Annotated in this window: 52 protein-coding genes (1 of these 52 only partly in view); 26 read left to right on the forward strand and 26 right to left on the reverse strand. The window is 42.3% G+C overall.

Annotated elements, in window-relative coordinates; translation table 11 throughout:
- Positions 1 to 292 precede the first annotated feature (292 nt).
- Entirely contained in the window at positions 293 to 982 is a 690-nt protein-coding gene (locus tag HWQ39_RS21395) for a peptidoglycan-binding protein (RefSeq protein ID WP_292849351.1), read from the forward strand.
- A gap of 31 nt (positions 983 to 1,013) precedes the next feature.
- Here the strand turns inward: HWQ39_RS21395 and HWQ39_RS21400 are convergent, their stop codons facing one another.
- Both HWQ39_RS21400 and HWQ39_RS21405 read right to left on the reverse strand, forming a co-directional pair.
- Entirely contained in the window at positions 1,014 to 1,907 is an 894-nt protein-coding gene (locus HWQ39_RS21400; protein WP_292849353.1) for a hypothetical protein, read from the reverse strand.
- Between the two features lie 185 nt (positions 1,908 to 2,092).
- Positions 2,093 to 3,982, reverse strand: a complete 1,890-nt coding sequence (locus HWQ39_RS21405) for a serine/threonine-protein kinase (protein WP_292849355.1) — start codon at positions 3,980 to 3,982, stop codon at positions 2,093 to 2,095.
- Between the two features lie 293 nt (positions 3,983 to 4,275).
- Between HWQ39_RS21405 and HWQ39_RS21410 the strand changes: the two genes are divergently transcribed.
- Positions 4,276 to 5,196, forward strand: a complete 921-nt coding sequence (locus tag HWQ39_RS21410; RefSeq protein WP_292849357.1) for a DUF3365 domain-containing protein — start codon at positions 4,276 to 4,278, stop codon at positions 5,194 to 5,196.
- Between the two features lie 174 nt (positions 5,197 to 5,370).
- Here HWQ39_RS21410 and HWQ39_RS21415 read toward each other — a convergent pair whose 3' ends face one another.
- The 4 genes from HWQ39_RS21415 to radA all read right to left on the reverse strand — a co-directional run bounded on the left by HWQ39_RS21415 (position 5,371) and on the right by radA (position 10,815).
- Complete coding sequence (locus HWQ39_RS21415; RefSeq protein WP_292849544.1) at positions 5,371 to 6,612, reverse strand: serine/threonine-protein kinase; 1,242 nt, start codon at positions 6,610 to 6,612, stop codon at positions 5,371 to 5,373.
- A 575-nt stretch (positions 6,613 to 7,187) separates the two neighbouring features.
- Positions 7,188 to 8,000 carry a Uma2 family endonuclease gene (locus HWQ39_RS21420; protein WP_292849359.1) on the reverse strand — a complete coding sequence of 271 codons (813 nt, stop codon included), beginning with the start codon at positions 7,998 to 8,000 and terminating at the stop codon, positions 7,188 to 7,190.
- A 465-nt stretch (positions 8,001 to 8,465) separates the two neighbouring features.
- Positions 8,466 to 9,173 (reverse strand): Uma2 family endonuclease, encoded by a 708-nt coding sequence (locus HWQ39_RS21425; RefSeq protein ID WP_292849361.1) that lies wholly within the window; start codon positions 9,171 to 9,173, stop codon positions 8,466 to 8,468.
- A 115-nt stretch (positions 9,174 to 9,288) separates the two neighbouring features.
- Positions 9,289 to 10,815, reverse strand: coding sequence for a DNA repair protein RadA (gene radA / locus HWQ39_RS21430; RefSeq protein WP_292849363.1), 1,527 nt, complete (start codon positions 10,813 to 10,815; stop codon positions 9,289 to 9,291).
- A gap of 170 nt (positions 10,816 to 10,985) precedes the next feature.
- Here radA and rpaB point away from each other — a divergent pair, with 170 nt between their 5' ends.
- Complete coding sequence (rpaB, locus tag HWQ39_RS21435) at positions 10,986 to 11,714, forward strand: response regulator transcription factor RpaB (RefSeq protein ID WP_012412029.1); 729 nt, start codon at positions 10,986 to 10,988, stop codon at positions 11,712 to 11,714.
- 80 nt (positions 11,715 to 11,794) lie between these two features.
- Positions 11,795 to 12,430, forward strand: coding sequence for a cofactor assembly of complex C subunit B (locus tag HWQ39_RS21440; RefSeq protein WP_292849365.1), 636 nt, complete (start codon positions 11,795 to 11,797; stop codon positions 12,428 to 12,430).
- Positions 12,431 to 12,635: 205 nt separating this feature from the next.
- Here the strand turns inward: HWQ39_RS21440 and HWQ39_RS21445 are convergent, their stop codons facing one another.
- Positions 12,636 to 13,550: a M48 family metallopeptidase gene (locus HWQ39_RS21445; protein WP_292849367.1), complete on the reverse strand. Its 915-nt coding sequence runs from the start codon at positions 13,548 to 13,550 to the stop codon at positions 12,636 to 12,638.
- A gap of 155 nt (positions 13,551 to 13,705) precedes the next feature.
- Here HWQ39_RS21445 and HWQ39_RS21450 point away from each other — a divergent pair, with 155 nt between their 5' ends.
- Together HWQ39_RS21450 and HWQ39_RS21455 are read left to right on the forward strand one after the other, a co-directional pair.
- Positions 13,706 to 14,224 (forward strand): DUF456 domain-containing protein, encoded by a 519-nt coding sequence (locus HWQ39_RS21450; RefSeq protein ID WP_292849369.1) that lies wholly within the window; start codon positions 13,706 to 13,708, stop codon positions 14,222 to 14,224.
- A 670-nt stretch (positions 14,225 to 14,894) separates the two neighbouring features.
- Positions 14,895 to 15,638, forward strand: coding sequence for a PEP-CTERM sorting domain-containing protein (locus tag HWQ39_RS21455; protein ID WP_292849371.1), 744 nt, complete (start codon positions 14,895 to 14,897; stop codon positions 15,636 to 15,638).
- Positions 15,639 to 15,754: 116 nt separating this feature from the next.
- On the opposite strand, the gene nblB is transcribed toward HWQ39_RS21455, so the two are convergent.
- The 7 genes from nblB to HWQ39_RS21490 all read right to left on the reverse strand — a co-directional run bounded on the left by nblB (position 15,755) and on the right by HWQ39_RS21490 (position 24,319).
- A complete protein-coding gene (gene nblB / locus HWQ39_RS21460; protein ID WP_292849373.1) occupies positions 15,755 to 16,420 on the reverse strand; it encodes a phycobilisome degradation protein NblB in 666 nt (221 codons plus the stop codon).
- A 92-nt stretch (positions 16,421 to 16,512) separates the two neighbouring features.
- The gene (locus tag HWQ39_RS21465; RefSeq protein WP_179068350.1) at positions 16,513 to 16,977 is read right to left on the reverse strand and encodes a CBS domain-containing protein; all 465 of its coding nucleotides are present in this window, start codon (positions 16,975 to 16,977) and stop codon (positions 16,513 to 16,515) included.
- 137 nt (positions 16,978 to 17,114) lie between these two features.
- Positions 17,115 to 17,531: an 8-oxo-dGTP diphosphatase MutT gene (gene mutT, locus HWQ39_RS21470; protein ID WP_292849376.1), complete on the reverse strand. Its 417-nt coding sequence runs from the start codon at positions 17,529 to 17,531 to the stop codon at positions 17,115 to 17,117.
- 361 nt (positions 17,532 to 17,892) lie between these two features.
- Entirely contained in the window at positions 17,893 to 18,237 is a 345-nt protein-coding gene (locus tag HWQ39_RS21475; protein WP_179068352.1) for a DUF760 domain-containing protein, read from the reverse strand.
- Positions 18,238 to 18,478: 241 nt separating this feature from the next.
- Positions 18,479 to 19,435, reverse strand: a complete 957-nt coding sequence (locus HWQ39_RS21480) for an RNA polymerase sigma factor, RpoD/SigA family (protein ID WP_179068353.1) — start codon at positions 19,433 to 19,435, stop codon at positions 18,479 to 18,481.
- A 545-nt stretch (positions 19,436 to 19,980) separates the two neighbouring features.
- On the reverse strand, positions 19,981 to 23,244 hold the full coding sequence (gene carB / locus HWQ39_RS21485) for a carbamoyl-phosphate synthase large subunit (protein WP_292849378.1): 3,264 nt from the start codon (positions 23,242 to 23,244) through the stop codon (positions 19,981 to 19,983).
- Positions 23,245 to 23,764: 520 nt separating this feature from the next.
- Entirely contained in the window at positions 23,765 to 24,319 is a 555-nt protein-coding gene (locus HWQ39_RS21490) for a Dps family protein (protein ID WP_292849380.1), read from the reverse strand.
- Between the two features lie 531 nt (positions 24,320 to 24,850).
- Between HWQ39_RS21490 and HWQ39_RS21495 the strand changes: the two genes are divergently transcribed.
- Complete coding sequence (locus tag HWQ39_RS21495) at positions 24,851 to 25,102, forward strand: Asr1405/Asl0597 family protein (protein ID WP_292849382.1); 252 nt, start codon at positions 24,851 to 24,853, stop codon at positions 25,100 to 25,102.
- 70 nt (positions 25,103 to 25,172) lie between these two features.
- Positions 25,173 to 25,820, forward strand: a complete 648-nt coding sequence (locus HWQ39_RS21500) for a (2Fe-2S) ferredoxin domain-containing protein (protein WP_292849384.1) — start codon at positions 25,173 to 25,175, stop codon at positions 25,818 to 25,820.
- 307 nt (positions 25,821 to 26,127) lie between these two features.
- Here the strand turns inward: HWQ39_RS21500 and HWQ39_RS21505 are convergent, their stop codons facing one another.
- Positions 26,128 to 27,165: a hypothetical protein gene (locus HWQ39_RS21505; RefSeq protein ID WP_292849386.1), complete on the reverse strand. Its 1,038-nt coding sequence runs from the start codon at positions 27,163 to 27,165 to the stop codon at positions 26,128 to 26,130.
- Between the two features lie 363 nt (positions 27,166 to 27,528).
- On the opposite strand from HWQ39_RS21505, the gene tumA reads away from it, so the two are divergent.
- Both tumA and tumE read left to right on the forward strand, forming a co-directional pair.
- Positions 27,529 to 27,759, forward strand: coding sequence for an antitoxin TumA (gene tumA / locus HWQ39_RS21510; protein ID WP_292849388.1), 231 nt, complete (start codon positions 27,529 to 27,531; stop codon positions 27,757 to 27,759).
- 24 nt (positions 27,760 to 27,783) lie between these two features.
- Positions 27,784 to 28,131, forward strand: a complete 348-nt coding sequence (gene tumE / locus HWQ39_RS34455) for a toxin TumE (protein ID WP_366932292.1) — start codon at positions 27,784 to 27,786, stop codon at positions 28,129 to 28,131.
- Between the two features lie 74 nt (positions 28,132 to 28,205).
- On the opposite strand, the gene HWQ39_RS21520 is transcribed toward tumE, so the two are convergent.
- Both HWQ39_RS21520 and HWQ39_RS21525 read right to left on the reverse strand, forming a co-directional pair.
- Positions 28,206 to 29,513 (reverse strand): Rid family detoxifying hydrolase, encoded by a 1,308-nt coding sequence (locus HWQ39_RS21520; protein ID WP_292849390.1) that lies wholly within the window; start codon positions 29,511 to 29,513, stop codon positions 28,206 to 28,208.
- A 109-nt stretch (positions 29,514 to 29,622) separates the two neighbouring features.
- Positions 29,623 to 30,054 carry an NUDIX hydrolase gene (locus tag HWQ39_RS21525; protein ID WP_292849392.1) on the reverse strand — a complete coding sequence of 144 codons (432 nt, stop codon included), beginning with the start codon at positions 30,052 to 30,054 and terminating at the stop codon, positions 29,623 to 29,625.
- A gap of 201 nt (positions 30,055 to 30,255) precedes the next feature.
- Between HWQ39_RS21525 and malQ the strand changes: the two genes are divergently transcribed.
- Positions 30,256 to 31,764 (forward strand): 4-alpha-glucanotransferase, encoded by a 1,509-nt coding sequence (gene malQ, locus HWQ39_RS21530; RefSeq protein WP_292849394.1) that lies wholly within the window; start codon positions 30,256 to 30,258, stop codon positions 31,762 to 31,764.
- Positions 31,765 to 31,841: 77 nt separating this feature from the next.
- Here malQ and HWQ39_RS21535 read toward each other — a convergent pair whose 3' ends face one another.
- Positions 31,842 to 32,654: a RodZ family helix-turn-helix domain-containing protein gene (locus HWQ39_RS21535; protein ID WP_292849396.1), complete on the reverse strand. Its 813-nt coding sequence runs from the start codon at positions 32,652 to 32,654 to the stop codon at positions 31,842 to 31,844.
- Positions 32,629 to 33,441, reverse strand: a complete 813-nt coding sequence (locus HWQ39_RS21540; RefSeq protein ID WP_292849398.1) for a pseudouridine synthase — start codon at positions 33,439 to 33,441, stop codon at positions 32,629 to 32,631. The genes HWQ39_RS21535 and HWQ39_RS21540 overlap by 26 nt, the downstream gene beginning before the upstream one ends.
- Positions 33,442 to 33,575: 134 nt before the next feature.
- Between HWQ39_RS21540 and HWQ39_RS21545 the strand changes: the two genes are divergently transcribed.
- Positions 33,576 to 34,289, forward strand: coding sequence for a DUF2993 domain-containing protein (locus HWQ39_RS21545; protein ID WP_292849400.1), 714 nt, complete (start codon positions 33,576 to 33,578; stop codon positions 34,287 to 34,289).
- Between the two features lie 402 nt (positions 34,290 to 34,691).
- Here the strand turns inward: HWQ39_RS21545 and HWQ39_RS21550 are convergent, their stop codons facing one another.
- Positions 34,692 to 35,573: a phosphatidate cytidylyltransferase gene (locus tag HWQ39_RS21550; protein WP_292849402.1), complete on the reverse strand. Its 882-nt coding sequence runs from the start codon at positions 35,571 to 35,573 to the stop codon at positions 34,692 to 34,694.
- A gap of 142 nt (positions 35,574 to 35,715) precedes the next feature.
- Positions 35,716 to 36,318 carry a precorrin-6Y C5,15-methyltransferase subunit CbiT gene (gene cbiT, locus HWQ39_RS21555; RefSeq protein WP_292849404.1) on the reverse strand — a complete coding sequence of 201 codons (603 nt, stop codon included), beginning with the start codon at positions 36,316 to 36,318 and terminating at the stop codon, positions 35,716 to 35,718.
- Between the two features lie 93 nt (positions 36,319 to 36,411).
- Here cbiT and HWQ39_RS21560 point away from each other — a divergent pair, with 93 nt between their 5' ends.
- Positions 36,412 to 37,815, forward strand: a complete 1,404-nt coding sequence (locus HWQ39_RS21560) for a serine/threonine-protein kinase (RefSeq protein WP_292849406.1) — start codon at positions 36,412 to 36,414, stop codon at positions 37,813 to 37,815.
- A 77-nt stretch (positions 37,816 to 37,892) separates the two neighbouring features.
- A complete protein-coding gene (gene tatA, locus HWQ39_RS21565; RefSeq protein WP_094348761.1) occupies positions 37,893 to 38,066 on the forward strand; it encodes a twin-arginine translocase TatA/TatE family subunit in 174 nt (57 codons plus the stop codon).
- A 45-nt stretch (positions 38,067 to 38,111) separates the two neighbouring features.
- Here the strand turns inward: tatA and cphA are convergent, their stop codons facing one another.
- Positions 38,112 to 40,817, reverse strand: a complete 2,706-nt coding sequence (cphA, locus tag HWQ39_RS21570) for a cyanophycin synthetase (RefSeq protein ID WP_292849548.1) — start codon at positions 40,815 to 40,817, stop codon at positions 38,112 to 38,114.
- Between the two features lie 425 nt (positions 40,818 to 41,242).
- Positions 41,243 to 42,106: a cyanophycinase gene (locus tag HWQ39_RS21575; protein WP_094348499.1), complete on the reverse strand. Its 864-nt coding sequence runs from the start codon at positions 42,104 to 42,106 to the stop codon at positions 41,243 to 41,245.
- A 737-nt stretch (positions 42,107 to 42,843) separates the two neighbouring features.
- On the opposite strand from HWQ39_RS21575, the gene trmD reads away from it, so the two are divergent.
- From trmD to HWQ39_RS21615, 8 genes are all read left to right on the forward strand, one after another.
- Positions 42,844 to 43,587, forward strand: coding sequence for a tRNA (guanosine(37)-N1)-methyltransferase TrmD (gene trmD / locus HWQ39_RS21580; protein WP_292849408.1), 744 nt, complete (start codon positions 42,844 to 42,846; stop codon positions 43,585 to 43,587).
- Between the two features lie 45 nt (positions 43,588 to 43,632).
- Entirely contained in the window at positions 43,633 to 44,118 is a 486-nt protein-coding gene (gene ispF / locus HWQ39_RS21585; RefSeq protein ID WP_292849410.1) for a 2-C-methyl-D-erythritol 2,4-cyclodiphosphate synthase, read from the forward strand.
- Between the two features lie 63 nt (positions 44,119 to 44,181).
- Positions 44,182 to 45,963 (forward strand): ABC transporter substrate-binding protein, encoded by a 1,782-nt coding sequence (locus HWQ39_RS21590; protein WP_292849412.1) that lies wholly within the window; start codon positions 44,182 to 44,184, stop codon positions 45,961 to 45,963.
- Between the two features lie 65 nt (positions 45,964 to 46,028).
- Entirely contained in the window at positions 46,029 to 46,817 is a 789-nt protein-coding gene (gene larB, locus HWQ39_RS21595) for a nickel pincer cofactor biosynthesis protein LarB (RefSeq protein ID WP_292849414.1), read from the forward strand.
- A 106-nt stretch (positions 46,818 to 46,923) separates the two neighbouring features.
- Positions 46,924 to 47,130 (forward strand): hypothetical protein, encoded by a 207-nt coding sequence (locus HWQ39_RS21600; RefSeq protein ID WP_292849416.1) that lies wholly within the window; start codon positions 46,924 to 46,926, stop codon positions 47,128 to 47,130.
- Between the two features lie 88 nt (positions 47,131 to 47,218).
- Complete coding sequence (argH, locus tag HWQ39_RS21605) at positions 47,219 to 48,604, forward strand: argininosuccinate lyase (RefSeq protein ID WP_292849418.1); 1,386 nt, start codon at positions 47,219 to 47,221, stop codon at positions 48,602 to 48,604.
- Between the two features lie 894 nt (positions 48,605 to 49,498).
- Positions 49,499 to 49,993 carry an NUDIX hydrolase gene (locus HWQ39_RS21610; protein ID WP_292849420.1) on the forward strand — a complete coding sequence of 165 codons (495 nt, stop codon included), beginning with the start codon at positions 49,499 to 49,501 and terminating at the stop codon, positions 49,991 to 49,993.
- A 201-nt stretch (positions 49,994 to 50,194) separates the two neighbouring features.
- On the forward strand, positions 50,195 to 51,037 hold the full coding sequence (locus HWQ39_RS21615) for an alpha/beta hydrolase (protein ID WP_292849422.1): 843 nt from the start codon (positions 50,195 to 50,197) through the stop codon (positions 51,035 to 51,037).
- A 155-nt stretch (positions 51,038 to 51,192) separates the two neighbouring features.
- On the opposite strand, the gene HWQ39_RS21620 is transcribed toward HWQ39_RS21615, so the two are convergent.
- On the reverse strand, positions 51,193 to 52,011 hold the full coding sequence (locus HWQ39_RS21620) for a pantothenate kinase (protein WP_292849424.1): 819 nt from the start codon (positions 52,009 to 52,011) through the stop codon (positions 51,193 to 51,195).
- A gap of 135 nt (positions 52,012 to 52,146) precedes the next feature.
- Between HWQ39_RS21620 and HWQ39_RS21625 the strand changes: the two genes are divergently transcribed.
- The 4 genes from HWQ39_RS21625 to HWQ39_RS21640 all read left to right on the forward strand — a co-directional run bounded on the left by HWQ39_RS21625 (position 52,147) and on the right by HWQ39_RS21640 (position 56,319).
- Positions 52,147 to 53,871, forward strand: a complete 1,725-nt coding sequence (locus HWQ39_RS21625; RefSeq protein ID WP_292849426.1) for a diflavin flavoprotein — start codon at positions 52,147 to 52,149, stop codon at positions 53,869 to 53,871.
- A gap of 147 nt (positions 53,872 to 54,018) precedes the next feature.
- Positions 54,019 to 55,731 carry a diflavin flavoprotein gene (locus tag HWQ39_RS21630; protein WP_292849428.1) on the forward strand — a complete coding sequence of 571 codons (1,713 nt, stop codon included), beginning with the start codon at positions 54,019 to 54,021 and terminating at the stop codon, positions 55,729 to 55,731.
- Between the two features lie 86 nt (positions 55,732 to 55,817).
- Positions 55,818 to 56,096, forward strand: coding sequence for a BrnT family toxin (locus HWQ39_RS21635; protein ID WP_292849430.1), 279 nt, complete (start codon positions 55,818 to 55,820; stop codon positions 56,094 to 56,096).
- Entirely contained in the window at positions 56,077 to 56,319 is a 243-nt protein-coding gene (locus HWQ39_RS21640) for a hypothetical protein (RefSeq protein WP_292849432.1), read from the forward strand. The genes HWQ39_RS21635 and HWQ39_RS21640 overlap by 20 nt, the downstream gene beginning before the upstream one ends.
- A 438-nt stretch (positions 56,320 to 56,757) precedes the next feature.
- Here the strand turns inward: HWQ39_RS21640 and HWQ39_RS21645 are convergent, their stop codons facing one another.
- Positions 56,758 to 56,982, reverse strand: coding sequence for a hypothetical protein (locus HWQ39_RS21645; RefSeq protein WP_292849434.1), 225 nt, complete (start codon positions 56,980 to 56,982; stop codon positions 56,758 to 56,760).
- A gap of 98 nt (positions 56,983 to 57,080) precedes the next feature.
- Positions 57,081 to 57,671, reverse strand: the 3' portion of a protein-coding gene (gene ribBA / locus HWQ39_RS21650; protein WP_292849436.1) for a bifunctional 3,4-dihydroxy-2-butanone-4-phosphate synthase/GTP cyclohydrolase II. The gene runs 1,083 nt beyond the window's last position; the window shows 591 of its 1,674 coding nt (coding positions 1,084–1,674); its start codon lies off the right edge, out of view; it ends in the stop codon at positions 57,081 to 57,083.

A 57,671-nucleotide genomic window follows, 5' to 3' on the forward strand; every position in this document is an offset into this window, starting at 1 on the left:
AGAAACCAAAACCACACGAGGCTTTAACCGTCTATGTGAGTACCAGTCCCCAACCCGCAGATCAAAGGGTCTATTCGATTCAAATCATAACTGTTGTATCTGTGCTAATACAAGATACTTCTTTTGATAGATGATATAAATCATTTTTTGTGATTCTAGCTAAAATTTACAAAAATAAGTCACAAATTATTCAAAAATCATGAAATAATCGTGAAAAAAGTTATTAAACAAACTTAAAATGCAGCTGTTAACTTTTATAATCCTGCTGATTTAACCCAAAGGAGTTTTGAATATGTGGTGTGGGTTTGGAAAATCAAGCGCAACCTTTGCTGTTACTTGCCTGGTGACTGCCAGTTTAGTAATTGCAGACACCGGTTTCGCAGCCCCTCAGCGTAGCTATACGCCCCAGCAGTTTCGTCAGGTATTGCGGGGATTAGGCTATAACGTCAAGATAACAAACACTGCTTTGACGGACGAAGAAACTAAAAAGGCAATTCGAGAATTTCAGACGGGCTATAAGCTAAAACCAGTTGATGGGATAGCAGGGCCAAAAACCCAAGATTTTGCTGCTAATATCGTTAAAATTCTGCACACCAATTTGAATGCAGTGGTGAAGCCCAATCCTCCCCTCTCACGCGATCATTTTTATGGTTCCCGCACAGAAGAAGTGGTGAAGGAATATCAGAAGAAATATCAGCTGCAAGAAACTGGAATTGCTAATTTAGCACTCCGCCAAAAGCTGAATGAAGAAGCAAAGACAGTTGTGAGTCAGCCGACGGCTAAACCAACAGCAACACCGACAGCTACCCCAACAGCTAAACCGACAGCTACCCCAACAGCTAAACCGACGGCTACCCCAACGGCTAAACCAACAGCTACCCCAACAGCTAAACCAACAGCTACACCAACAGCTACACCAACAGCTACACCAACAGCTACCCCAACAACTACACCAACAGCTACCCCAACAACTACACCCTAGTTGCCACAAACAACTCCTACCCCAGACCCACTCAAGTCCTCTGATTTGGTTCTTCTAAGGGTCTGCCCTTGGGTGTAGGTAAAATTGGAAAGCGGTCATTGTAAGGCATAGGTATGTACTGCACGCTGGGTCTCCCTCCTTGGGATTGTGGGTACAAATCCATGAGATCGTAAATAGAATGGGGCAGTCCGACAGTTACGGGCAGCCCCATTTCTGTTGCTTCTTCAATAGTGATGGGATAATCGTGAGTGACGCGCCCAGTTGTTAGGGCTTCGATAATCGGTTCGATATTTTCTGGCAGAACTTTTTGTTTGGGTATACTGTCTTTCAGGAGAGTCCGCACAAACCGCTGCACTTGCTGAATTGCTTTGCGTGAGAGGTCAGCCATAATTAAGGTTTGGTCATCAATCTCACTGATGGGTTTATCTTCAACTACTTTCAGAATACTAGCTGCGGGGTAATTACCCAATTGGGGATCAACTGGCCCTAAGACAGCGTTAGCATCCATAATAATTTCATCAGAGGCGATCGCAAGCATTGTACCGCCACTCATGGCATAGTGAGGTACAAAGACTGTAACTTTTGCCTGGTGGCGAATTAAAGCTCTAGCGATTTGTTCGGTAGCCAAAACCAAACCACCAGGAGTGTGCAAAATTAAGTCAATGGGCACATCTGGAGGTGTGAGGCGAATTGCACGCAATATTTGTTCTGAGTCTTCGATAGTAATGTAGCGAGATATCGGAATTCCCAGAAAGCTAATGGATTCTTGGCGGTGAATTAACAAAATCACCCGACTTTTGCGTTCCTGCTGGAATTCTTGTAAAGCACGCAAACGCCGATATTCTATTTGACGTTTTTGCCAAAGGGGTTGCAAAGAAGTCAGAAGGAGGAAAATCCAGAATAAATCACCAATACCAAAGCCCATAAATCTTAATTCTCATTCAAAAATAACGGTTGCCGTCATTATTGTGACAATTTCTGAGCGATCGCAGCTCTATCTGTAGGTTTAAAAGTATCGAACCACACTCAGCACAGAGAGACGTAAATTAAAAATTACGAATTACATTAGCGTAGCGGTAGCGACATAGGAGCGTCATTACGAATTATTTACTACCCCCGCCGCCAAATCTTGATAGTGTCGTCATCACCACCGCTAACTAGGGTTTGTCCATCATGACTGAAGGTAACGCATCTCACATAGCTGGAATGCCCTGTCAGTGTGCTGATTTCTGTGCCAGTGTGTATATGCCACAGTTTGATAGTGTTGTCCCAACTACCACTAGCGAGAAATTGTCCATCCTGGCTGAAGGCGACTGACCAAACTGAATCAGAATGACCAATGAGAGTACGAATTTCTCTGCCTGTATTTACATGCCACAGTTTAATCGTGTTGTCACCACTGCCACTGGCGATAATTTCCCCGTCCTTGCTGAAGGCGATACAGTTGACAAAGAAGGAATGACCTGTGAGTGTATAAATATTTCTGGGGGTGTATCCTTGCCACAGTTTAATTGTGTAATCATTACTGCCACTAGCCACTAGCTGTTTATCCTGGCTATTGGTTGCAGGCGTTCTCGGACAGTAAGCCACTGATGAAACTGCGTCGGCATGACCTGTGAGAGTTTGGATTTCTATGCCAGTACCCACTTGCCACAGTTTAATTGTGCAGTCAGCACTGCCACTAGCCAGAAACTTGCCATCTGGACTAAAGGCAACAGAATTCACCCAATTGGCATGACCAGTGAGAGTACGAATTTCTTTGCCTGTGTTGACATCCCATAATTTGATGGTATTATCCCAACTACCGCTAGCTAAGATTCCCCGATTTAGGTCTGTAACTCCCGCAGATTTGCCGGAATCTCCTTGATAAGAAAAGTTTGCAGAAATTGGGCTAAAAGCAACGGAATGAACCATACTGGAATGACTAGAAGACCAACGACCTAATTGACGCACTAGCTTGCCAGTAGCTACTTGCCAAAGCTTGATAGTCTTGTCATTACTGCCACTAGCAATAAATTGCCCATCTGGGCTAATGGCGATCGCATGAACCATACTAGAATGACCTTTAAGGGTCTGCACACATTGCCAGTTCTGTCGATCTAATACAACAGGTGGAGTTGGTTGCTCTTTAGGTGTGACAATTAAGGTAGAAGGTATTTCTGTTATATCTTCCCCAACATCAGGGCCCAATAAATCTAACCATTCCTGCACAGATTGGGGACGGTAGGTTGACTCCAAATCCATGCCGCACATAATAGCCTGATTTACCCTATTGCTGATGTTGGAATTAAAATATTGTGGTGGTTCTAAGTTAATATTATGACGCCTATCATCTGCACTTGTTGGTACAACTGCGGTAAGTAAATTATACAAAGTAGCGGCTAGGGCATAGATGTCAATGTATTCTCCTCGTGGTGCTTCTGCTTCATACTGCTCAGGAGGGGCAAACCCAGGAGTGCGATATACAGTATGCCTTTGAATTACATTAGGAATAAATTCTCTAGCAATGCCAAAGTCTATCAGCACTGCTTCTGGTTTATCAATGCGGATCATTATATTGCGTGGTTTGAGATCCCTATGCAGCAGTCCTTTAGAATGGATTAGGGTCAAAGCGCTGCCAATTTGTCGGATATACAGCAGTGCTTCTGCTTCTGATAGCACCCCTATTCGCTTCAAATGCTGTCCCAAGTCTTCGCCTTCGATATAATCCATCACCATGCAGGGCAAATTCCCCTCATCAAAGATGGTTTCTATCTGTACTATATGAGGATGGTGGCACACAGCCAGCCTAACTGCTTCATCACGAAAGTCTTGCCGTAACTTGTTTCGGTGGAGTATCCAGGCGGGGTGATTCAGGATTTCTTCTTTGAGGGTTTTAATTACTCGCTGTTGATTCCGTTGATTTCTGGCAAGATAAGTGATGCCAATTCCGCCTTCACCTAGTTGGCTTTCGATAATGTAGCGTCCCCCGAATAAAGACTTTCCTGCATTCCACACCATTAGTAATATTTGACAATTGCTGGTATTTATTTTGGCACGGCATCAGAACAGCCCACCTGAATTTTTGGGAGTTCCATTTGAATTGCTGTTGTAGATTTTTACAACTTAGTTACTTAGAGAACATTTTCATTAACCTCAATAATTACTAATAGTATAAAGTTGGATATATCCTCATAGTTTTAGCTCAACTATGTCTTTACACTAAAATTTTTAGTTGATTGCTCATGCTAGAGTAAACGATGACTTTAGCAATATCTGTTCATAATAATTTGACTTATCCATAATCTAAAATTATGCTAAAGAATTTAAATCTGAAACAAAAATTTACAATTCTGCTACTGGTAATTCTGACATTCGGTCTGAGCTTGACTGGGTTTGCTCTTTCCTCCCTGCTCCGAGAAAATGCTAAACAAGATATTAGCTCAACTGGTCTCATGCTCATCCAAACAATGAGTTCTGTTCGCAAATACACCAGCACTCAAGTGAATCCAGAACTAGTTGATAAATTGGCTACTGAATTTTTGCCGCAAACCGTGCCTGGATACTCAGCACGGGAGGTATTTGAAATTTTACGAAAAACAACAGAATACCGTGATTTCTTTTACAAAGAAGCAACTCTCAATCCGACAAATCTTCGGGATAAGGCCGATGGTTTTGAAACGGAAATTGTAGAAAGGTTCAGAAATAAATCAGACCTTAAAGAAGTAAGTGGATTTCGCTCAATTCCTGGTGGGGATATCTTTTATATTGCTCGTCCCTTAGAAGTTTCTGAAGAAAGCTGTCTGAAGTGTCATAGTGTGCCCGAAGCTGCACCTCAAAGTATGATTACTCTTTATGGCGGAGCTAATGGATTTGGGTGGAAGCTTCATGAGATTGTCGGCGCTCAAATTATATCAGTACCGGCGAATAATGTCATCAGTAAAGCCAATCAGTCTTCTTTACTAATTATTTTGATTGTATCAGCTATATTTATCGTGACTATCCTGTTAGTCAATCTGTTCTTGAATCGACAAGTTGTGATGCCTCTCAAACGGATGACTCGCATAGCTGAGGAAGTCAGTACGGGACACATGGAAGTTGAATTTGAACAGATGTCTAATGACGAAATTGGTAATTTAGCTAAAGCTTTTAAACGGATGCAGTTAAGTTTAGAAATGGCAATGAAAAGAATCAAACGCACTCAGGGAAGTACAGGTGATTCAAATAACTCGTAATGACGCACTCTACGAACGCGAACAGCGTGTCGCAGACAGACGCTAAAAGCGTAGCTTGCTTCCCTGTAAGGGTACGTAGAATAAATTCAAAATCCAAAATTGTTTGACTTAACTCCACATAATTAGTTAAAAGATTAGAAATTATTCCTAAATCTGTAGTGTAAAAAAAAATCTCTATGAAAACAAGCTTTTTTTGAATTCAAAAGCTGCTTGAAAGCTAGGAATTTCCCTAGCTAAAAGTTCAATAAATTGGTCAGGTGAAATATTAGGATTTTGAGCTAATATTTCTTCTATAATCAGATTTGCCATTGGGCCAATGTGATAAGCTAGCTGTTGCTGACAATGTTTAATAAATGCTGGCTGGAGTGAAGGTTGTTGTTGTTCAATTCGCCCAGTTTGTGGATTAGTCGGTGAAACAAAAATTGTTTCTTCAGTTTGGTTATATGATTGCGATATGTCCGACATCGCCTGAAATTCAGGGTTAAATACCGTGGAAGGCAAATCATCAACCATAATTGCAGGAGATGCTGCTACTTCTAGTTCTTCAATACGCTGTAAATCTATGATAACTTCCCTGGCTGTTTGGTATCGCTTGTTAGGTCTATCTGCCAACATGCAATCAAGTACTTGAGCGAATTCATCAGTAACGTAGGTATAATAACGCCAGTTCCACTCTAGGGAGTATTGATCCATTAGTAAAGATGGATCTCTACCTGTAAGTAGTACAATAGCAGTCACACCCAAAGCATAAAGGTCACTAGAGGGTGAACATAAACCCAGGCTAATCTGTTCGCGGGGAGCATATCCCACCTTCCCGACGAGGGACATTTTGCCAACAAATGTTACCTGTTGGTTAGTATTTCTTCCCTCGTTTATATCAGTAGTTTGTTTACCTACACCAAAGTCAATCAGTACTGGCAAATTATTGCCATCAGGTAACATGATGTTGTCAGGAGAAATATCTCGATGGATAATGTTATGTTGGTGGACATATTCCAAAACAGGCAGCAGATTCTTTAGCCACTGTATAACTTCGTCTTCAGAAAAGTTTCTCCCTTGACGTTGAAGTTCTCCTAGTAGTCTAGAATATGTTTTACCATCGACATACTCTTGTACTAGAAAAAGCCTACCATCTCCTTCAAAGCAAGCCAAAAACTTGGGAATTTGAGGATGTTGCAATTGATGAAGAATTTTTGCTTCTCTTTTAAATAAGTTGCGATATTGCTCCAGTCCACTTTCCCCTGTGCCAATGGGTGCAAATTCTTTGAGAACACAAGCTTCATTAAACCTACGAGTGTCAAAGGCCAAATAGGTTCGTCCCAATCCTCCCTGTCCTAGAAGTTTTTGGATGATATAGCGGTTATCTATTAGAGTTCCAGCAGCTATTTCTGGCCTTGTGATATGAGACTGTGACATCATCATCGCACTCCTAGCGATTTTATTATTGATAAATTATCTAGTTTGCTGAAAGTCAGAAACTCTAGCAGATAAAGGCTGATAACATCCTTAAAATTGAGGTTAGCACCACTCTCCAGACAAAGAAATACACTTTTCTACAATCTTCTGATGGTCTTGTGTTACCAAACAAACAATTTTTACTTGGGTAGCTCGATCATACTACTCATACTTAGATATTTTAGCTGCCGCGACATCATCGGTGTCTGCGGTCATATCTGCGAATATCACCTTCTTGATTCGCTGCTGTGCTTTATTTTACCCCTAATAAGCCCAATTGGTACTGAGTTGGGGAATAGTAAGGATATAGCGCGACATTATGGTTTTTTTGAAAAACTGAGGTTGCTATAAGACTTGCTGAAATAAATATTATATGTATTTCAAGTGCTGAATATGCGATCGCTCTCAAAAATTAATCTTTCTGACAGCCAATATCGTTATCAAATAACTGTTTCAGCATCGGCTATTAAGGTTTCAGTATAAATGATTCCTCAAAAACAGAAAATGATGCTGCGTATCAGAAAAGGCTCCTGAAACTACAATAATTCATCTAGTTCATCAGGATTCACGCCTAACTGACGCAAACGTTCTGCTAATTGTTCTGCTTTTCGTTTGGCTTGAGCAGCTTCTTGTTCTGCAATGACAGCTCGTTCAGTTGCAGCAGCAGCTTCTTCTGCGGGTGCAAGAATTAATTCTCCTGCCAAAGTGAACCATCTTAACCACAACCTTTCAATATCTCGAAATGAACCTTGCCATAAGCCTAAACTTAAATTTATCTCTGGCATTAGTAGGTATCCATTAGTCAAGTTCATCGATTCATAGTGACCGCCGACTAACTGAAAAGCCCGAAGTTCATTAGTGTAGCGACTAAAAACAACATAGTAGGGAATCCGCAGAATTCGCTCATAAACTTCCCATTTGCTAGGAGGTTTATCTGCTGCATTTTCTCTTCTTGTGCCTAAATCTTCGTCTTCCGTACCTGGAGATAATAACTCAACAACCACGAAGGGATTTGCTGGCTCTTGCCAAGTTACATAACTTAAGCGTAAATCCTGCCCTTTGTATAATTTTCCTACGCCTACCACACCAAACCAATCTGGGCGTTTATACCACAAAGGATGTTGTAAATCATAGTAGAGATTAAGGTCAGCCGCACTGTAAACTAGTTTGGGATTCCAGTTAATGGGCTGAAAAGTTAAGTATAGAAGTAAAGGTTGTAAAAAGTGAAAATCGTCTGGCAAACCTGGTTCCTCTGGGTTGTCACTTGGTAAATCATACATCGTTGGTAGAGTTTCCCAAGGAGGAAGCGGCGGATCAGATTGAGGGATGTAATGTGGAGAAGAAGTCATATTATGCTAAATTCACAGCTTCTAAAAGGAAACAGGGAATAAGGAACAGAAGCGAATAGATGTTTACTGAGTTTTTTCACGCAATCAAATAGGATTCCTATAGAAGTAATAATCTTATTCCACAACTAGCTGCGAAGTGCTAGCGCACCGCTTTGCTAACGCCAAATTTTGAGATTACCTCTGCTACTATTATCTCTAAATGTTCGGCTTCCTTGGGTCAAATGCCACTGGACTCCAATCGTGAAACTTGCTCAAGGTTAGTAATTAGCGAGATATTGCTTGTTGAAAGGTATAAAAAATTTTCTTAATTGCTTATAAATAACTATTACTTTCTAAATTACTTGGGGAATACTGAAATCTACTACCATTAAAGTGGTATTATTTAAAACTTCATTTTTCTAAAAAAAATGCTAGATTTAGCAAATTTTTCGCTAATCTAGCAAACCTAAATTATTTACAGTAAGTCTAATCTTCCGGTTCAATTCCTGCCGCCCGCAATTGTGCTGCTAGTCGTTCAGCACGTTGGCGTTCTTGTTCGGCTAATTCTATTCCCCAAGGTAAAAGGTTTCCTTGTTCATCCCACCACCGTAACCACTTTCCTGTGCGGTTTTCACGGGTACCTTGAAACACTCCAAGGTAAAGATTCATTTCGGCTATCCAATAGCGTTGATTTTCATCAGGCTCTTGCAATATGTACTGTTCTGTGGTTTTTAAGTGATACATCTCTAAACTGCCGCTATCTGGTTCAAAGATGATGTAGTTTGGTACTTTTAAGATGCGCTCGTAGAAAAACCATTTTCCTGGGGGATATGTTGCTTTGATAGAATACTCTGTCTCCTGTGTATCGGAAACAAATTCCATTACAATTACGGGAATGTCACCCTGTAGTTGAGGTGTGTAACTGCGTATTACTTCTTCTCTACTAACATTAATTTTGGCAATAAAAGCCCAATCAGGAGCTTTAATGACCATTTTGTTGTTTAGAGTGGCACAAATGCCGTAATTAGTTGTTGTTAGGGCATTAGCTGAAATTTTTCCAGCTAATTGTAGGCTTTCTGTGAGTGCAGCAGCTAAGGCTGGTTGGTTGATGTTGTCCACTGGATCGTCTGGGAGTTTGTAATCATCGGGTAGTTTTTCCCAAGTGATTTGGTGGTCTTGGGTGAGGGTTGTCATGATAGCTTTTCCTTTGGGGTGTAAAAGGGATTGGTTTTGGATTTTCACTTGTAAAAATTATGGAATTTACTTTGACCCTTCCCAAATTTTGGAACAATTTTTTAGTACCCAGTAGTTACTCTTCTTCATCGGGTTCTAAATCGTCTGCTGTCAGTTCTTGATGGGGAATTGCGGCGATAATCGCATCTATTACTTTAGAGACTTGTAATATCTCAATATTTAAGTCGGGAAATTTTGTCCCTTTGGGCACGATCGCTCTTTTAAATCCCAACTTTGCAGCTTCTTTTAACCGCAGTTCCATTTGAGAAACCGATCGCACTTGTCCACCTAAGCCAACTTCACCGATTAATACTGTACCGGGATCAACTATGCGATCGCGGAAACTAGCGACAATTGCGATCGCTATTCCCAAATCTACTGCCGGTTCTTCCACATTCAACCCACCGGCAGAAGCAACGTAAGAATCCAATTTCGACATCGGAATTCCCACTCGTTTTTCTAAGACGGCCAGGATTTGCACTAGGCGGTTGTAGTCTACGCCAGTTCCAGCACGCCGAGGGGAAGGGTAGCTGGTAGGACTCACCAAAGCTTGCAATTCCACAACAATCGGGCGAGTGCCTTCGCAAGCAACCACAATGGCCGTACCTGGCGCTGGATCGTCACGGTTGCCTAAAAATAGCTCTGAGGGATTGGAGACTTCTCGCAGTCCCTCGGCTACCATTTCAAAGATGCCAATTTCGTGAGTTGCGCCGAAGCGGTTTTTGACTGTGCGTAATAACCGGTGGGAGGCAAAGCGATCGCCTTCAAAATACAACACTGTATCAACTAAATGTTCTAAAACTTTTGGCCCCGCGATCGCTCCTTCTTTGGTGACATGTCCCACAATCAGCATGGTGACATCTTCGTGCTTCGCCACCTTCATCAGCGCTGCGGTACATTCCCGTACCTGAGCTACTGAACCTGGTGCAGAAGTCAGCGCCGGAAAAAACACCGTTTGGATACTATCAATCACTGCCACGTTTGGCTTGAGAGAGTCTATTTCCCGTAAAATTTCTTCTAAATCCGTTTCTGGCAGTACATATAAATCTGCACCGATACTGTCAGGATCTATGGGAAGTGCTGGATCTACTACTACTTCAACATTCTCCTCATTTACCACACTTAGAGGTTTTGATACTCCCAACCGGGAAGCTCGTAACTTTACCTGCTGTCCCGATTCTTCACCAGTTACGTAAAGGATGCGGTATTTCTGTGCTAATTGATTTGATACTTGCAACAATAAAGTCGATTTACCAATACCTGGATCGCCACCAATCAGCACCATAGAACCAGGGACAACCCCACCTCCAAGCACTCGATCTAATTCTCCATAACCAGACTCCCATCGGGCAATTTGGCGATCGGTAATTTGATCAAATGTTAAAGAGGCTCGCGCTTTAGCTGGTTTATTGTGAGATTTGCCATTGCCTTGAGCTGATTGCCAACTGCTTACTCCCCCTCGACTGGGTACATCTACTGAGGATTGAATCGAAATTTGTTCTTCTAGGGAGTTGTAAGTGCCGCAAGCTGGACACTTACCAAACCACTGGGGCGATTCTACTCCACATTCGTTACAAGTGAAAAAGGTTTTTGGCTTTGCCATTCTTAAATCTTATTAAATAATCTTAATATTTACTTAATTCTTGAAAAAAACTAGAAACTAATAATAGTAGTATTTAGAGCTTTTTCCAAATCAATTCATGGAATGATATCTTAATATTATGGTATTAAAAATTAATCATGTAAATTTTTAGTTAAGGAGCCTAGAGAAACTTGGAAAGCCATAAAGAAAAAATCTTGGTGGTAGACGACGAAGCCAGCATTCGCCGGATTTTGGAAACGCGCCTTTCCATGATTGGCTACGATGTAGTGACAGCTGGCGACGGGGAAGAAGCATTGGAAACTTTTCGCAAAACTGAGCCGGACCTGGTAGTTTTAGATGTAATGATGCCCAAGCTAGATGGCTATGGTGTATGTCAAGAATTACGAAAAGAATCAGATGTCCCCATTATTATGCTAACAGCCTTGGGTGATGTCGCCGATCGCATCACCGGATTAGAATTGGGTGCTGATGACTATGTAGTTAAACCTTTTTCCCCCAAGGAGCTAGAAGCCCGGATTCGCTCGGTGCTGCGGCGGGTAGATAAAAACGGTGCTTCTGGTATTCCCAGTTCTGGGGTGATCCATGTCGCTAATATTAAAATCGATACGAATAAGCGACAAGTCTACAAAGGCGATGAGCGTATTCGATTGACGGGTATGGAGTTCAGCTTATTAGAGTTGTTAGTCAGTCGCTCTGGAGAAGCTTTTTCTCGTTCAGAAATTTTGCAGGAAGTATGGGGTTATACACCAGAGCGTCATGTGGATACCCGCGTAGTAGATGTGCATATATCCCGTTTGCGCGCAAAATTAGAAGATGATCCTAGCAACCCAGAATTGATTCTCACAGCGAGGGGCACTGGTTATCTTTTCCAGCGGATTATTGAACCAGGGGAGGAGTGAGGAGATGAGGCAGGGGGCAGGGAGAGTAGGGGAGGCAGGGGGAGAAGATACTTTAATTATTGTCCAATGCCCAATGACTAATGACTGATCCTAATCGAGTTTTGCGGCGTCTACCCATTGTCGTGGGTGGGATAGGCGCTGTACTTTTATTGATTAACCGTTTATTAACGCCGGAACTAACCCAGTCTCAATCGCGTGGTGATGTAGTGGGCGTGATTTTGAGTGCGGTGTTAATTTTGACGGGTTTAATTTGGCAGCAAGTTCAACCGCGATCGCCTGATATTGTAGAACTAACTGGAGAAGAAGGTTTTGTACTCGCAGCAGATTTGCCCGAAGCCGTGAAAACAGAGCTAGCCTGGGCATCTCATTTATTGTTGACTAATACAGTAACGCGATCGCTTGTGGTTTTTTATCAAGGTAAAGTTTTGTTGCGTCGTGGCATTCTGGGTACGAAATCTGAGGTTGTACCAGGGGTAATCTTAAAACAAGTACTCGAAAAACAAAAACCGATTTATCTAGTTGCTCTCAAAATATATCCAGGTAGAGTTGAATTTGATTATTTACCAGAGAATACTCAAGGTGTAATTTGTCAACCTATTGGTAATCAAGGTGCGCTAATTTTGGGAGCAAACGCTCCTCGCAGTTACACTAAACAAGATGAAAACTGGATTGCAGGAATTGCTGATAAATTAGCCGTTACTCTTAGCTCGACTTGATCCAAGCAAGCAACCTAACCTCAATTTAGATTAGTCGTCTGTGAGAATAACTCGTAATTTGTAATCATTACCTCAAATTGACTTGCTCGTATCTATAAGTTGATTACGAATTACGAATTAGGTTGCCAACCTTACCCCTCCGGGGAAGCAAGCTACGCGAGTGCGTCTCCAAGAGTTGCCGAGGTACGAATTACGAATTATTAATTCACCAAGAAGTCAAAAAATTCCACCCTTCTTTTTCCTCTGGTGTCTTTTCTTCTTTTGCTTCCGGTTCTTCTGGTGTCTTTAAATTTATCTGTTGAATTAAATTATCATATTCTCCTGAATCAACCCATTTCAATAACTCACCCGCCCGCATAATTACCCAGGAAAGCTCTGATTCTGTATAGCTTAATATTTTTGTTACCTTATCCACACTATCTAAGTTATTAGATGCAAACTCACGGGCTTGGACGAGAAAATCTTCGATTACAGCAGTAGTCAAGTACTCATCTGGTAAACCTGCAAGTTTCATCAGTGTAGTAGTTGCTACGTCAATATCCTGACAAGCAAGCATTGCAGCCCGATCGGCGGTGAATCTAGCCATCATCCGCCAATTATACAAACCTAGTTCCATGCCACCAGCTACTAAGCCACCGACTCCCAGTGTGGTACTGCTCAACAAATTTTTCAAAGTTGGCATAACAATTGCCATTTGGTGATAAATCATGTGCTGACTCTTAATGCGAGCGATTTCATGTCCGAAAACGTAAAGCAACTCATTTGTATCAAGCCACTCCATTGCATCTAAATTGATACCAACAAGGGGTTTTTCTACCCCAACAATATAGGTTTCAATGTGACCAGTGCCTCGAAACAGATACAATTCAGGAAGTGGAGCAACATCAAGAATTTGGCAAGTTTCCACAAATGCTTGATGTAATTCAGGAAAATTACGGGGCGAAATTCTAATTTCACTACCAAGGCTTTGCAATCTAAGTAAGCGATCGATACCGTATTCGTTAACTTTTTTGAGTAGTAAGGAGACACCGGGCATCTTTTGCAAAGAAGCCAAGGCTTTGCGATCAAAAGGGTGTTCGTAAGCTTCAGAACTTAGTCCAGTTAATATTTTTCTCGTCATAGGCTTTGAGCTTTTAAATAGCAGTTTAGAAGCATTGGACAAACTTTCATCACGTTGTACTAGACATTTTCCATCATCTTACCCAGATAGAATATACAGTAGGGGCGCATATCTTTGTGCCTCTATGATGAAATTTGGAAATTTACAATTGATCTATGCAAATTATTTATTGGCTATTAATTGCCGTAATGCTTGTGGGTATTATCGGTGCAGTAGTTCCTGCCATTCCTGGTAGCAGTTTAATTTTAATTGCAATTATTGTCTGGGGAATCGTTAGTAGTTCCTTTGCAGCTATCAAGATTCCACTAATTGTGACAATTATAGTTTTACTACTCAGTGTCGGAGTGGATTTTTTAGCTAGCTATGTGGGAGCAAGACAAGCCGGAGCTAGCAAGTGGGGGCAAATTGGCGCAATTATCGGCTTGGTGGTGGGATTTTTGGGGTTATTACCAGCGTTACCTTTTGGAGGACCACTGTTAGGGATTTTACTAGGGCCGCTTTTGGGAGCAATTATTGGTGAGTATCTTTACCGACGTGAATTCGGGTTGGCAGTTAAAGCAGGTATCGGAATTGTAGTCGGATCTTTGGTTGGAAATTTGATTCAAGGGTTGTTAGCGATCGCAGCCGTTGTAGTTTTCGTTGTGACAACTTGGCCACAGGTATTTGGCTCTTAGCATTTCAATTGTCTGACATATTTTAGAACAATGGTAATAGCTAGCAGTCAGGCTATTTATTACAGGCATTCAATTAGTTGACAAAAATTTTCTACCTTACAACAAGACAGCGGTTTCTTCCATTTCATCTACCGACAGGAGGAACCGCTACTTAGTGTATTACGCTTTCGATAAACCCCCTTTGTTTGAATACTTCTCGGATAAGCATTCTTCATGCCTCTTGTATTGTGGGTAAAGGGTATGGTGAAAATACTTCAAAAACTTTGGTAAATCTCTAAAGACTGAACGTAAATATATTGCTTACTCTATTTATCTAAAAAATAGTTGAGTAATCTGCAAAAATAAAAAATACTAATTATTTCAGTGTACTGAAGTGAATCTGATTAGATTCAAAGCGATTGCCCACAATTTCAACCCGATAAAATGTCGAATCTACGAAGATACGCTATACAAGAAATTAAAATTTTATAAAGACTACTCATTAATTAAAGATGTAATGAAGACCACTCAGTAAATCTTGCATACTCAGAATCTATGTGATTTTATGGAGATAAGAAATACGTCACACAAGTGCCGCTTTCACTGACAGTATTTTAAATAAATTACTGATAGTACAAGTAACGCAATCACATTCTCTGCTCAAGATTATTATTAGGACTCTCAAACGATCATGATTAGTTTAAAATCTAAATTACTAAACGCTACTCTGGCTGTTACCGCTGCACTTCCCTTAGCTACTGCTGGGTTGTTTACCTCTGTTGGTTCTGCTCAAGCTGCTTCACTCACAGGTGAGTTCAGCTTTAACGGTGGTTTAACTGCGAATCCATTTGCCAGCAGCTTAGTGACATTGAAAAAAGATTCACTAACGTTTAGCCCAGATAGCATTGTTGCAGATTCCAATGGAGTCAAGAGTACCCCAGTTAGTGTTGCTGCTCAGACAGGAAGCTTCTTAGGTTTCAATTCAGCCAGTATACGTGATATCATCTCGTTTTCGAGCAATACTGTGCAAAATCCATTTCTAGACCTCGGTAATCTTATACTTCCTGGTACTATTCTACCTGGGGAAAGTACAGCTTCTCTAGCCGATGGCAAGAATATCTTTACTTTGACATCTTCTGGTTATAAAATAACCCAGACTGGTGCAAACGTTACTATAGCTGTTGATCTATTTGGGTACTTTACCAGCGCGACTGGGGAAATAACTAATGGAGCCGGAAGCTTATCTTTCCAAAGAAATAATACTACTGTTGCTCAGGCAAACTCAATTCTCAATACTGCTAACGGCTCATTGAGTAATTTGACTTTTTCTGGTTCTACTTTCACCACTTCCGTTCCTGAACCAGCTGCATTACTAGGCTTGGGTGCAGTAGGTGCTGTAATGGTGATGTCTCGCCGCCGCAAAAGTGTTGTTTAATAAACCTATCCTAAATATAAACAAGTTACTTTTAGCAACTGAAAATAACTCTAATTTATCTATTCGATCTGGCTGGAATGTAAAATTTTACCAACCAGGTCGAATTTTTTTCTACCTTAAACTGATTGCAAAGATTGTTTCGCTTCATTGGCGATCGCATCTACTTCATCATTAGCCAGAGTTTCTAAGATAGATTTGGCTTCTGCATTACCCAAACGAGTCAAGGCTTGTACAAGTCTATAACGAATTTGCCAATCTGGATTGGTAGCATAGGGAGCCAGTAGGGGAACTGCTTCTACATCTCCCAAGTCACCCAAAGAACTAATCGCAGCAGTTTGGACTAATTCGTTTTCTGATGAGAGTGCCTCTTTGAGTAGTTCAAAGGCTCGTGGATCGCCCAACTCTCCTAATGTCGCAATAATACTGAATTGTATTAGCCATTCACCGGTTGTATGATAAAGCTGCTGCAAATCTTCAAAAGCTTCGCGTAACTTCAGAGCGCCTAAACAGTCTGCTGCTGCTGCTTGTACATCTACTTCGGAGTCATGAAGCAAGCGATCGCGCAAAATATCTAAGGATAGCTGTAAATCCTGGGTTCCGAGTGTATCCATTTGACTCACCGCTGAGTAACGGACACGGGAATTGCGATCGCCAATAGCGCTTTGAATTAATTCAAAGCCAATCGCTGGTTCCAGTTGACGGATTTGATTTACTGCACGTAAGCGATCGCCTAAATCCTCAGAACTGAGCAATTGCCTAACAGACTCCGGAGTAATACTCATTTAATTATCCTTGATTTTCAAATCTGTAAAAAACAGTCAAAAGTTAAGTATTAAAAACTAATGACTAATGACTAATGACTAATGACCAATGACTAATCTTGACTAGCAGCCATTGCCCGAATAATATCACCACGAGTGAGGATACCAATTACTTGACCTGTGCTGTCAAGTACTGGCAAGCGGTGAACGCTGCGATCGTGCATGATTGTAGCTGCTTCTTTTAAAGTTTTATCAGGGGAAATAGCGATCGGGTTTTTACTCATTACCTCCCCAACGGTTTGCCCTAGAGCCTTGTGCAAATCACGTTCATAAGTAGCAGGATTTTTTAAATAGATAACACTATCAAGAAACATGATGTACGCAGGTGGAGTAACACCAGTTTCCTGCCACATCAAATCGGTTTCTGAGATAATGCCCACCAATTTACCGAGATCATCCACAACAGGTAGTCCGCTGATGTGGCGTTCTGCGAGAATTTGGATAGCTTCCTTCAGTGGAGTTTCCTCCCGGACAACAATAGGATCGCGGCTCATCACATCGGTAACGGTTTTAGGCATTTATATTACTGACACCTTAAATCAAAGTCCCTGCGCCTATTGTAGAAAATTGCGGGACTCAACCTGATGCAATTAATAGATTGTTACGGGATTAGTCATTAGTCATTGATTATTTTTTGTTCCCCTGTCCCCAGTCCCTAGCCCCCACTCCCTTTTAATGCAGCAATAATTTGAGTATTTGCTTTCGGAAAATTAAACTGCTCAAGTTCTGACAAAGTTACCCAGCGAATTTCATCGGATTCCAAAGGTTGGGGGATGCCTGTAAGATGGCGGCAGTGATGTACTGTGAGGGTAACGCGCAAGTTTGTATAGCTATGGTCAATAGTAATCAGATGCTCTCCCACTTCAATTACTATTACCAATTCTTCGGAAATTTCCCGTTTAATACACTCTTCGATAGTTTCACCAGGCTCAATTTTACCACCAGGAAATTCCCATAAACCACCCATAGCTCCTTCTGGACGACGGCGATCGATTAAAATTTCCTTTTGGTCATTCCAAATTACTGCAACACCAATGATTTTATGGGGTGGAAAAGAACTGGTTTCACTCATAGTTGATTGGGAAAATGGGGAGTAGGGAATAGGGGAAGAATTATTGACTTTTTACTTTTGACTAATAACAAAACTCGGCAGAGTTAAAAGTATTCTGCCGAGTTTAAATTTATTGCGAAAGCCGTCTAACGCTGTTAGTTTATCCACAAATGTGTATTAATCATTTAGCAATACGCCTCTAGTTAAACTAATTACCAACTTATAGGAGTTCGCACATAACTAAATCCAAAAACTTTGCGTTACTCTGCGCCAACCTCCGCGTCCCTCTGCGTTTAAATTTCAACCCTAATTAACTCATCGCCGTAACTGTAATTCGCTACGAGACCAAGAATATTTAATTTCCAAACCAAATTTTATATTTTTACTCAACTTCGCTGTGATTCGTCTCAGATCCTTGTAGGGCAATTTCAAAATTCATTCTCTGTTCAGCGTTACGCAAGAAATAACCACTAATCATCGCAGAAGCCAGAAGTCGGCCTAGATTTTCCCGATTTGTGGTTACGGTAACACCAAAGTGTTCTGAGGGTAGATTACCCAATAGTCCTGTAATATTTCGTTCCATCACCTGAAACACTTCAGCAGATGTGGGTTTAGATAGCTGTGTAACTGTTTCTGGACTCAAGGATTTAACGTACTGCCATAGTAAATCATTAGTTTCTGATTCGCTATTAAAAAACTCTGAGACACGATTGGATGGGTTACTCATTTTTTAGCTCCTTAACTACCACTATTGGCTGCGGTGCTTGTGATTTGAATATTAAATGCCTGTTTTGGATTTGACTTAGTTATTTTGTCTTCCTGTGAACTAATGTAACAGCCTAGCTTAAGAGTGGAAGTAGGTGTAACCGTACAAAAGCCAGCGTATTTTCTCACCCCAATAAATAAAGTGAGGAGTGAAGAGTTAATTAAAAACTCATCACTCCTAAATCTTAACTCCTAACTTTCCCCTAACTTGCCAAATATTCATCCATATTGGCTTTAGATTTACGAAGTTTAGTTAAAGCTTCCCGCTCAATTTGCCGCACTCGTTCTCGACTGATGTTCAAGATTTCACCAATTCTCGCCAGAGTCAGCGCTTGCCCATCAGTTAACCCAAAGCGCAGTGTGATTACTTCCCTCTGTTGTGGCGTGAGATCGCCCATTAGGCGATCTAAGTCATAAGATAAGGAAGATTGCATGACGAACTCTTCGGGAGATGCTCCTGGATCTTCCAGCATTTCTCCGAGTTCAGTGTCGTAATTATCACCCAACCGCAAATCTAAAGAAAGAGGCAAACGCGCCTTTTCTAAATACTCTCGTACTTGTTTGGGGGTCAATTCTAATTCTTCGGCTAGCTCTCCAGCTGTGGGAGCGCGCCCCAATTTTTGAGACAATTGACGCTGTGCCTTTTTAATCTTATTTAATTTTTCGGTGATATGGATCGGCAGCCGAATGGTGCGGGCTTTTTCGGCAATAGCACGAGTAATTGCTTGCCGAATCCACCAGTAGGCATAAGTAGAAAATCTGTACCCTTTGGTGGGGTCAAACTTTTCTACACCCCGTTGCATACCAATACTACCTTCTTGGATCAAGTCCAGTAAATCGACGTTGCGCTTGATGTACTTTTTAGCAACGGAGACCACCAGCCGCAAATTGGCTTCTACCATCTTACGCTTGGCAATTTCACCATCAGCGATCGCTTCGTTCAACTCTGCTGGTTCTAGGTTTGTCGCTTTGGCCCACTCTTCTAGAGTCGGTTGACGATCTAGCTGAGTGGCAAGATTTTCCCTTGATTCGTGCAAAGCGCAGGAACGTTGCACCTGTTTACCATAGAAAATCTCTTCCTCGTGTGTTAAGAGTGGCACACGGCCAATCTCACGCAGGTAAGTCCGCACGAGGTCTGTGGCTGTCTGAGCGGTCTTCATGGCGCTACTCTTTGGTAATGATGGGTTTAGCGGTAGGGTCATTAAGGGATAGATGCTTTCTTTATTAGGATGCTACCCAGTCAGATTGGGTAGCTATAGTATGGTTTGCAACTTACGCGCCCGATAAACTCGGCTGCTCATAATAATCAAATTTAGGCTTCTTAACTGCTAAAACTACAGTTATTTCCTACTTTGTACAAGTATCTACAGTTAGATAAAAGGTCGCTTTTTAAACATTTTTTATTGGATTCTTATTAATAATTGTAACATTTATGAGAATGTTTTGGCTAGATAGCGACATTAAATTTCCTGGTTGTTCCAGTTCATGCAACGTTGCCCTCTATCTTAAGGATGACTAGAAGTCAATTTAAGAAATTATGTGGTTAACATAAGCTTCCTCATATTTGTTAAAGTATCTCAATGAGAACTATAGTCATTCTCTTATAACAATGACTTAATTTTCTTGGGTATTGGGTATTAGGTATTGGGTATTGAATCTTTGAAAAAATTTTTCCTAGTCCCCAGTCCCTAATCCCCAGTCCCTACTACCTCGCAATCGGGCAGTACTCTTGAATGGTTTTTACATCCAAAGTTGTATTTTGTAAGGAACGGATGGCGGCGACAGTAGCTTTGGCGCCGGCGATGGTAGTAATGATGGGAATTTTGTAAGCTAAGGCTGTGCGGCGGATTAAGCGAGCATCAGTCTGGGCTTCTTCCCCGGATGGTGTGTTGATAATAAGTTGGATTTTTTGGTTTTTGATTGCATCTAGAACGTGGGGACGACCTTCATGGAGTTTCAACACCAACTCAATATTTAACCCCTGTTCGAGAAGAACTCGGCGTGTACCAAGGGTAGCCATCACTGTAAAGCCCAAATCGATAAATTCCTTCACCACACCACTTGCAGCAGCTTTATCGCGATCACTCATTGATACAAATACAGTTCCCGTTAGCGGTAAACGCTCCCCAGCACCCAATTCTGCTTTGGCAAAGGCACGGCCAAAGTCGCTGTCAATCCCCATCACCTCACCAGTGGATCTCATTTCTGGGCCCAATATTGTATCAGTTCCAGGGAATTTATTAAAGGGTAATACAGCTTCTTTTACAGCAATATGTGTGGGTATGACTTCCTCGGTGAAATGTAACTCCTCTAAGGTTTTACCTGACATAATTAAGGATGCTAGTTTCGCTAACTGTATGCCCGTTGCTTTTGATACAAAAGGCACTGTGCGGGAAGCGCGGGGATTAGCTTCGAGAATATAAACTTGAGGAGAATAACTGCTTGCACCGACAACAGCAAACTGAATATTCATCAACCCGACAACTGACAGGGCTTGCGCTAACTGCACCGTCCAAGTGCGAATCTGATTGAGAACTGCTGGTGATAGGGAAATGGAGGGCAAGGAACAAGCGGAATCTCCTGAGTGAATTCCTGCCTGCTCGATGTGTTCCATAATACCACCAATTACTACCCGTCCGGTATGATCGGCGATCGCATCGACATCGACTTCGATGGCGTTTTCCAAAAACTTATCAATCAAAATTGGATGTTCTGGTTCTATGAGTACTGCAAAGCTCATGTAGCGTTCCAACTCAGCATCAGAAAAAACGATTTCCATCGCCCGTCCCCCTAACACATAGCTGGGACGCACTACCACCGGATAGCCAATCCGTTTGGCGACAATCAGCGCATCTTCGTAACTCCGCGCAATCCCATTCGGTGGTTGGGAAATATTTAACTGTTGCAAAATCTTTTCAAACCGTTCCCGGTTTTCTGCCATGTCGATGGAATCTGGCGATGTCCCCCAAATTTTAGTGTTCAATCCTGATGTGTCATTGTTAAGAAACTCTTGTAAAGGAATAGCCAACTTTAGCGGGGTTTGTCCGCCAAATTGGATAATTACCCCAACTGGATTTTCAGTTTCGATGATGTTAAGAACATCTTCTTTTGTTAAAGGCTCAAAGTAAAGGCGATCGCTAGTATCGTAATCTGTCGAAACTGTCTCTGGGTTAGAGTTGACCATAATCGTCTCATACCCCGCATCTTTCAAGGCATAAGCGGCGTGACAACAACAATAATCAAACTCAATTCCCTGTCCAATGCGGTTGGGGCCACCACCCAAAATTAATACTTTTGGTTTGGTTGCGGGTAAAACCTCTGTTTCTTCTTCGTAGGTAGAATAGTAGTAAGGGGTAAAGGCTTCAAACTCAGCCGCGCAGGTATCTACGGTTTTGTAAACTGGGATGATTCCTAATGACTTGCGGTAGGCGCGAACTTCATCTTCGGTGGTTTTGGTAGCATAAGCAATCTGGCGATCGCTATATCCGTCCCGCTTCACTTCATAAAGTTGCTCTTTTGTCAATTGCTGTAAGGGTGTCCGTTTCAGGAATTTTTCTACCTCTAGAAGTTGCTGCAATTTATCTAGGAACCATCGGTCAATACCAGTGAGTTCATAGATTTCTTCAATGGTCATTCCTTGCTGCAAGGCATGACGCACAGCGAAAATGCGATCGGGGTTAGGTGTTCGGAGTTGGGCGCGGATTTGTTCACCACTAGGTAATTTTTCGGCTTTATCGCAACCCCAACCAGCACGTCCTGTTTCTAGCGATCGCAGCGCCTTTTGGAAGGATTCGTTGAAAGTCCGTCCAATTGCCATTGCTTCCCCGACTGATTTCATTTGAGTTGTCAGCACTGGATCGGAACCGGGGAACTTTTCAAAGGCGAAGCGGGGAATTTTGGTCACTACATAGTCAATTGTCGGCTCAAAGGATGCCGGAGTTTTCTTAGTGATGTCATTTTTAATTTCATCCAGGGTGTAGCCCACAGCCAATTTTGCTGCCATTTTGGCGATCGGGAAACCTGTAGCTTTAGAAGATAAAGCCGAACTGCGGGATACGCGGGGGTTCATCTCAATTACAACTACATCCCCATTAACCGGATTGACGGCAAATTGGATATTAGATCCGCCAGTTTCCACCCCGATCTCGCGGATGATTTTAATTGCCATATCCCGCAGCCTTTGATATTCTTTATCAGTGAGGGTTTGCGCGGGAGCGACGGTAATAGAGTCCCCGGTGTGAATGCCCATAGGGTCAAGGTTTTCGATGGAGCAAATAATCACCACGTTATCTGCCAAATCACGCATCACTTCGAGTTCATATTCTTTCCAGCCGAGTAAAGACTGGTCAATGAGAATTTGCGAAACAGGGCTGGCATCAATACCTACCTGTGCCATTTCTTCAAATTCTTCTTGGTTGTAGGCAATACCGCCGCCACTTCCACCCATTGTGAAGGCAGGACGAATAATTAGGGGATAAGTACCAATTTGGCGGGCAACAGCTTTGGCTTCTTCTAAAGTTTCGGCTGTGTCGCTGGGACAAACAGCTACTCCAATTCTTGCCATTGCTTCACCAAACAATTTTCGATCTTCGGCTTTTTCGATCGCTGGGAGTTTCGCGCCGATTAACTCAACGCCGTACTTTTCCAACACGCCATTTTTGGCTAAAGCAACAGCGAGGTTGAGGGCGGTTTGTCCTCCCATCGTTGGTAATAAAGCATCCGGGCGTTCTTTCTCGATGACTTTTTCGACCAATTCCGGCGTTAGCGGCTCAATGTAAGTGCGATCGGCCGTTTCCGGGTCGGTCATAATTGTTGCAGGATTGGAGTTGACCAAAACCACTTCATAGCCTTCTTCTCGGAGCGCTTTGCAGGCTTGAGTGCCAGAGTAGTCAAACTCACAGGCTTGTCCGATCACAATTGGACCAGAACCTAACAGTAGAATCTTCTGGAGGTCGTCACGGCGGGGCATAGTCGTTGCCTTGGAATACGAGAATACAAATCCTGATTATTTTAAGTGTCTTTACCCCCCATCGTGCTTTTTATTATTAAGTTTTCTAAGTTTGATGACAGAGAGGGGGGAGTCGGGACTAGGTAAAAGTTTTTCAAATACCCAGTCCCCAATACCCAATCACCAGTACCCAACAATTATTTTGTATTTCTAATTTTATTTAATTGTGATGCTTAAATTTTTAAAGCTTTTGCAAATCTTTATTATTTAACCGGATGATGCTTTTCAACGAATGGTGATTTATTTTGGCATATATCCATTTACTTATTTATGCACAGATAGATTACTTAGATAGGAATTATTTTCACTAGCTAATTACTAAATATTATCAATATTAAATATTATGTAAATATGTTTACTTAAATCAAAAATGGCAGAGATGTAGTTATACCATTCCCTGCCATTTTTTATAATATTTTAAGAGTTAGTGCTGCCAACTTTTTCTTTCAGTCTAGGTAGATAAATCTAGATTATGAGAGTTTTAGCTTTGAGCAGCTTGGACAAATCCTAAAGTTAAGCTGTCTTTAGCGAGGAAGTGTGACAAATGATAAGCACGTTCCTCAGTTTTCAACAAAATCTTTTCGTACAGATAGCGTGTACCCCGATCGCCTAAACTCTCTGCCTGAGCAGCTTGGCGGCGAATTACACCAATAATTGCTTGTTCGGCAGCCAGGTCATTTTCCACCATTTGGCGAGAGGAATACACGCCTTCAGATTCTTGCTCAAAAACAGTTAATTCTGCTAATTTGCTAAAGGTCGCTACTGGCACACCACCTAGACCGTCCAAGCGTTCTCCAATTTCATGGATATGGTCTTGTACTTGGTTGTAGCTTTCGTTGAAAAACTCGTGCAGAGAATAAAATTCTGAGCCTTCAACTACAAAATGATGCTTTTGGTACTGCAAGTACAGTGCCTGGAAACTAGCTAATATAACGTTAAATCCTTCTGTGACTGGAGCAGTTACACTGTGATCCAGCAACACCGGATTGTCATATACATGACCAAAATTTCGTAACAAAGTTTTCGTTTCAGACATTGTTCTCCTCGCTTCTTAGCAGCTATAGATTTTAACTGCTTATTCCTTACATATTAACATTTTAATAATAAGAGCAAGCCAATCTGCCATCACAAGATTTTGTATTTTTACCTACCGAAAATCTCCAGTTTGTAGTTTGGTGGATGATAGTACTATGATGAAATTACAACAATATGTACCATTATAAATATTGACAAATAAGCTTTAGTGTGCGTAGCTTCCGAGTGGAGATATGGGGAAGACAAGGTAAAATTTTTTCCTTCATCTCTCGCTCTTGCTGGAAGTTAAACCTTATATTCCCTAGCGCTTCGAGAAGTCTCAACGACCATTACGCGAACAATGTAAGAATTTTGACTTGATTTCTGCCTGATGCGATCGCTACAAAAATTTTATTTTTTTCCAAAATTAATGAGAATTGTTAGCACTTAAGCTATGCTGGTTTTAAGAAGTTAAACTCCTAAGACTTTGAAAAAGCTGGGAGTAAGATTGCGGTGCTTACTGTAAGTTTGTTGCACTTTGAGGGCAATTTTCTTGAAATCGTTTAGTTCAGAAATAGAAATAAGTCACCTTGTAGAGGTGAATTGGACAGACCGCTGGCAAGTCTATCAACGTCTAAAGGAGTTAGACATTCCCTGTAGTTGTGCGGCTAACCAGCCATTGAAAGTTGAAATTGGCAATCCGACTGCGGTTGTTCAACTTTGGAGTGTGATACGGCGATTTACAGTCTCTCGTCAAGACCAGATTTGGACTCTTGAGTGCTGCTGGCAGAGTCGCTATCAATAGTTCTAATCGGTAGGTACTGCTGAGAATTTCTTGCTTGATAGCTTGTATTAGTTAAAAGGAGGTCAAAAAAATGGGTGTATCTCAGATTTCAGAATTTTGCCTTGAAGGCAGGTTTATAAATTTTGTTATTAAAGATGGCTATAAGCTCAAAGGTTTACTGCTGAGTACTCATGAGGGTGAATGCTACGTTAAACTTGCTAAACATTTACGGGCTGCTTTTGATTTGCGGCTACCAGCAGGTACTTGGCTACAAGTTGTTGGTTATAAAGAATACGATATAAAAAAAGACAAAGTTACACTGAAAGCTGAACGTGTGATGGCGGCGAATTCTGAAATGGCTACAGTTCAAACGATCGCAGCACCACAAGAACCCCCATCTATTGATAATGTCAAAGTAAAACCAGCTAAGACTAAGGCCACGATTTTGGTGTGTCAAAAGTCTGATTGTATGAAACGCGGTGGTAATGGAGTTTGTCAGGCATTGGAGGCAGCTTTAAGCGATCGCGGTTTAGAAGACCAGGTTACAATCAAGGGCACTGGTTGTATGAAAAACTGTAAAGCTGGGCCAAACCTAGTTATGCCAGATAAAACTCGCCATAGCCGAATTCAAGCTTCACAAATCCCAGCGCTGATGAATCAGCATTTTGGTGACAAGAATTTATCCGCAAAGCCTGAAAATGTAAGGGAAGTAGCGATATCTAACGGTAAGTTTTGCTGAAAAAAATAGTTAAATCTTGACATTTCAATGAGAAAGCTTAATAATATCTTCATTAAGTGTGTTCCAGTTCCATTAATGCTCGGCTGTAAAATTTGCTAGAAGTTAGCAATAAAATCAAAAAACTGGCTTTAATTAAGGCCAGTTTTTTGAGTGGAAGGGTTTCTATTGAGCAATTTTTAACCGGAATCTTACGATCGCTTATCCACACCCTAACAACGTAGTGCAGGTTCAGCTTTTGTAAAAGTTGGGAATGAAGCGATCGCAATACACTTTGTCATGAGTTGGGTACAGTTGTAAAAGCGATCGCTTAATATTTGTAGGCAATTGCGTTTAGCGCTGGTTTGGTATCGTCTCGGACAAACTTACCAACTGCCTCAACTAAGTCATCCGAGGGTTCAAAATGGTGCAAAGGAATAAACAAAACCGGAGTTTTCCCTTTTTCTGCTTGGTTAGCTGCAAAGATTTTGGCAAAGGAAGATTTACCACTTCCTGGGCCACCACTAATCACTCTAATGGCATCATTGCGATCGCCTTTTTCTAACCAAGCTTCTAGTTCAGTTTCTAAATCAAGAACAATTCGCTGATATTTCTCATCTTCTCTCACCCAGCGTTTAAATTCTTCTTCTTTTTCACCCCCAACTTTCTGCTTATAGTAGGCGTGTAAAGGAACATAAACCTGTTTTAAACCAAAGGCTTCTAAAAGCATCGGTTCTTCAACCTGTTTTTGTAGCCAAGCTAAATAACGCTGCCATGACTGTTCCCGTTCATTGGCTTGAGTAAAAGGGGTATCCAGTTCTTCTTTTAAACAAGCATATTTTTCTGGATGTTTTGCCCACTCTTCATGTAGGGCATACACAAAATAAGTAGGAAGACGATGACTAATTGTTAGTGCCTGGGCTTGATTGACGCTAAAGTATTTTAACCAATCGGCAAAAGCAGTTTTAATCGCTTCCAGAATCGGCAAATCTTTGGGACGGCTAAAAAAATCTTGGTCAATACGCAATTCTATACTTAATAGGGAATCGTTGAGGCGATCGCACAATAGCTCAAGATCGCTTTCGTTTGGTTTTTCAAACAGCAACTCTTGATTTCCTTTTATCAAACTCACTATTGCTTCTACTAAAGAACGGTAAATTAGTAACCAAGCAACTTCCTCTGGTGCTGATCCTAAACCTAGTGCTGTTATACCGTCTACGGCATCTTTGGCTACCTCTTCCCACTTACCCAAGACTCCATCTATTACACCTTTCCCTAGTGATTTAAATAGTTCTTTAAAGTCAGCCTTAATGGGTTTATTCCATAATGCAACAGGTTTGCTAACTGAAAATCCAGAGATATTACTCATAGCTGTTGTATGACGCTGGTAGATGTACTGAGTTAATATATTTCAATAAGGTTGTATCAGATTTTTACTGAAAACCAGTAGTAAATTTAATAATTTATCTAGATATAATTCTAATTTTAGGGTCAAAGGCTTTTGTCTGCTAGGGCTAAACTGGCACTGATAGGATTTTTTGCCATTTTTAATACTCCTCTAGGATACTTAGTTTCAGTATTCCCAAAGTTGTAGAGGCGATGTCTACGACGGGCTACGCCTACGCGTTTGTTGAGAGGTAATTAACAGAATTTTATCTAGATTTGCAAAAAAGAGACGGGAGTTTAGAAGAAGAGGCTTAGGATAAACTAATGAAATTAAATGCAGAAATAAATGCGTAAACAAATCATCGAATATACATCTCCACTAGATGCGCTGATTGCCCTGACTAAACAGTTAAATACCTATGAAATAAAGTACCAAATGAATTCAGAATATTTTTTTGCTAAATATAGCCAAGGAGAAACTTCTGACGATGAAGTGTTTGTCGAATGGGCAGCAAACTACCAACATTATCTAGCTCTACATCAAGAGATAAAAAGCCAACTCAGAGATGTCGCGTAAAGTTATCCAACCTATCTAGATGAAATTGAGCAACTTTTATTCAACTGCTCTAACACATACGTTGAGGAATATAGTGCAATAATTTTAACGCCAGATAGAGCTAATCTCCGCATTAGGATACGTTTTGCTCTCAAACATTTACTGGCAGTCAGCGAAGCGTTTGTTATTATAGATAATCAAATTACATATATCGATTACCGCTATCACTTTCAAGATGAGCAAAATAGTCTGATTTTCCGTTATGACAGTACACCACATTTTCCCAACTTGCCTAGCTTCCCGCACCATAAACATCTGTTCGACAATGTAATTGCTTGCGAAAAGCCACATATAGCCGATGTGCTACAAGAAGTGATGAAGTTTTTAGAGTAGGAATATGAAATTTGCATTGCAAAACAGAACCATTAAATGGAACCGTTAAGATTTTGCTCATTGTTCTATTTCTCCTAACCGTTAATTACAGCGATCGCATCAATTTCTACCAACACATCTTTAGGTAAGCGCGATACCTGCACACAAGCCCGCGCCGGGGCTGTATCTTCTGGGAAATATTTAGCATAAATGGCATTCACCGCCGCGAAATCATTCATATCAGCTAAAAATACAGTGGTCTTTACCACATCTTGAAAAGTCGCACCAGCGGCTATAAGGATGGCTTCAAGGTTAGCTAATACCTGCTCTGTTTGCTTTTTGACATCATCAGTATAGACGACATCACCAAGGCGGGGATCGATGGCAATTTGTCCAGCGATGAAGACAAATTGACCTGAAGCTGCGATCGCTTGATTATAAGGGCCCACTGGAGCGGGTGCATTATCAGTATTAATTACTTCACGTGTCATAGATATTACTTTCTCTAACGATGTTTCCTGTCTACCGATTTCTGCTTCAGCTGCGATCGGTTTATAAACCTTTCCATCTGGCATTATCGCACCAGTCAGGTCAGCATTTTTAAAGCTCATGCCGTAAGTTCTTGCACCAGTTAAATCTGCTCTTTTCAAATTTGCTCCATCAAGATTTGTCTTGATTAAATTTGCCCATCGCAGATTGGCTCTTTCTAAATTTGCTTCTTGGAGAAATGCTTTTGTAAAGTTTGCACTTTGAAGAGATGCTGCTGTCAAATCGACACCAGCCAAATTTATACCTGATAGATCAACTTGGTTTAAATTCGCTCTATGAAGTTTAGCTCCTTGAAGGTTGGCACTTTTCAATATTGCCTCAGTTAAGTTTGCTAAAGTTAAGTCAGATCCAGTTAAGTACGCCTCACCCAAATTTGCCTTAGTTAGATTAGCTTTACTGAGATTAGCTTCAGCTAAAGAAGCCGCAGTCAAGTTTGCGCTACTAAGGTTTGCTCCACTTAAATTTGCTGTATCTAGGTTTGCATTAATTAATTGTGCATTACTTAGGTCTATAGCTGTTAGGTTTGACTGTTCTAAGTTTGCATGATTTAAATTTGCGCTATTCAGAGTTGACCGACTTAAGTCAGCACCATTGAGGTCTGTCCAAGCAAAAATTGCTGAAGAAGCACTTACCGAATTCAACTTTGTATTTACTAAAGATGCGTTAGTGAGATTTGTACTATTAAGCTTCGCTTTAGTTAGGTTTGCCCCACTTAAATCAACTCCAGTGAAATTTGCACTAGTTAGGTCTATCTCACTGAGGTCTGCACCTTTGAGATTTTCTTGACTCAAATTTACTGAATGAAATTTCCGTTCCCCTGCGGCGTATTTCTCTAAAAGTTCCTCAGCATCCATAATGCACCTTTAAATACCACTGACACAGTATAATCACAAAAACTTTGTGTCACAGGTATTCTTCTGCCTTTCTCTTTGCGCCCTTTGCGTCCTTTGGGGTTGATTCCTCTTACCCCAACCTCGGACGTATTCCATAATGTCGATACCGCCAATAATCACGCAAAATGCGATCGTGGTCAAAACATAAATTACCAGGCACACACCAATACTCAAAAATCCCTACACCCTGAGCATCATCGCCAGCCTTTGGTTCACCCTTAGCTGTCGCCAAAAACACAATACTAATTGTATGCTGACGCGGATCGCGATTGGGATCAGAATACACGAGTAATTGTTCAACCAACTCCACCTCTAAACCTGTCTCTTCCTCAGCTTCTCGCCGTGCCGCCACTTCCACAGCCTCGCCATAATCTACAAAGCCACCAGGAATAGCCCAACCTAAAGGGAAATTATGTCTTTCAATTAACACTATTGGCCGATGAGGTCGATCTACTAGTTCAATGATGATATCAACTGTCGGTGTAGGATTTCGGTAAGTCATAGTTATTTAGTCATTAGTCAGTAGTCATTGGTCATTAGTCATGAGTCATTGGTTATTCCCAAAGGACAAATGACAAAAGACAAATGACAAACAAAATGAGTTTACTTGATTTCCCCTGCAAATACCGTTCCGTGATAAATTCGATGCGATCGCATCGCGTCTCCATCAGACAATTGCTCCCTCTCATAATTCAGGTTACTTATGCCTTTTCCTAGATCCAGTGGCATTTTGCTGCATCCTACTTCCTTTCCCAGTCGATTTGGCGTTGGGGATTTAGGCTTAGAAGCCTATCGCTTCATTGATTTTCTCAAAGAAAGCCATCAACAATATTGGCAAGTTTTACCCCTGGGCCCCACTGGATACGGTAATTCCCCATATATGTGCTACTCAGCAATGGCGGGAAATCCGCTGCTCATTAGCCCAGAAAAACTTCTAGAAGAGGGTTTGCTATCTGAAGAAGACTTTGCTCATTTACCAGGATTTCCGGCAGAAAAGGTAGATTTTGAGCAGGTTGTACCGATTAAAATTGGGCTACTCAAAAAAGCCTGTGAAAACTTTAGAGCCAATGCTACGCCTATCCAGCATAAAGAGTTTGAAGGCTTTTGCGACAGTAAAGCCTATTGGTTAGATAATTACGCCTTATTTATGGCGCTGAAAGATGCTAACAATGGAGCAAGTTGGAATACATGGGAGCCTGAATTTGTCAAGCGGGAACCAGAAGCATTAGCTCAGGTAGAAAGCCGACTCAACGGAGATATTTTTTATTACAAGTTCATCCAATTTGAGTTTTTCCGGCAGTGGTCAGACCTGAAAAACTACGCGAATATGCGCGGCATTGATATTATCGGCGATATCCCTATCTATGTAGCTCATGATAGTGCCGACGTGTGGGCGCATCCCAACATCTTTTGCTTAGACGAAGAAACGGGGGAAGTTGCCCAAATGGCAGGAGTTCCACCAGATTACTTTAGCGCCACAGGTCAATTGTGGGGAAACCCGGTTTATAACTGGGAGGAACTGCAAAAACAAGACTTTAAATGGTGGGTACAGCGCTTTGAGGCCATGCTGGATTATGTCGATATAATTCGCATTGACCACTTTCGGGGCTTCGAGGCATATTGGTCAGTACCCAAAGGTGAAGAAACTGCCATTAATGGCGAATGGGTGGAAGCACCTGGAGAAGCTTTTTTTGATGCGATCAAACAGAAGTTGGGCAAGCTACCCGTCTTAGCAGAAGATTTGGGGGTAATTACACCAGGAGTAGAAGCGCTGCGAGACAAGTATGAATTTCCTGGAATGAAAATTTTGCAGTTTGCCTTTGGTTCAGATCCCGTTAATCCATTTTTGCCATTCAATTACTCGCGGAATGCTGTAGTTTATACCGGAACTCACGATAATGACACAACCATAGGCTGGTTCAACACAGCTAACGACTACGAAAAGCAAAACTTATGGCTTTATTTAGGTTGCATCAGCCCTGAAGGAGTCCACTGGGATTTAATTCGCCTAGCTTTGAGTTCCATCGCTAACCAAGCGATTATTCCTTTGCAAGATATTTTGGGATTAGGAAACGAAGCGCGGATGAATTTTCCCAGTATTGCTGAGGGTAACTGGGAATGGCGCTATCAAGAAGGAGCCTTGAGAGATGAATGGCGCGATCGCTTAAAAGTTCTGACTAGACTTAATGGACGCGCCCCGGAAGAGCAGTGAGACAGGGGGGCATGGGGAGAAATAATAACCAATGCCCCTGCCCCATGCCCAATTTCCCATGCCCCATTCCCTATATTTCAAAACTTAGGCTTGGCAGCAATCCTAACTTCTTCCTCTTTCCCTGGTTCTCCCATTTCTTTAGCCTTCTCCTGATTGACACTCATCAAAACACCGCCAGCATTATCAGTTTTCACTGTCAATTGCTCTTGGGCTTTCCAAATTCGATGAGTTCCCTCTGGCAGAATACCCTCAAACTCGGTTTTGCCATCAGCTACTACACGAATCCAAGATGAGGCTTTCAAGGTGACACCAATCTGTACAACCTGTTCCTTTTGGACGCCGCTCAGGTTGTCGCTGACGGGTTGTACCTCCATTGACTCTTTTAGTTGAGCTAATTCTGGCTTGACAACAGACTTTTGTTTGGGATATGGCTGATTTTGGCTATTACTTGCTTGTAGTACTGCGTTATTTAATAACTGAGACAACCCATTTACAGAGCATACTATTAGCAATATGTAAAGAAAGTAAAGATGAATTGGACGTAATTGAGCTAGGGGTGAAGTATTCCCAATACCTTGGGAGTTCACTTTTGCAGAACTGATTGGAAAAGTGCCAGAAAATTCTACTCCATTCAAGCCTAGAGCTTCCGCAAATTGCCTAATCAAACCCTGAATATAGACTGGTTCTGGCAAATCGTTTAAATTACCTTCTTCGATCGCCTGCAATAATCGCCGAGGAATTCTGGTCAATACAACCACTTGCTCTAGAGAAAGACCCTGTTCTTGCCGTAATGCCCAAAGTTGAGCGCCTAATTCTGCTAACTTTTCGGCTCGTTGTTCCTCTAATGAAAGTGATGGCTGGTGATTATTCTTCTTTCTTAGCCATTTCATGCCTACTGACACTCCTTAATTCCGCTAAATCTTTAATAGGTTGCGTTATTTGTTCTTGCAAAAAGTGAATCTCATGATCTTTGAGGGAACGATATTTACCCTCTGACAAAAAGGGTTCCTTTAGAGTTTGTAATTGAATTGGGCCGATAGCAGTCCGATGCAGCTTAATTACTGGGTATCCTAACTGTTGAGCTATACGGCGAATTTGGCGATTTCTTCCCTCCTGCAACACTATTTCTAAAAAGCTTTGCTCGGCACGGCGTTCGATTAGACGTACCTTAGCAGCCCTGGTTTTTCTACCCTCCAACATCACACCCTGACGCCACTTTTGGAGTACTGTTTCTGGAGGGTGTCCTTTGACCAAAACATGATATGTCTTGGAAATACTGTGGCGGGGATGGGTTAATCCAAATGTCAGTTCTCCGTCATTGGTTAGGATTAATGCTCCTGTGGAGTCTGCATCTAGACGACCAACTGGGTGAATACCTGAACCCTCCCGTAATTCTTTCGGTAGTAGATCCAGAACTGTTGGTCTGTAGTGAGGGTCGTAGCAAGTCGAAACCACCCCCGCTGGTTTGTGCAGCAATAGATATATTAAAGCCGGACGCTGCTTTTCGGATACAGGTTTACCATCGATGGCGATCGCATCTTTTTCGGGATCAACTTTTTGACCTAAATGTGCCAACACGCCATTGATCTGCACCCGTGAGTGCCTAATCATTTCTTCGGCTTCGCGACGAGAGGCGATACCCCATTGAGCAATAATTTTTTGTAACCGTACCTCCATGTGGAAATTGCTGATTTACTGTTAACAATTAAATGATATTTGCATTTTGTAGCGAGTAGGCATAAATGTTACATTTAAGGCTTGTTTAATTTATGTTCAGTTGTTGAACAAATACCCATAAACAGATTGGTTAAATGCCAGAGCAAAATTCCCAAACAACAAATGCAAATAAAATCCGCATAATTACGCAGGTACTTACAACAGCAGTCAAGCTCTGGTTAAGAGCGCAAGTCAGTCAAATATCGGAATTAGAAGTGGAGATCAAAGCGAGCGATCGCCAACTTTTCTCTGGGCGCATCCCTTCGGTATCTATTTTTGCCACTCATCCAGTTTATCAAGGTCTTCAGATTACACAAATTAAATTAACAGCAGAAAATATTCGGATAAACATCGGCTCCGTACTCAAGGGAAAATCCCTACGACTATTAGAAAAAGTACCAGTGGTTGGCGATTTAATCATAGATGAGAAGGATCTCAATGCTTCTCTCTCATCTGACTTATTATCGACTGCTTTGAGTGATTTATTGGTTAAGGTTTTACCAACACATTACCCACAGACACAACCAATTAATTGGCAAGAAATTCTTCTAGGGAACAACCAAATTATACTGCGAGGTTTGAGAGTAACCAATAGTGAAACGACGCCTCTAGAGATTTGTCTGGGCTTACAGTTACTCAGTGGGCATGAGTTGCAAGTGGCACTGATTCCAATCCAGCCTGCCCAAGCAGATATGTTAGAAGACAATCATGAGTACAATCTGGATCTTGGCTCAGATGTCGATATCCAAGAACTTACACTGATCCCAGGTAAACTGATGTGTCGTGGGAAGATTAACGTTAACCCTTGATGATGACAGATTTAAAAATGCTAATACAGTATTTTAAATGATCTAGTGCCTCTCAGGGGATGAGGAGGACAAGGGGATAATCCCCCGCTTCGTTGCTATCCCACCTCGGAATAGAATTCCAAGTTATTGCATTGAAGGGACGATAAACACTTTACTCGCTTCGTTGCTATCCCGCTTCGGAATAGAATTCCAAGGCTAATAGCTTAAGCCCTCTCAAGAGGACTACATCAGAATTTTAGTCCACTTGAGTGGACTTGAGCTACATCCCGCCCGGAATTTAAATTCCGGGCGGGATATAGGTCAGTGCAATACTTTAACTGTGACAAAAATGTGGTTAATGACAATCCCTACAAGGGTTGGGGCTGTTTTTCTTAGGTCTATATTGAACTCAACTGAAAACCGCTACAGTAGCGGCAACAGTAGTGTCACGAAATAATAAACCAAAGGAGCAGTAAAAATATAACTATCGGTACGGTCTAAAATACCACCATGACCGGGGATTAATTGTCCAGAATCTTTAACTCCAGCATCCCGCTTGAGCATAGATTCAGTGAGATCCCCTAAAAGACTAGCGATACCAATCAGCAAACCTAATGCTAAACCAGTAAAGGGGGATCTTGGCAAGTGGAGATAATAGGCTCCTGCTACGGCTACAGCAACACTTGAAGTAATACCAAAAACAGCACCTTCTACAGTTTTTTTCGGGCTAATCTCAGACAGACGGGTTTTTCCAAAGAATTTGCCAATGGTGTAAGCACCGATATCGGCTGCCCAAATACACAAAAAAGTTAGCAGTGTTGCTGTAAAACCTTGTGGTAGAGAAGCGGAATTTGCCTTCTCCCAGAAATCGATCCAGTTTGTGGGCCAGTAACCTCCAAAAGGGAGATTGCTAAAAGCAGCACTATCAATTGCTCGTAACCGCACCCAGTAACTTGGTAAATAACCTACATAAAATAGCCCCATAATGGAAGCGGAAACATCAGCGATCGTGGCAAATTTGGGTTGAAACAGCAGGTAAAAACAAATAAGTGTGCCAGCTATTGGCATCACAGCATCAGCTAAACTGCCATCTAGCGTGCAAATTACCAGCAATACTTGGCTAGCAGCCATTGTGGTTTTAGCAGCAGGAACTATACCTCTGGCTCGCACCAAATTAAAATATTCCTGTTGTCCCAAAAAGACGATAACCGCAAACATGATGGTAAAATACCAACCACCCAAAAGGGTAACTGAAAGAGCAAGAGCGATCGCAACAATTCCACTAATAATCCGAGACCAAGGCATAGAAGTATTTTGGATTTTGGATTTTGGATTTTGGATTAGAGATTAGCTATTCGAGATTAGGGATTGGTAATTGTGGCTTGGTTTCTTATGCCCTAAATCCCCAATCTAAAATCTAAAATCTAAAATCTAAAATCTTTTGGATTTAGTCTAGTTTCTCACCACTGAGGATAAAAATGGGATCAACGGCGGTAAAGCTTTGAGAAAAGCCGCGCGTCTCTAAGCGGTTAACCGCAGATTGTACGACTTCGATATTTCTAGCCCTTAACAGAGAAAAGCTCTGAGAAATAGCATATAGACTTTCTAGATTAGCAGCTGTGGCTACAACCCGACCGGATGGCGGCAAATAATGCCAAGCTGCTTGCAGTATTTCCTGAATGGGGCGTCCTCCCTCAATACAAATACGGTGAGGGGCAACCTTAAGATCGTGTAAACACTCCGGGGCGCTTCCTTCAACTACTTCGACGTTTTTCACATCAAAGCGATCACAGTTACGCTTGATCAGATTAGCTACTTCTTCATCCCTTTCGATCGCGATAATCTGTCCACCTGGACACAATAGCCCCACCTCTACCGGAATTGTACCCGTCCCTGCGCCAATATCCCACAACACGGAATCTGATTTTAGCCGCAGTTGGGAAATCAATAGCAGTCGGACTTCTCGCTGACTCAGAGGAATTCCTGGCAAATGTTCAAATAATTCATCGGGAATACCAGGGGTAATATAAGGCCAAAGTTGGGAGGGCATAGAATTACGCAATTATACTAAAGATATCAATTTGCCAAATTGAAAAGCTATAAGCTATAAAACTTTTCAACCGTAGCATTATAAGAAAACATAATGATTGGCGAAATATTAGGCGAACGCTACGAAGTTCAGCAGCTATTAGGAAAAAAAGCAGGGCGGCGGACGCTATTAGCCCGTGATTTGCAAACTCAGGAATTAGTTGTCATCAAGTTACTCTCTTTTAGTAGTGACTTTGAGTGGGATTCACTCAAGTTGTTCGAGCGAGAAGCTGAAACTTTAAAAAACCTAGCACATCCCTCAATTCCTGGCTATTTAAACTATTTTGAGGTAAATCTACCAACCATCAAAGGATTTGCTCTAGTACAAACTTATATCCCTGCACAAACTTTAGAGCAATGTTTACAAACTGGGCGGACTTTTACAGAAATTGAAGTCAAAGAGATAGCTAAAGCACTTTTAGAGATTCTCGTTTACCTACATGAGCTACATCCGCCTGTAATTCACCGTGATATTAAGCCTAGCAATATTTTATTGAGCGATCGCTCTGGCAATAGTATTGGTCAAGTTTATTTGGTAGATTTTGGCTCAGTACAAACCGTCTTGGCTACCGAAACCGGGACAAGAACTGTAGTCGGAACTTATGGCTATATGCCACCAGAGCAATTTGGCGGACGCACTGTTGCAGCATCAGACCTTTATAGTTTAGGTGCAACCTTAATTTATTTAATGACGGGTACTCACCCAGCCGATTTACCCCAAAAGGATTTTCGGATTCAGTTTGAACAACTGGCTAATCTCAGTCCCAACTTTAGCAATTGGTTAAAGTGGATGATTGAACCCAGTTTAGAACGCCGTTTGAGTTCTGCAAATGCTGCACTGGCAGCTTTAGAGAAACCACAACCGGCAAACTCAACTACTTTAGTTGTTGGCAAACCAGATGGGAGTAAGATTCAACTAACCAGAAATGGGGATTCTCTAGAAATTATCGTTCCACCATCTGGTTTTGATCCATCAATAGTATTTACAGGTTTATTTGCGATCGTCTGGAATTCATTTATCCTATTTTGGACACTTGGCGCACTCTCAGCACCTTTTCCTGTCAATATCTTCTTTGCTTTGTTCTCGCTTCCATTTTGGGGTGCTGGCTTGATGATGGTGTATAAATTTCTTTTCAATTTATTTGGACGCATCTGCCTACGCCTTAATCCCAAACAAATTGCCCTAACCTGGGAGTTGTTTGCTTGGAAATTTTATCGTCCCCGTGCATCGTCAAGGCAAAGTATTAATAAGTTGGTTTACATTCCCAAACATTTTACTAAAGATTCTGAAGGCACTAGAATTGCCGTTCCCGCGCAATTGGATATTTGGGTAGGAGTAAAAAAATATCAACTTGGTGGTAATGGTGGTGCGATTAAATCGGAAGCGGAACTGGAATGGCTAGCTCAGGAATTAAGCGATTGGTTAGATTTGCCAATTACCAATCCAATTAGAAGTTAGTTGCGCTCATCAAGAACCTATGGGATGTGAGCCATCAATGTCTATATTTAATTACAGATGCCTTAGAGGAAATTTATATGTTTGGACTGGGATGGCCAGAAATAGCTGTAATTAGCATAGTCGCTATTCTAATTTTCGGCCCAAAAAAAATTCCTGAACTGGGGACTGCACTGGGGAAAACCCTACGAGGTTTTAAGGAGGAGATGAAAACTCCCAGTGAAGAAACCAATCAGGAAGAAGAAAAACAATAATAAAAGGAGTCAGAATATAGGAGTCAGCGCACTGACTCCGCATGACTAAAGCAAGGTATTAACAACAGAAGAAGGTGTAATCCCATTTTGGGAATCATTGACAGTTGTGCCAGTATTTTGTTGGTGTGTCTCTTCCTTCGCTAGACCACGCAGCTTAATTAATTTAATCGCCCGAGTAACGCTTTCTGGCAAAATTACCACCAGACTATTATCAGGAGCCATGTCTAAGCCTTTATTTATCGCTTGGGTTTCATCCAAAATTGATTCATAGCGGCTATCAGGCTTCACTTCGGTGATACCTTGAATAATCAACTGGGCGGCTGATCCCCGTAGTCTTCCCCGTGTATCATCGTCTTCTTTGATGATGATGTAATCAAAAATTTGTGCTGCTAGCTTACCCAAAGTAACAAAATCTTCGTCGCGGCGATCGCCTGGCCCACCAATTACACCAATCCGTTGTCCTGTAGTCCAGTTTCGCACAAAGGAACCTACAGCTTCGTAACTAGCTGCGTTGTGGGCATAGTCTACCAAAGCGTGGTAGTTGCCTAAATTAAATAGATTCATTCGTCCCGGTGTTTGGCTAACTGAAGCCCGGAAAGTCCTCAAACCAGCACGAATCTGTTCAATTGTGACGTTTTGCACGAATGCTGCCAAACTTGCAGCTAAAGCGTTGGCAATCATAAACGGCGCACGTCCGCCCATTGTTAAAGGTATATTTTCGGCTCTTTCTATCCGGTGTGTCCAATCACCTTTAACAATTGACAAATAACCATTTTCATACACTGCCGCTACTCCGCCCTTTTGGATGTGCTTCCGCACTAATTCCGAGTCGGGGTTCATGGTGAAGTAAGCAATATTAGCCTTAGTTTTTTCTGACATAGCGGCGACGCGGCGATCGTCGGCATTGAGTACGGCATACCCATCCGGGAATACGGCTTCCGCTACTACACTCTTGAGGTTAGCTAACTGCTCAATGGTATCTATATCGCCTATTCCTAAGTGGTCTGAGGCTACATTTAATACTATACCCACATTTGCGGCTTCAAAGCCCAATCCAGAGCGGAGAATGCCACCACGAGCCGTTTCCAGCACTGCTACTTCTACTGTGGGATCTTGGAGGATGACGTGGGCACTTTGGGGGCCGGTGTTATCGCCTGCTTCTACTAAGTAATCACCGATATATGTTCCATCTGTAGTGGTATAACCTACCACTTTACCAGTCTGTTTATAAATATGTGCTAGTAGGCGGGTAGTGGTGGTTTTACCATTAGTACCCGTGATGCTGAGGATGGGAATTTGGCTAGATTGCTCGTTAGGAAACAACATATCCATCACTGCGCCGGCTACATTGCGGGGAATGCCGACACTTGGGGCAACGTGCATCCGAAAGCCGGGGGCGGCGTTAACTTCGACAATTACGCCATCAACTTCCCGCAGCGGACGGCTAATATCCGTGGTGACAATATCGAGACCGGCGATATCCAAACCGATAATCTTGACAACTCGTTGTGCCAACCAAAGATTTTCTGGGTGAATTTCATCAGTACGGTCAACGGCACTACCACCTGTACTCAAGTTGGCTGTTGCCCTGAGATAACAAATTGTACCCTTGGGTGGCACGCTATTTAGGGTATAACCTTGCCTTTCTAGCAATTGGTAGCTGGTGCGGTCTAGTTCAATCTTGGTGAGAACGTTATCATGTCCTTCACCGCGATTTGGGTCAAGGTTGGTTTCTTCGATCAGTTCGGAGATAGTGGATCTGCCGTTGCCAATTACATGAGCCGGAACCCGTTCGGCGACTGCTACGACTTTGCCATTTACTACTAATACCCTATGGTCGCGCCCAACATAATATCTTTCGATAATAATTGACCGAGAAACCTGTCTGGCAGCTTCGTATCCGGCTTCAGCTTCTTCCCAAGTTCTGATATCAATGGTGATCCCACGTCCATGATTGCCATCCACGGGCTTAATGACGATGGGATAGCCACCCACGAATTCAATGGCTTGTTCTAAATCGTCTAAAAAGTTGATTACTGTACCTCTGGGTACTGGCGCACCAGCGGCAGCGAGGATGCGTTTAGTGGCTTCTTTATCGCAAGCTAGTTCTACACCCAGAATGCTGGTGTTATCAGTCATTGTCGCCTGCATTCGCTTCTGGTTGATGCCATAGCCTAGCTGAATCAAAAAGCGGGCTTCCAGCGACATCCAGGGAATACCTCTTTTTTCTGCTTCTTTGACGATCGCTTCTGTGGAAGGGCCTAAGGAAGCATCACGGGTGAAGTCTTTCAGGTCTTGGATATCTTGCTCTAGTTCTGCCTTGGGATAACGGCCTCGATCGACGATACTCTGGCACAGCCGTACTGCGGCTCGTCCAGCGTAGCGTCCCGCTTCCTCGTTCAGGTACTCGATGACTACTTGATAAATTCCGGGTGTGGCGGTTTCGCGGGTGCGACCAAAGCCGACATGCATACCTGCTAATTCTTGGAGTTCTAAGGCTACGTGTTCCACGATATGACCCATCATAGTGCCTTCTTTGACTCGCATCAAAAAACCACCACGACAGCCAGGCGAACAATAGTGACCCTCCAGACTCGGCAGCGCCTCAACTAATCCTTCATAAAAGCCAGGGATTTCATTCGAGGGCGTCTCGCCAAGGGTTTCTAAATCGAGGCGCATGACGATCAGTTTGTGGCGTCGAATGCTCCAATAGTTTGGGCCGCGTAAGGTCTGGATCTTGAGGATTCTCATGGGAATAGGTAGATGGAGATTCGGAACCAAAATTCTAGTTTCTTACTGGAATTGACCGCTAAACTGTTCATGAAAAACAGTTTTTTCTTTTTACATGGTATTCTTATCATTTTTGTACGGTAAGAAATAATAAACGTGCGGCCAACCAATTTTGGATTTTAGATTGACATTTTAGATTGTAAAGATACTACTAGGGTACTTAACTCTCTGAATTTTAGATTGACGATAGTTAGCTAAACCGAGTCATTGAAGTTCTTTTAGATTGGTTTTGTCTACTTTCTGGTAGTATGTACCGAAAAGTTCTTTTAATCTAAAATCCGTCTTGAAAAGTTTGCTACGGAGGGAAACCCTCCTTACAACTTTTCGCAAAATCCAACATCTAAAATTTGCGGTCAACTCAGTGTAACCTCAGATAGTCTATACCGTCAGCTGGAAATTCGATGTACAGCAGGCAATACAGTCCGCTGGTACAAGTGGAAGCGATCGCCGTAGCTGAGGATATGAAGACGTAAATTATGTACGGTTAATGGTTCATTAGCGCCAACATGAGGTTCGTTGGTGTGGGTCAACTCAGTGGGATCAACAATGGTGACACTGCCTTTACCCATAACTTGTAACCACCCATCACGTTCAAACACAGCGCAAGTATCTTCGTCAATGCCAATACCTAAACGATCGGGATGAGCTGCGATCGCGCTAATCAATCGCCCCATCCGATTACGGTTGTGAAAGTGTTGGTCAACGATTACTTCAGGAATAAATCCCAAACCAGTTGCCATATCTACTAGGGAACGATTTGGCGTTTCTCCACTACCACCGCCAGCAATCATATGATGCCCCATCACTGCCGCTCCTGCACTGGTGCCTGCTAACGTCAGTTGCCCCGCCCTCACCCGTTGACGAATAATTTCCATTGCTGGCGTATCTGCCAATACGCCACAAAGACGCAGCTGGTCTCCTCCTGTCAAAAATACCCCACTACAGGCTTCTAAGGATGCTTTAATCTGGGAGGCTTCACACTGTTCCCGTTCGCGGATGTCTAAAATCTCTACCTTCTGGGCACCCATTTCTTCAAAAATGCGAATATACCGACCACCGATGATGGCAGGTTCGCGAGAGGCAGATGGAATAATTGTAATATAAGCCTTACTAGCACCGGCGCGTCCAAAAAAAGTTCGTAGGATTTCGCGCCCATGAACTTTATCTTCTGCACCTCCGATAACCAGAACGGCGGTTTTAGTTGCTTGGGGTGTCCTCATTTCTAGCGATTTAGCTTGTAATTGCGGCATTTTGTTTCTCCTGTCAACAACTTCAGGAGCCATCGCCTTGGTGTTAGCGCAGCGTTAGCGACGCAGGAGCGTCGGCAGCGCGGTCTTGGGGAGCCAGTGCGGTGAGGCAGTGTAGTCTTGGAGGTTTCCCCCATGAACAACTGCCGAACCCCGAAGGGGTCTTGGGGTTTCCCCAAGTGGAGCATCTGGCGTGTTTTCCCCGGCTTGTGGCGAATGGCGTGTGAATTTAACAAGGTTCGGAAGCAGCCATGATTTTTGCGCTTTGCAACTTTAGAGAGGACACTTTTTGGAAGTTTGGAACTGGGTCAGCCACTCTCCAAATTCTCGCCATAACGCTCGCGTTGCCTCAGTCTAAACGTGTTTGTTCTCTCTCATCCCTCAAAGCCAGTGCCTTGTTTTTCACCTGTCCACTTGCAGCAGGGCAAAATAGTCTTTGGAGGCTAGATTCCCCCTTTAGTATTGGGGACAAGCATTTAAGACTACGCTTTTTTCTGAGGTCGGCTTGATGCATCCTGGAAGTTGTTAACTTGATATGATTATTAATTTAAATGTAGTTGTGACAACATTTAAACATAAATTAAGTAATTAGAAAAACTTTTGATCCCATCTAAAATCCAAGAGGTCTGGTAGTTTTAGATACTATTGATAAAGTTTAACTGGAGTTTAACCCGACCTTGGCTTGCTGATGTTTGCTAGACATTCAAATTTAAGATTAGTGTCCTCGAATACGAATAACTGTGCGCTTTGATATAGTTACGCTTTTTCCTGACTGTTTTAACTCTATTCTCAATTCTGGGCTGCTGGGTAAAGCCTTAGCCAAACAGATTGCCGAAGTGCATCTGGTTAATCCACGGGACTTTACCACTGACAAGCACCGAAAAGTAGATGATGAACCCTACGGCGGCGGTGTTGGGATGCTAATGAAGCCAGAACCTCTTTTTACCGCTGTGGAGTCGCTGCCGATTCTACCCCGAAGAGAAGTAATTTTGATGAGTCCACAAGGTCAAACAATTAATCAACCTCTTTTGAAAGAATTGGTGACAAATTATGACCAATTAGTAGTAATTTGCGGGCATTACGAAGGAGTGGATGAGAGGGTGCTACATTTAGTAACTCGTGAGGTATCTTTAGGCGATTTTATTCTGACTGGTGGAGAAATTCCAGCAATGGCTTTGATTAATGGCGTCGTGCGACTAATACCCGGAACTGTAGCCAAAACGGAGTCTCTCACAGCAGAAAGTTTTGAAGAAGGGTTATTAGACTATCCCCAATATACTCGTCCTGCCAATTTTCGCGGCTTGAAAGTGCCTGATGTCTTACTCAGTGGGAATCACGCAGCGATCGCCCGATGGCGTTACGAACAACAAATTCAAAGAACCCGCGATCGCCGCCCCGATCTCCTGGAGAAATTGAAGCAGGGGGAGAAATTGGAGCAGGGGAGCAGGGGAGCAGGGGAGCAGGGAGAGAATAATAATTTCTAGCTCTTGACTAATGACTAATGACCAATGACCAATGACTAATGACTAATGACTAAAATTCGTATTGGTAACGGCTACGATATTCATCAATTGGTGAGCGATCGCGCTTTGATTTTAGGTGGAATTAAAATTCCCCACGAACTGGGTTTATTAGGGCACAGTGACGCTGACGTACTAACCCATGCGATCATGGATGCCATGCTTGGGGCATTATCCCTGGGGGATATTGGTCATTATTTTCCGCCTAGTGACCCTCAATGGGCAGGAGCAGATAGTCTAATACTATTAACTCAAGTAAATCAACTGATTCGCGATCGAGGTTGGCAGGTGGGAAATATTGACTCGGTAGTAGTAGCAGAACGCCCAAAATTAAAACCGCATATTCACAATATGCGTGACAAACTAGCAGCGGTTTTAGAATTAGAACCAAATCAAATTGGCATCAAAGCTACCACTAACGAAAAATTAGGCCCCGTTGGACGTGAAGAAGGTATATGTGCTTATGCTGTTGTCTTACTAATTGCTTCAGAGTAACTTTTGTTTTAGCCTCTGATAAAGATATTGAAGACTGATTAAGATGGAAAAAATTTTGGAATTATGAAATTTTTTAGACAAACTTTTCTGGCAATTAAATATTTTTGGTTGCCCATAATTTTGACTTCAGCAACAGCACTTACACTTACCGCCTGCAACCCCGCTAACTTTAAAAGTGCAGCTGCTCAAATCCCGCAATTGGTAACTGCTATTCTTAGCGATCCCAAAACCTTTAACTACCCCTTGAGTCAAGAATCTCCGAATGTTTTTCCTCTGATTTTTGAAGGGTTAACTTCTGAAAACCCCATAACTGGCAAAATTGAGCCTTCTTTAGCAGAATCGTGGGAAATTTCTGATGACAAATTGCGATTTGTTTTTACCTTACGTAAGGAATTGAAATGGTCTGATGGGGAACCCTTAACAGCAGATGATGTAGTATTTACCTTTAACCAAATTTACCTAAACGAAGCGATTCCCGCAGATGCTAGAGATGTGCTACGGATTGGTGAAAGTCGCGCTTTACCAAAGGTACGAAAAATCGATGCTCAACGGATTGAATTCACAACTCCAGAACCATTTGCACCATTTTTGGGAACTCTAGGACTACCAATTTTACCTGCCCATACTTTAGAACCATTTATCAAGACAAAAGACCAAGAGGGTAAGCCCATATTTCTGTCAAAGTGGGGTGTTGATACTCCTCCAGATCAAATTATTGTTAACGGCCCTTACAAGCTAGAGCGCTACGACACAAGTCAGCGTGTAGTCTTCAGGCGCAACCCCTACTACTGGCGCAAAGGGCCGAAAGGAGAACCCCAACCTTATATTGAACGGATTGTGTGGCAAATTGTAGAATCAACAGATACCTCCTTGCTACAATTTCGTTCTGGTGGATTAGATACTGTGGGAGTCTCACCAGATTATTTCTCTTTGCTAAAGGTGCAAGAAGGGCAGGGAAATTTCAAAATTTTCAATGGTGGCCCAGCAACAGGTACAACGTTTATTTTATTCAATTTGAATAAAGGGAAAAGAGATGGAAAACCGCTGGTTGATCCAATTAAATCGCGTTGGTTCAATACTGTAGAGTTTCGGCAGGCAGTAGCCTATGCAATTGATCGGCAAACAATGATTAACAACACTTTTCGTGGCTTAGGTAAACCACAAAATTCGCCAATTTCTGTGCAAAGCCCTTATTATTTGTCGCCAGAAGAAGGTCTAAAAGTTTATAACTACAATATAGAAAAAGCGAAGGAACTGCTACTAAAAGCAGGATTCAAATATAACAACAACCAACTAATTGATGCTCAAGGAAACCGCGTTCGCTTCTCGTTACTCACCAATGCTGGTAACAAAATCCGCGAAGCAATTGGATCGCAAATTAAACAAGACTTGAGTAAAATTGGTATTCAAGTTGATTTCACTCCTCTAGCCTGGAATACTTACACAGATAAGCTGTCAAATTCATTAGACTGGGAAGTTTCTATGCTGGGTCTGACTGGTGGTTTAGAACCAAATGATGGGGCTAATGTCTGGTCTCCCGAAGGTGGATTACACATGTTTAATCAGAAACCCCAAGCTGGACAAAAGCCAGTGCAAGGTTGGGAAGTGGCTCCTTGGGAAGCAGCAATTTCTAGATTATACATTCAAGGAGCAAGGGAATTAGACCCAGCAAAGCGGAAAGAAATTTATGCCGAAACCCAAAAGATTACCCAAGAAAATTTACCGTTTATTTATCTAGTTAATGCTTTATCAATGTCAGCAGTGCGTAATCGCTTTGAAGGCATCCGATACTCTGCACTTGGTGGCGCATTCTGGAACATTCATGAAATTAAAGTAACGGATTAATCATTAGTCATTGGTTATTACTTTCAGATAAAAATAAATGACAAATGACAAAGGATAAATGACAAATGACTGATGAAAAAACTTTGCGATCGCTACTCGTTGCGGTTGCTAATGGTAAAGTTACCCCAGATACGGCATTAGATTCACTCAAAGACTTGACTTATGAATCTGTGGGCGAATTTGCCAAAATTGACCACCATCGTCAGCTAAGAACTGGTTTCCCTGAGGTAATTTGGGGCCCTGGTAAAACGCCTGACCAAATTGCTCAAATTATGGAAGTGATGCGCCTCCGTAATCCGGTAGTGATGGCGACTCGGATTGAACCAACAGTTTATACCGCACTAGAATCAAAAGTTAGCGGTTTGCGATATTACCAATCGGCACGAATTTGTGCGATCGCTCCTCCTACCATCGAACCACAATTTGCGGGTGAAATTGGCATTCTTTCTGCTGGTACGGCTGATTTACCCGTTGCGGAAGAAGCAGCTGTCACCGCTGAACTTTCAGGTTTCCGCGTCCAGCGGCTTTGGGATGTTGGCGTTGCGGGAATTCACCGTTTGCTAAGTAACCGCCACCTGATTGAGTCAGCATCAGTGTTGATTGTCGTGGCGGGTATGGAAGGCGCTTTACCCAGCGTTGTCGCTGGTTTAGCCAGTTGTCCTGTGATTGCTGTACCCACCAGCATCGGTTATGGCGCAAGTTTTGGTGGTCTAGCGCCTTTGTTGACAATGCTCAACTCTTGTGCTGCGGGAGTAGGTGTAGTAAATATCGATAATGGTTTTGGTGCAGCAGTTTTGGCGGGGCAAATTTTGCGGACTGCCGAGAAATTGCGGTTGGCATCGGCGACATCTTGAGTTAAGACATTGAAGTTATATCCAACATTTCAGTAAATATCAGTAATTAATGTAAATAATAAACTGATGCTGAAATTTGCCACCCCTAACTTCTTAATCACTAAAGATGAGCAATTACAGCGATTTGACATCTCAGTTACTTTGGCATTTGCCTGTAAATTGGACAGCCCTAGCACAAACAATCACCGATCCAAACGTTATGGGTCAGATGCAAAAAGCTTGGGGCCACTTTATACAAACAGGTCAAGTATGGGCATTGTTGATTGGTTTAGTCATTGGCTATATGATTCGGAATCTAACTAGCTACGGTTAAAGTAATTTTAGATTTTGGATTTTAGGTTTTAGATTAATCTAAAATCCAAAATCTAAAATCCAAAATTGATGCCCTCCCTTTATAATTTATGACCAAAGAAGAAACTTGGAGCCAGCGGTTTGAATTAGCATTGCATCCAGCGATCGCTCGTTTTAATGCCAGTATAGGTTTTGATATTGAATTAATCGAATATGACCTAACTGGTTCGCAAGCCCATGCCCAAATGCTCGCTCATACGGGTATTATCTCCCCAGAAGAAGGAGAGCAACTGGTTGCAGGTTTAGAGCAAATTCGCCAAGAGTACCGCCAGGGTAAATTTCAGCCTCGTGTCGATGCTGAAGATGTACATTTTGCAGTTGAACGCCGACTGACAGAAATTGTTGGCGATGTGGGGAAAAAGCTGCATACGGCGCGATCGCGTAATGACCAAGTTGGTACTGATACCAGACTCTACCTCCGCGACCAAATCCAACAAATCAAAAGCGAATTACGAGAATTTCAAGGTGTGTTACTGGATATAGCTGAAAAACACGTTGAAACTCTGATTCCTGGGTATACTCATCTACAACGCGCCCAACCAGTAAGTTTAGCTCATCACCTCTTGGCATACTTTCAAATGGCTCAACGCGACTGGGAACGTCTAGGTGACGTTTCTCGCCGTGTGAATATCTCACCTTTGGGGTGTGGTGCTTTAGCGGGAACCACTTTCCCGATCGATCGCCACTACACAGCTAAACTTTTGAATTTTGACGATATTTATGCTAATAGCCTTGATGGAGTGAGCGATCGCGATTTTGCGATCGAATTCTTGTGTGCTGCTAGCTTGATTATGGTTCACCTCAGCCGCCTTGCAGAAGAAGTCATTCTTTGGTCATCAGAAGAATTTCGCTTTCTTACCCTCAAAGATAGTTGTGCCACGGGTTCCAGTATCATGCCCCAAAAGAAAAACCCCGATGTACCAGAATTGGTGCGGGGGAAAACGGGGCGTGTATTCGGTCATCTCCAGGCAATGTTAGTAATTATGAAGGGGCTACCCCTGGCATATAACAAAGACCTACAAGAAGATAAAGAAGGTTTATTTGATAGCGTTAAGACAGTCAAAGCCTCTCTAGAAGCAATGACGATTTTGCTGAGAGAAGGTTTAGAATTTCGTACCGAGCGGTTAGCATCAGCTGTGGCGGAAGATTTTTCTAATGCTACTGATGTCGCAGATTATCTGGCAGCACGGGGCGTTCCTTTTCGGGAAGCTTATAACCTCGTGGGTAAGGTGGTAAAAACTAGTATTGCCGCAGGCAAACTCCTCAAAGATTTGACATTGGATGAGTGGCAACAACTACATCCGGCATTTGCAGCAGATATTTATGAGGCGATATCTCCCCGTCAGGTTGTGGCAGCCCGCAATAGTTACGGAGGTACTGGCTTTGTACAGGTAAGCAAAGCACTTATAGCCGCCCGCGCTCAAATTGATCAATAGAGAGGGAGTAGGGAGTAGGGGAAGCAAAGGAAAAAACTATTGATTATTGCCCAGTACCCAGTCCCCAATGCCTAAAAATAAATAAGGGCGTACAAATAAATGTACGCCCTAAAAATTAAATAACCCAAACAATAAGGATTTAGGCAGGTAGCTTATTCAGTGTCAGCTGCTGCTGCGCCTTCTTCTTCCTCACTCTTTGGTGGTCTTTGTTGGAACCTTCTCTGCATTCTTCCTGTCGTAGTTCGTTTACGAAACTTTCTGGCATACGCCTGGTTACGTAGCGCCTTTTCTTTTTTCGGGTTACGGCGCTTGGCCATGTTCACCTCATTAATAAACAACAAAAAAGTAGCAACTAGGCATCACGTAGGCAATATTAGCTACCAATGTTATTGATATACTTGTAACCTAGTGCAGCAATAAATACGCTTTAAACAGTGTACTAGTCTACCGCATACAACCTTGTTCTGTCAATAAAAATTCTAAATTAATCCTGTCAGGTAGGCGAAAAATACCTTTTCTTAGATTCTAATCTGTTAAATAGATTCTAAATTAGCTAACCACTTGTTGTTATTGAAACAAACTAATCTTATCAGGAAAGAATTCAGATTATTTTTTTAATGTGTGTTGAAAAATTATTAGTAATAGCTAGTTTCAGCAGCACGAATGCTAACGATAGACTGAAAATTTTCCTAAGTCAAAAAATATTATGTATATATAAATACAGTGCTTCTCTTGAAACTTGATGTTAGAATTAATAATATTCTACGTAAATCGTGAGAATAAAATCTCAAGCCACAAACATTTTTGTATAAAACAAAACTCAACCAAAATTCTATTAGTTGAGTCTATGTAAGTGGTAGAGAACTATAGAATACAACACAAAAAATTTGAAGATTGAACGTTATTGCTTTTTTTCCGTCAGCTGTAGAGTCCACACGTAGCTTATGGCGTATTGGACAAACAGTACTGGGTATAATATTTCGTCATCCCATTACTGGCACTAGTATCATCCCAATTTTACCTGATGGTCGAATAGTACTGATCCGGCGGCGTGACGATGGTCTTTGGGCATTGCCTGGAGGAATAGTGGATTGGGGAGAAGATATTCCCAATACAGTCGGCCGGGAATTGATGGAGGAAACTGGGCTAGACTTAGTGAAAATTAACCGTTTGGTAGGGGTTTACTCTGCACCAGACCGCGATCCCAGAATCCATTCAATTTGTATTGTGGTTGAAGCCGAGGTGCATGGGACAATGGAAATTAAGGATACTTTGGAAGTTATGGAAATCCAAGCTTTCTCTCCCAGTTTCCTACCTTTAGGACAGATGTCTCACGACCATACTCGGCAGTTGCAAGACTACTTGAAGGGCTTGACAACATTGGCATAATAATGATTGGTCATTAGTCATTAATCTTTTGTCATTTGCTGCCAAAGTTATGATCTAAGAAAGCATCTATTCTCTACGAGAGGCTGCGCGAACGGCTCATACTTCTCTCTTTGTAATTTGCCCAAAACTAATAACCAATGACTAATGACTAATGATTAATGACTATTTATTATGGTGCTAAAAGTTAACTACTAAATTAAAATGGATACACTATTCCGTAACTCCCGGAGAAAGCTTTCTCAAGGGCTAATATTCTGGCGTGAAGTCGGTGAAAAAACTCCTATAATTTTTTTACATGGTGCTTGGAATGAGAGCAGTCAATGGTTATCTGTGATGGAGTCCCTTGCACAAGATTTTCATTGTTTTGCACCTGATTTATTAGGGTTTGGTGAATCAGAGAATCCGAATATCCACCATTCGATAGATTTACAAGTTGAGTGTTTAGCTGAGTTTTTGCAAGCTGTCAAGCTAGAAAAAGTATATTTAGTGGGGCATTCTCTTGGGGGTTGGGTTGCTGCTAGCTATGCTTTAAAGTATCCAGAAAAAGTTGCTGGTGTGGTATTGCTAGCACCAGAGGGTGTAGAGATAGCAGGACAAGAAGAACATTCTCGGAAGATGCGGCGATTATTGAATTATCCACCACTTATAGTTAAATTGTTGCGATCGCTAGTTCCCTTAACTAAAGTTCTGGGTTGGCATGACAAAATTGCCCAGGATTTGCAATTACGTCAGGAATTATCGCGTTTCCCCATAGCTTGTCAGTTACTTTTCAAACGACGACAAGTAGAAATTGAGGCGGAATTAGTGCAAAAGCGGCTTTATATGATAGATGCCCCAGTTTTTATTTTACAAGGTGGCCAAGATACACCAGATGCTTTAGCCAAAAGTCGGGTTTATGCTCAACTAATGCCGAAAGTAGAGTTAAAAATGATTGCCCATGCTGGAAATGATTTACCAAAATCTTCTGCTGGAATTGTGGCGGTCGAGATTCGGGAGTTTATTCAAGGTATTTTAAAAAGCCATAATTTAAATGAATTAAACTAGTGGTCTGTCCCATTAAATTTGAGGGATAAAAGAACGAACCGCATACTCCTACGGAGAAGCAAGCTACGCGCAGCGTCTCGTAAGAGTTGGACGCAAAGAGCGCAAAGTTAAGCTGATATTTGTTGGATTGCACCCAACCTACGTTTCTTCTCCCTTCATTTTATTCTATCTACGCTATCACCTATTACTATTTCGCGCATTCCCAAAAATATTAAATTTGGTTCTACAATTAAATGCTCTGCAATCTCAGGATATAAGGCTTGTAAATAGTTTAATAATAAAGTGCGATCGCCACCTTTAATTGCAATCTTTCCATCAGGAAATAATTGCAACCACGCCTCAATAAAATCTTTAATTCCGGCTAATATTGTGTAAATTACTCCACTTTGAATTGCTTCTGTAGTATTAAGTGCAAAACGTGGTGGTAGAAAGGTAAAAGTTTGTATTTCTAATAATGGTAATTGTCCTGTTTGTTGAGCGAGACTTGCAAATTGTAAGCCTAGTCCTGGCAGAATTGCACCTCCAACTAGACACTGGTTATCATCCGCAGTGGTGAAAGTCAGCGCTGTACCAGCATCAATCACCAACATGGGAAAACCCCAAGTTTTCCCCGCACCCCACAAAGCTAAAGCGCGGTCAATTCCCAGTGTGGGATAAACATTTTTGAGTGGTACTTGCTCTAATGTAATAAGGCGAGTATTTGGGTAAGTTTGCCAAATAGCAGTTTGGCTAGGAACTACAGAGGCGAGGAGGAGGGGAGGCGAGGAGGAGGAAGTATTTTCTACCCTAATTTTCTGATCGGGTGCAGAAATTGCCACTAGTAAACGATCCAGGGTTTGACATTTAGCTAACTGTTGTATGGCAGACTCAGCTAGATGGTCGCTATCCCAAGCTGAGTAAAGCTTTTTGCCAACAAACAACGCCCAATGTAGCCGAGAGTTCCCAATTTCCAATGCTAGCCAAATTTTCCCCATCCCCCCAATCCCTCTGCGGTTTCACACTTTTAACTTTTTTAAGTAAGCTATAGGTTTTTTAATAAAAATTAACATTCAAGCCGTGTCACAATAAAATGAGAGGAAGAAATACTCATTGTATTAAGGAGGGGAGTTATGGTAGCGCTCACCGAAAAAACTGAAAAACGGCTCACCATAGAGACTGTAGAGATTGCTCAAGAGACGACGGCTATTCGCTCTTTGGATTGGGATCGCGATCGCTTCGATATTGAGTTTGGTTTGCAAAACGGTACTACTTATAACTCGTTTCTCATCCGTGGAGAGCAGACTGCCTTAGTTGATACCTCCCACGAAAAGTTTCGTCAACTATACTTTGATACGCTCACCGGACTAATCAAGCCAACAGAGATTGATTATTTAATTATCAGCCACACTGAGCCAGACCACAGCGGTTTAGTTAAAGATTTGCTGCTTATGGCTCCAGAAATTACCGTTGTCGGTTCTAAAGTGGCGATTCAGTTTCTTGAAGATTTAGTACATCAGCCATTTAAACGGCGGATTGTGAAAAATGGCGATCGCTTAGATTTGGGCAATGGTCATGAATTTGAATTCGTGATTGCCCCAAATTTACATTGGCCGGATACCATTTTCAGCTTTGACCACAAAACCAAAACTCTCTATACATGCGATGCTTTTGGGCTGCACTATTGCTCAGATAGCACCTTTGATGAAAACTTGGCAGCGATCGAAGAAGACTTTCATTATTACTACGATTGCTTGATGGGGCCAAATGCACGCTCAGTTTTGTCTGCCCTGAAGCGGATGGCAGAACTGAAAACCATCAATATGATTGCTACAGGACACGGGCCATTATTATCTCACAATGTTGAAGAACTAGTTGGGCGTTACCGCACTTGGAGTCAAAGCCAAAGTAAACCAGAAACAGCAGTTGGAATATTTTACGTTTCCGAATACGGATATAGCGATCGCCTCGCCCAAGCAATTGCCAACGGTATCGGTAAAACTGGTGTTGCCGTGGAAATCATCGATTTGGGATCTGAAGTAGATTTACAAGAACTGCGGGAATTAGTTAGTCGCTGTGCTGGGCTAATCGTTGGTCTACCTCCGGCTTCTGGTGCTGCGAGTATCCAAGCTGCACTCAGCACAGTTTTAGGATCTGCTAAAGAAAAGCAAGCCATCGGCGTATTTGAAACTGGCGGTGGCGATGATGAACCGATAGATCCTTTGCTGAGTAAATTCCGCAATTTGGGTTTGACAACAGTTTTTCCAGCGATTCGGATTAAAGAAACACCTACGGAAAATACTTACAAGCTGTGTGAAGAAGCGGGTACAGACTTAGCTCAATGGGTAACACGCGATCGCACTATCAAAGCCATGAAATCCCTTGGTGCTGACTTAGATAAAGCATTAGGTAGAATCAGCGGCGGACTATATATCATCACTGCCAAAAAAGGCGATGTATCCAGTGCCATGTTAGCCTCCTGGGTTGCTCAAGCCAGCTTTAAACCCTTGGGATTTTCCATTGCAGTCGCCAAAGATCGGGCAATTGAATCACTTATGCAGGTAGGCGATCGCTTTGTTCTCAACATCTTAGAAGAAGGCAATTTTCAACCACTCATGAAGCACTTTTTGAAACGGTTCGGCCCTGGTGCAGATCGTTTTCAAGGTGTGAGAACCCAGCCAGCCGAAAATGGTGCCCCCATCCTCAACGACGCTCTCGCCTACATGGAGTGCGAAGTCACCAGTAGAATGGATTGTGGCGACCACTGGGCAGTATACAGCACAGTCTACGCCGGACGGGTTTCTAAGCCAGAAGCTTTGACTGCTGTGCATCACCGTAAAGTCGGAAACCATTATTAGGGACTGGGGACTGGGGACTGGGGACTGGGAAAAAGTTTCCAAATACCTAATCCTCATTGACCCTTATCCCCTTTAGGTACGCCGAGTTACCCATTTACACCGAATTCCTCAGTACCCAATCCCTAATCCCCAATCCCCAAGAAAGCTATGTCACAAAATAAACCCCGTGATGTTCAAGTTCATCCAATAGCTACAGATACAAGAATACTGCGATCGCGCAGTTGGTCAAGGCTCAGATTTGAAATTGAATATGCTCTTGCTAAGGGTACAACTGCTAATTCTTATTTAATCGAAAGCGAGAAAACCGCAATTATCGATCCTCCAGGGGAAACGTTTACGCAAATTTATTTAGAAGCTTTACAGCAACGTTTCCATTTTGAAGATTTAGATTATGTAATTTTGGGACACGTAAATCCTAACCGCGCCGCAACTTTAAAAGCTTTGTTGGGAATTGCTCCGCAAATCACCTTCGTGTGTTCTAATCCAGGGGCAATAAATTTACGTGCAGCGCTAGAAAATCCAGATTTACAAATTCTTGTGATGCGGGGCGAAGAAACCCTAGATTTGGGTAATGGGCATAATTTACAATTTATTCCCACCCCCAATCCCCGCTATGCAGATCAACTCTGCACCTACGATCCGCAAACAGAAGTTTTGTACACAGATAAGTTATTTGGGGCGCACGTTTGTGGAGATCAGGTATTTGATGAAGGTTGGGAAGTATATAACGAGGATCGGCGCTATTATTTTGATTGCCTCATGGCTCCCCACGCCCGTCAAGTTGAAACAGCGCTAGATAAACTTGCAGATTTTCCCGTGAGAATGTATGCCAATGGGCACGGGCCTTTGGTGCGCTATGGTTTAATCGACTTGACCAACGCTTATCGAGAATGGAGTCAACAGCAAACATCTGCTGACTTGACAGTGGCGTTAATTTATGCTTCAGCTTATGGTAATACAGCCACATTAGCCCAAGCGATCGCTCGTGGCATCACCAAAGCTGGTGTCGCTGTAGAATCGATTAACTGCGAATTTACTGAACCAGAAGAAATCCGTGCGGCTGTGGAAAAAGCTGGTGGTTTCATCATCGGTTCTCCTACCCTTGGCGGTCATGCACCGACACCCGTGCAAACAGCTTTAGGAATTGTCCTATCCACCGCTACTAACAATAAACTCGCCGGTGCTTTTGGTTCCTTTGGCTGGAGTGGAGAAGCGGTTGATTTAATTGAGGGTAAATTAAAAGATGCTGGTTATCGGTTTGGTTTTGATACCATCCGCGTAAAATTCAAACCCGACGATGCCACCTTACAATTATGTGAAGAAGCTGGAACCGACTTTGCCCAAGCACTGAAGAAAGCCAGAAAAGTGCGATCGCAGAGTCTTCCTGCAACAACTGTAGAACAAGCAGTTGGGCGAATTGTCGGCTCTCTTTGTGTTCTGACAGCAAAAGAAGGCGATCGCTCCAGTGCCATGTTAGCTTCTTGGGTATCTCAAGCCAGCTTTAATCCACCTGGTTTAACTATCGCCGTCGCCAAAGACCGCGCAGTGGAAACACTGACCCATACAGGAAACAAATTTGTCCTCAACATCCTTAAAGAAGGGAATCACTTGGGGTTGATGAAGCACTTCCTCAAACCTTTTGGGCCAGGACAAGACCGATTTGCTGATGTCGCCGCCGAAGAAACGGAAAGCGGTTCTCCTATACTTACAGATGCTCTAGCATATCTCGAATGCTCTGTACAAAACCGGATGGAATCTGGCGACCACTGGCTGGTTTATGCGACCGTCGAGAATGGCAAATTGCTAGATACTGATGGCGTTACAGCCGTCCATCATCGGAAGTCGGCAACTCATTATTAATCAATTCAATCATTGCCAATTTCCGACCCCAGCCTATTTTTGGTAGTTTTATAAACTCTGCATATCTAATCGGATATGATCTGGTCATGGAGTTCGAGTGGGATCAATCAAAAGCAGCCGCAAATTTGAAGAAGCACGGTGTCAGCTTTGAAGAAGCCAAAACCGTCTTTAACAATTCTTTGGCAGTCATCTTTGATGATAAAGCGCACTCTATAGATGAGCAGCGAGAAATCATTATTGGTCACTCTCAACAAAATCTCTTGCTTTTGATTTCTTTCACTGAGCGTTCCAATGTTATCCGTATCATCAGCGCCCGTCTAGCTACTCGAAAGGAACGTGAAGATTATGAACGAAACACCTTTTGAAAAATCGCAAAATTCTGACGACGAGCTTCAAGCTGAGTATCGCTTCGATTATCAAAAGGCAAAGCCTAATCGCTTTGCTGCCCGTAGTGGAACGCAACAGTTAACAGTTGTGGTCTTAGATGAAGATGTGGCTCAGGTTTTCACCACACCAGAATCGGTCAACAAAGTGTTGAGGGCATTGATTGAGTCAATGCCACAAGTAGCAAACGGCGAGACAGCATAGTCTTGTTGTATCACAAGCCGTCTTATTCTGATAATCCAACGCTCTCTGTTAGAAATTATTACCATGACGTTACGTGAACTTGAAGATCAAGCACTGAGATTATCTGCCGAGGATCGTTGGCAGTTAATCAATACATTAGTGCGATCGCCTAATTCGCTACACATTTCTATTTTTTAGTCTTAACCGAGCAGTATTGCTTTCAGATTCGCTCATAAGCAGACAAAAAATCCTCTCTTGAGATACCCGCTTGAGTACAAATGGATCTCAATGTCAAACCTTTAATTTGAGAATGGTTAGGCATACTCAGTGGAGTTTTTGTTCCATCTTAGTTTTCTCGCTCCATAACAATATGCTCTCGCTCCCTAATAACAGTGAATCCCAGAAATTCCAATGTCTTAATAACTTTAGCTTTAAGTACATCTACTGGGAATTTAACCATTAAATAGGAACCTCAGCTTCCGCCACAAAAGTTTCTAGGACTGGTGATTCCTCTTCTAAAACCTCTTGACCAAATATCTCTATATGGCAGTGGAGAGCAGATTTAACATCAGCTAGTGCTTCTTCATAGCTGTCACCTTCGCCAACTACAACCCCCTTGATACCCAAGGGATATGCTACGTAACCGTCATTATGTTTTTTAACAATAATTTTGATTGCTCTCATTGTTATATAAAAGAACGGCTGAAAAGTTTGGGGGGAATGTAGGATTTACACACAATAAATCCTCCAACACCTTAAAAAGTTGGCTTTTAGGGTTATGGCTATTTGCTAAAGCTGTAAATTTGCTGTGTCTCCAAGCGATCGCTAATTGATGAAGGCAGTGTACTATCGGTGAATGTCTGCCGATCTAGTTGGACTTGTAAATTACTCAAAGGATCGCAACCAGAAGAAATCAGAAATTCTAGTTTTTGGATGTATGGCAAAGTAGCGAGGTTATCCAGAATTTGAAAGACCGCCTGTACATAAGGATGACCCTCTTGACGATACCAATCACAGCTAGCAACTTTTGCCTGATCAAAACCCAAGTGTACTGTTAAAGATGGCTCGTCAAATATAGCGATCGCTAAGGGACGCGCTTCTTCTTGCAACAATAAATCATTACTTCTCGCTAAATGTCGCAGTTTTTCTAAGCGTTCATAGCGTTCTGTCACAGCTTCCGGGTCATCTTGCCAGTGAATTGCTACTGTTACTAAATAAGTTTGTAACAGCATGTGACCCAGCTTTTTCGCCTTTGTTGCTAGATAGTAGGAATTGTACTCGGTTGCTTCAATTAACAATGGCAAGCGATCAACCACTTCCAATCCATAGCCTTTGACTCCAGCAATTTTACGGGGATTATTGGTAATCAGGCG

Origin of the sequence: Nostoc sp. NMS8 (genome assembly GCF_017115045.1) — a bacterium.
Taxonomy (GTDB): Bacteria; Cyanobacteriota; Cyanobacteriia; order Cyanobacteriales; family Nostocaceae; genus Nostoc.

Coding starts and splice junctions, on each gene's coding strand:
- HWQ39_RS21590 (WP_292849412.1), top strand. CDS start 44,182: ATGAAATTTTTTAGACAAACTTTTCTGGCAATTAAATATTTTTGGTTG.
- HWQ39_RS21545 (WP_292849400.1), top strand. CDS start 33,576: ATGCCAGAGCAAAATTCCCAAACAACAAATGCAAATAAAATCCGCATA.
- HWQ39_RS21425 (WP_292849361.1), bottom strand. CDS start 9,173: ATGACAACCCTCACCCAAGACCACCAAATCACTTGGGAAAAACTACCC.
- nblB (WP_292849373.1), bottom strand. CDS start 16,420: ATGAGTATTACTCCGGAGTCTGTTAGGCAATTGCTCAGTTCTGAGGAT.
- HWQ39_RS21490 (WP_292849380.1), bottom strand. CDS start 24,319: ATGTCTGAAACGAAAACTTTGTTACGAAATTTTGGTCATGTATATGAC.
- tumA (WP_292849388.1), top strand. CDS start 27,529: ATGCGTAAACAAATCATCGAATATACATCTCCACTAGATGCGCTGATT.
- mutT (WP_292849376.1), bottom strand. CDS start 17,531: ATGAGTGAAACCAGTTCTTTTCCACCCCATAAAATCATTGGTGTTGCA.
- HWQ39_RS21575 (WP_094348499.1), bottom strand. CDS start 42,106: ATGCCGCAATTACAAGCTAAATCGCTAGAAATGAGGACACCCCAAGCA.
- cphA (WP_292849548.1), bottom strand. CDS start 40,817: ATGAGAATCCTCAAGATCCAGACCTTACGCGGCCCAAACTATTGGAGC.
- HWQ39_RS21400 (WP_292849353.1), bottom strand. CDS start 1,907: ATGGGCTTTGGTATTGGTGATTTATTCTGGATTTTCCTCCTTCTGACT.
- ispF (WP_292849410.1), top strand. CDS start 43,633: ATGACTAAAATTCGTATTGGTAACGGCTACGATATTCATCAATTGGTG.
- HWQ39_RS21635 (WP_292849430.1), top strand. CDS start 55,818: ATGGAGTTCGAGTGGGATCAATCAAAAGCAGCCGCAAATTTGAAGAAG.
- HWQ39_RS21405 (WP_292849355.1), bottom strand. CDS start 3,982: ATGGTGTGGAATGCAGGAAAGTCTTTATTCGGGGGACGCTACATTATC.
- HWQ39_RS21475 (WP_179068352.1), bottom strand. CDS start 18,237: ATGAGTAACCCATCCAATCGTGTCTCAGAGTTTTTTAATAGCGAATCA.
- HWQ39_RS21525 (WP_292849392.1), bottom strand. CDS start 30,054: ATGACTTACCGAAATCCTACACCGACAGTTGATATCATCATTGAACTA.
- HWQ39_RS21505 (WP_292849386.1), bottom strand. CDS start 27,165: ATGAGTAATATCTCTGGATTTTCAGTTAGCAAACCTGTTGCATTATGG.
- HWQ39_RS21500 (WP_292849384.1), top strand. CDS start 25,173: ATGGGTGTATCTCAGATTTCAGAATTTTGCCTTGAAGGCAGGTTTATA.
- HWQ39_RS21520 (WP_292849390.1), bottom strand. CDS start 29,513: ATGGATGCTGAGGAACTTTTAGAGAAATACGCCGCAGGGGAACGGAAA.
- HWQ39_RS21440 (WP_292849365.1), top strand. CDS start 11,795: ATGACTGATCCTAATCGAGTTTTGCGGCGTCTACCCATTGTCGTGGGT.
- HWQ39_RS21415 (WP_292849544.1), bottom strand. CDS start 6,612: ATGTCACAGTCTCATATCACAAGGCCAGAAATAGCTGCTGGAACTCTA.
- HWQ39_RS21445 (WP_292849367.1), bottom strand. CDS start 13,550: ATGACGAGAAAAATATTAACTGGACTAAGTTCTGAAGCTTACGAACAC.
- malQ (WP_292849394.1), top strand. CDS start 30,256: ATGCCTTTTCCTAGATCCAGTGGCATTTTGCTGCATCCTACTTCCTTT.
- tatA (WP_094348761.1), top strand. CDS start 37,893: ATGTTTGGACTGGGATGGCCAGAAATAGCTGTAATTAGCATAGTCGCT.
- HWQ39_RS21480 (WP_179068353.1), bottom strand. CDS start 19,435: ATGAAGACCGCTCAGACAGCCACAGACCTCGTGCGGACTTACCTGCGT.
- carB (WP_292849378.1), bottom strand. CDS start 23,244: ATGCCCCGCCGTGACGACCTCCAGAAGATTCTACTGTTAGGTTCTGGT.
- HWQ39_RS21420 (WP_292849359.1), bottom strand. CDS start 8,000: ATGACTTCTTCTCCACATTACATCCCTCAATCTGATCCGCCGCTTCCT.
- HWQ39_RS21630 (WP_292849428.1), top strand. CDS start 54,019: ATGTCACAAAATAAACCCCGTGATGTTCAAGTTCATCCAATAGCTACA.
- HWQ39_RS21560 (WP_292849406.1), top strand. CDS start 36,412: ATGATTGGCGAAATATTAGGCGAACGCTACGAAGTTCAGCAGCTATTA.
- HWQ39_RS21550 (WP_292849402.1), bottom strand. CDS start 35,573: ATGCCTTGGTCTCGGATTATTAGTGGAATTGTTGCGATCGCTCTTGCT.
- HWQ39_RS21640 (WP_292849432.1), top strand. CDS start 56,077: ATGAACGAAACACCTTTTGAAAAATCGCAAAATTCTGACGACGAGCTT.
- HWQ39_RS21540 (WP_292849398.1), bottom strand. CDS start 33,441: ATGGAGGTACGGTTACAAAAAATTATTGCTCAATGGGGTATCGCCTCT.
- larB (WP_292849414.1), top strand. CDS start 46,029: ATGACTGATGAAAAAACTTTGCGATCGCTACTCGTTGCGGTTGCTAAT.
- HWQ39_RS21395 (WP_292849351.1), top strand. CDS start 293: ATGTGGTGTGGGTTTGGAAAATCAAGCGCAACCTTTGCTGTTACTTGC.
- HWQ39_RS21625 (WP_292849426.1), top strand. CDS start 52,147: ATGGTAGCGCTCACCGAAAAAACTGAAAAACGGCTCACCATAGAGACT.
- HWQ39_RS21465 (WP_179068350.1), bottom strand. CDS start 16,977: ATGCCTAAAACCGTTACCGATGTGATGAGCCGCGATCCTATTGTTGTC.
- radA (WP_292849363.1), bottom strand. CDS start 10,815: ATGGCAAAGCCAAAAACCTTTTTCACTTGTAACGAATGTGGAGTAGAA.
- HWQ39_RS21535 (WP_292849396.1), bottom strand. CDS start 32,654: ATGAAATGGCTAAGAAAGAAGAATAATCACCAGCCATCACTTTCATTA.
- HWQ39_RS21450 (WP_292849369.1), top strand. CDS start 13,706: ATGCAAATTATTTATTGGCTATTAATTGCCGTAATGCTTGTGGGTATT.
- HWQ39_RS21645 (WP_292849434.1), bottom strand. CDS start 56,982: ATGAGAGCAATCAAAATTATTGTTAAAAAACATAATGACGGTTACGTA.
- HWQ39_RS21455 (WP_292849371.1), top strand. CDS start 14,895: ATGATTAGTTTAAAATCTAAATTACTAAACGCTACTCTGGCTGTTACC.
- HWQ39_RS21620 (WP_292849424.1), bottom strand. CDS start 52,011: ATGGGGAAAATTTGGCTAGCATTGGAAATTGGGAACTCTCGGCTACAT.
- HWQ39_RS21615 (WP_292849422.1), top strand. CDS start 50,195: ATGGATACACTATTCCGTAACTCCCGGAGAAAGCTTTCTCAAGGGCTA.
- argH (WP_292849418.1), top strand. CDS start 47,219: ATGACCAAAGAAGAAACTTGGAGCCAGCGGTTTGAATTAGCATTGCAT.
- HWQ39_RS21600 (WP_292849416.1), top strand. CDS start 46,924: ATGAGCAATTACAGCGATTTGACATCTCAGTTACTTTGGCATTTGCCT.
- cbiT (WP_292849404.1), bottom strand. CDS start 36,318: ATGCCCTCCCAACTTTGGCCTTATATTACCCCTGGTATTCCCGATGAA.
- HWQ39_RS21410 (WP_292849357.1), top strand. CDS start 4,276: ATGCTAAAGAATTTAAATCTGAAACAAAAATTTACAATTCTGCTACTG.